Source organism: Shewanella sp. MF05960, assembly GCF_050849305.1.
Lineage (GTDB): Bacteria > Pseudomonadota > Gammaproteobacteria > Enterobacterales > Shewanellaceae > Shewanella.
Window position 1 is genome coordinate 346,029 of the sequence record NZ_JBOZPS010000001.1, and the last position, 50,454, is coordinate 396,482.

Annotated in this window: 44 protein-coding genes and 1 riboswitch (1 of these 45 cut by a window edge); of the genes, 17 read left to right on the top strand and 27 right to left on the bottom strand. The window is 42.8% G+C overall.

What is annotated here, in order from left to right; all coding sequences use genetic code 11:
• Nucleotides 1-151, bottom strand: a riboswitch (cobalamin riboswitch); it reaches 46 nt to the left of the window's first position.
• Nucleotides 152-295: 144 nt separating this feature from the next.
• From ACROAE_RS01505 to ACROAE_RS01520, 4 genes are all read right to left on the bottom strand, one after another.
• Complete coding sequence (locus ACROAE_RS01505) at nt 296-961, bottom strand: hypothetical protein (RefSeq protein ID WP_432399157.1); 666 nt, start codon at nt 959-961, stop codon at nt 296-298.
• 128 nt (nt 962-1,089) lie between these two features.
• The gene (locus ACROAE_RS01510) at nt 1,090-1,407 is read right to left on the bottom strand and encodes a DUF3622 domain-containing protein (protein WP_432399158.1); all 318 of its coding nucleotides are present in this window, start codon (nt 1,405-1,407) and stop codon (nt 1,090-1,092) included.
• 126 nt (nt 1,408-1,533) lie between these two features.
• Complete coding sequence (locus tag ACROAE_RS01515) at nt 1,534-3,450, bottom strand: peptidase U32 family protein (RefSeq protein WP_432399216.1); 1,917 nt, start codon at nt 3,448-3,450, stop codon at nt 1,534-1,536.
• Nucleotides 3,451-3,625: 175 nt separating this feature from the next.
• Nucleotides 3,626-4,192, bottom strand: a complete 567-nt coding sequence (locus ACROAE_RS01520) for a phosphoribosyltransferase (protein WP_432399159.1) — start codon at nt 4,190-4,192, stop codon at nt 3,626-3,628.
• A gap of 315 nt (nt 4,193-4,507) precedes the next feature.
• Between ACROAE_RS01520 and ACROAE_RS01525 the strand changes: the two genes are divergently transcribed.
• Nucleotides 4,508-5,167 (top strand): DNA-J related domain-containing protein, encoded by a 660-nt coding sequence (locus ACROAE_RS01525; RefSeq protein ID WP_432399160.1) that lies wholly within the window; start codon nt 4,508-4,510, stop codon nt 5,165-5,167.
• A 138-nt stretch (nt 5,168-5,305) separates the two neighbouring features.
• Nucleotides 5,306-5,962, top strand: coding sequence for a thiol:disulfide interchange protein DsbA/DsbL (locus ACROAE_RS01530; protein WP_432399161.1), 657 nt, complete (start codon nt 5,306-5,308; stop codon nt 5,960-5,962).
• A 122-nt stretch (nt 5,963-6,084) separates the two neighbouring features.
• Here the strand turns inward: ACROAE_RS01530 and ACROAE_RS01535 are convergent, their stop codons facing one another.
• Together ACROAE_RS01535 and ACROAE_RS01540 are read right to left on the bottom strand one after the other, a co-directional pair.
• Nucleotides 6,085-7,866 (bottom strand): alpha-amylase family glycosyl hydrolase, encoded by a 1,782-nt coding sequence (locus ACROAE_RS01535; protein ID WP_432399162.1) that lies wholly within the window; start codon nt 7,864-7,866, stop codon nt 6,085-6,087.
• A gap of 74 nt (nt 7,867-7,940) precedes the next feature.
• Nucleotides 7,941-8,912 carry an aldo/keto reductase gene (locus ACROAE_RS01540; RefSeq protein WP_432399163.1) on the bottom strand — a complete coding sequence of 324 codons (972 nt, stop codon included), beginning with the start codon at nt 8,910-8,912 and terminating at the stop codon, nt 7,941-7,943.
• A gap of 145 nt (nt 8,913-9,057) precedes the next feature.
• On the opposite strand from ACROAE_RS01540, the gene ACROAE_RS01545 reads away from it, so the two are divergent.
• Complete coding sequence (locus ACROAE_RS01545) at nt 9,058-9,945, top strand: LysR substrate-binding domain-containing protein (RefSeq protein WP_432399164.1); 888 nt, start codon at nt 9,058-9,060, stop codon at nt 9,943-9,945.
• A gap of 101 nt (nt 9,946-10,046) precedes the next feature.
• Here ACROAE_RS01545 and ACROAE_RS01550 read toward each other — a convergent pair whose 3' ends face one another.
• The 5 genes from ACROAE_RS01550 to ACROAE_RS01570 all read right to left on the bottom strand — a co-directional run bounded on the left by ACROAE_RS01550 (nt 10,047) and on the right by ACROAE_RS01570 (nt 15,614).
• The gene (locus tag ACROAE_RS01550; RefSeq protein WP_432399165.1) at nt 10,047-10,562 is read right to left on the bottom strand and encodes a cytochrome b/b6 domain-containing protein; all 516 of its coding nucleotides are present in this window, start codon (nt 10,560-10,562) and stop codon (nt 10,047-10,049) included.
• On the bottom strand, nt 10,562-11,086 hold the full coding sequence (gene hemG / locus ACROAE_RS01555) for a menaquinone-dependent protoporphyrinogen IX dehydrogenase (RefSeq protein ID WP_432399166.1): 525 nt from the start codon (nt 11,084-11,086) through the stop codon (nt 10,562-10,564). Before hemG ends, ACROAE_RS01550 begins: the two co-directional genes overlap by 1 nt.
• Before the next feature lie 187 nt (nt 11,087-11,273).
• A complete protein-coding gene (locus tag ACROAE_RS01560) occupies nt 11,274-12,896 on the bottom strand; it encodes a di-heme oxidoredictase family protein (protein WP_432399167.1) in 1,623 nt (540 codons plus the stop codon).
• A 115-nt stretch (nt 12,897-13,011) separates the two neighbouring features.
• Nucleotides 13,012-14,175, bottom strand: a complete 1,164-nt coding sequence (locus ACROAE_RS01565; protein ID WP_432399168.1) for an imelysin family protein — start codon at nt 14,173-14,175, stop codon at nt 13,012-13,014.
• A gap of 41 nt (nt 14,176-14,216) precedes the next feature.
• Nucleotides 14,217-15,614, bottom strand: a complete 1,398-nt coding sequence (locus tag ACROAE_RS01570; RefSeq protein WP_432399169.1) for a hypothetical protein — start codon at nt 15,612-15,614, stop codon at nt 14,217-14,219.
• A 381-nt stretch (nt 15,615-15,995) separates the two neighbouring features.
• Here ACROAE_RS01570 and ACROAE_RS01575 point away from each other — a divergent pair, with 381 nt between their 5' ends.
• Nucleotides 15,996-16,829: a TIGR03899 family protein gene (locus ACROAE_RS01575; RefSeq protein ID WP_432399171.1), complete on the top strand. Its 834-nt coding sequence runs from the start codon at nt 15,996-15,998 to the stop codon at nt 16,827-16,829.
• On the opposite strand, the gene ACROAE_RS01580 is transcribed toward ACROAE_RS01575, so the two are convergent.
• The 4 genes from ACROAE_RS01580 to ACROAE_RS01595 form a co-directional block, all read right to left on the bottom strand.
• The gene (locus tag ACROAE_RS01580; RefSeq protein ID WP_432399172.1) at nt 16,819-17,424 is read right to left on the bottom strand and encodes a hypothetical protein; all 606 of its coding nucleotides are present in this window, start codon (nt 17,422-17,424) and stop codon (nt 16,819-16,821) included. The genes ACROAE_RS01575 and ACROAE_RS01580 overlap by 11 nt on opposite strands.
• Nucleotides 17,425-17,600: 176 nt before the next feature.
• On the bottom strand, nt 17,601-18,215 hold the full coding sequence (locus ACROAE_RS01585) for a glutathione S-transferase family protein (protein WP_432399173.1): 615 nt from the start codon (nt 18,213-18,215) through the stop codon (nt 17,601-17,603).
• Nucleotides 18,216-18,315: 100 nt separating this feature from the next.
• Nucleotides 18,316-18,993 (bottom strand): type 1 glutamine amidotransferase domain-containing protein, encoded by a 678-nt coding sequence (locus ACROAE_RS01590; RefSeq protein WP_160053243.1) that lies wholly within the window; start codon nt 18,991-18,993, stop codon nt 18,316-18,318.
• A 52-nt stretch (nt 18,994-19,045) separates the two neighbouring features.
• On the bottom strand, nt 19,046-20,074 hold the full coding sequence (locus ACROAE_RS01595) for an NADP-dependent oxidoreductase (protein ID WP_432399174.1): 1,029 nt from the start codon (nt 20,072-20,074) through the stop codon (nt 19,046-19,048).
• A gap of 185 nt (nt 20,075-20,259) precedes the next feature.
• Between ACROAE_RS01595 and ACROAE_RS01600 the strand changes: the two genes are divergently transcribed.
• Entirely contained in the window at nt 20,260-20,706 is a 447-nt protein-coding gene (locus ACROAE_RS01600) for a MarR family winged helix-turn-helix transcriptional regulator (protein ID WP_432399175.1), read from the top strand.
• 159 nt (nt 20,707-20,865) lie between these two features.
• On the opposite strand, the gene ACROAE_RS01605 is transcribed toward ACROAE_RS01600, so the two are convergent.
• Nucleotides 20,866-21,849, bottom strand: a complete 984-nt coding sequence (locus ACROAE_RS01605; RefSeq protein WP_432399176.1) for a sensor domain-containing diguanylate cyclase — start codon at nt 21,847-21,849, stop codon at nt 20,866-20,868.
• 247 nt (nt 21,850-22,096) lie between these two features.
• Nucleotides 22,097-23,401: an amidohydrolase family protein gene (locus tag ACROAE_RS01610; protein WP_432399177.1), complete on the bottom strand. Its 1,305-nt coding sequence runs from the start codon at nt 23,399-23,401 to the stop codon at nt 22,097-22,099.
• Between the two features lie 159 nt (nt 23,402-23,560).
• On the opposite strand from ACROAE_RS01610, the gene ACROAE_RS01615 reads away from it, so the two are divergent.
• The 4 genes from ACROAE_RS01615 to ACROAE_RS01630 all read left to right on the top strand — a co-directional run bounded on the left by ACROAE_RS01615 (nt 23,561) and on the right by ACROAE_RS01630 (nt 30,048).
• Nucleotides 23,561-24,526 (top strand): 2-dehydropantoate 2-reductase, encoded by a 966-nt coding sequence (locus ACROAE_RS01615; protein WP_432399178.1) that lies wholly within the window; start codon nt 23,561-23,563, stop codon nt 24,524-24,526.
• 166 nt (nt 24,527-24,692) lie between these two features.
• A complete protein-coding gene (locus ACROAE_RS01620; RefSeq protein ID WP_432399179.1) occupies nt 24,693-27,971 on the top strand; it encodes a winged helix-turn-helix domain-containing protein in 3,279 nt (1,092 codons plus the stop codon).
• 22 nt (nt 27,972-27,993) lie between these two features.
• Nucleotides 27,994-28,371 carry a DP-EP family protein gene (locus ACROAE_RS01625; protein WP_350995653.1) on the top strand — a complete coding sequence of 126 codons (378 nt, stop codon included), beginning with the start codon at nt 27,994-27,996 and terminating at the stop codon, nt 28,369-28,371.
• A gap of 531 nt (nt 28,372-28,902) precedes the next feature.
• Nucleotides 28,903-30,048 (top strand): diguanylate cyclase domain-containing protein, encoded by a 1,146-nt coding sequence (locus tag ACROAE_RS01630; RefSeq protein ID WP_432399180.1) that lies wholly within the window; start codon nt 28,903-28,905, stop codon nt 30,046-30,048.
• 66 nt (nt 30,049-30,114) lie between these two features.
• Here ACROAE_RS01630 and ACROAE_RS01635 read toward each other — a convergent pair whose 3' ends face one another.
• Both ACROAE_RS01635 and ACROAE_RS01640 read right to left on the bottom strand, forming a co-directional pair.
• Entirely contained in the window at nt 30,115-31,272 is a 1,158-nt protein-coding gene (locus ACROAE_RS01635; protein ID WP_432399181.1) for an alkane 1-monooxygenase, read from the bottom strand.
• A gap of 10 nt (nt 31,273-31,282) precedes the next feature.
• On the bottom strand, nt 31,283-31,612 hold the full coding sequence (locus tag ACROAE_RS01640; RefSeq protein WP_432399182.1) for a 2Fe-2S iron-sulfur cluster-binding protein: 330 nt from the start codon (nt 31,610-31,612) through the stop codon (nt 31,283-31,285).
• 396 nt (nt 31,613-32,008) lie between these two features.
• On the opposite strand from ACROAE_RS01640, the gene ACROAE_RS01645 reads away from it, so the two are divergent.
• Entirely contained in the window at nt 32,009-33,031 is a 1,023-nt protein-coding gene (locus ACROAE_RS01645) for an AraC family transcriptional regulator (protein ID WP_432399183.1), read from the top strand.
• Nucleotides 33,032-33,066: 35 nt separating this feature from the next.
• Here the strand turns inward: ACROAE_RS01645 and ACROAE_RS01650 are convergent, their stop codons facing one another.
• Both ACROAE_RS01650 and ACROAE_RS01655 read right to left on the bottom strand, forming a co-directional pair.
• A complete protein-coding gene (locus tag ACROAE_RS01650; RefSeq protein ID WP_432399184.1) occupies nt 33,067-33,948 on the bottom strand; it encodes a bile acid:sodium symporter family protein in 882 nt (293 codons plus the stop codon).
• Nucleotides 33,949-34,209: 261 nt separating this feature from the next.
• On the bottom strand, nt 34,210-35,019 hold the full coding sequence (locus ACROAE_RS01655; protein ID WP_432399185.1) for a class II aldolase/adducin family protein: 810 nt from the start codon (nt 35,017-35,019) through the stop codon (nt 34,210-34,212).
• Between the two features lie 92 nt (nt 35,020-35,111).
• On the opposite strand from ACROAE_RS01655, the gene ACROAE_RS01660 reads away from it, so the two are divergent.
• The 3 genes from ACROAE_RS01660 (at nt 35,112) to fdhF (ending at nt 41,585) form a co-directional block, all read left to right on the top strand.
• Complete coding sequence (locus tag ACROAE_RS01660) at nt 35,112-36,041, top strand: LysR family transcriptional regulator (protein ID WP_432399186.1); 930 nt, start codon at nt 35,112-35,114, stop codon at nt 36,039-36,041.
• A gap of 93 nt (nt 36,042-36,134) precedes the next feature.
• Nucleotides 36,135-36,851, top strand: coding sequence for an oxidative stress defense protein (locus ACROAE_RS01665; protein ID WP_432399187.1), 717 nt, complete (start codon nt 36,135-36,137; stop codon nt 36,849-36,851).
• Nucleotides 36,852-37,361: 510 nt separating this feature from the next.
• A complete protein-coding gene (gene fdhF, locus ACROAE_RS01670) occupies nt 37,362-41,585 on the top strand; it encodes a formate dehydrogenase subunit alpha (protein WP_432399188.1) in 4,224 nt (1,407 codons plus the stop codon).
• Nucleotides 41,586-41,674: 89 nt separating this feature from the next.
• Here the strand turns inward: fdhF and ACROAE_RS01675 are convergent, their stop codons facing one another.
• On the bottom strand, nt 41,675-41,896 hold the full coding sequence (locus ACROAE_RS01675) for a hypothetical protein (protein WP_432399189.1): 222 nt from the start codon (nt 41,894-41,896) through the stop codon (nt 41,675-41,677).
• Between the two features lie 241 nt (nt 41,897-42,137).
• Between ACROAE_RS01675 and ACROAE_RS01680 the strand changes: the two genes are divergently transcribed.
• Nucleotides 42,138-42,980, top strand: coding sequence for a sulfotransferase domain-containing protein (locus tag ACROAE_RS01680; RefSeq protein WP_432399190.1), 843 nt, complete (start codon nt 42,138-42,140; stop codon nt 42,978-42,980).
• Nucleotides 42,981-43,092: 112 nt separating this feature from the next.
• Here the strand turns inward: ACROAE_RS01680 and lgt are convergent, their stop codons facing one another.
• Nucleotides 43,093-43,869 (bottom strand): prolipoprotein diacylglyceryl transferase, encoded by a 777-nt coding sequence (lgt, locus tag ACROAE_RS01685; RefSeq protein WP_432399191.1) that lies wholly within the window; start codon nt 43,867-43,869, stop codon nt 43,093-43,095.
• A gap of 194 nt (nt 43,870-44,063) precedes the next feature.
• On the opposite strand from lgt, the gene ACROAE_RS01690 reads away from it, so the two are divergent.
• Entirely contained in the window at nt 44,064-44,906 is an 843-nt protein-coding gene (locus tag ACROAE_RS01690; RefSeq protein ID WP_432399192.1) for a pseudouridine synthase family protein, read from the top strand.
• 56 nt (nt 44,907-44,962) lie between these two features.
• Nucleotides 44,963-45,682 (top strand): DUF2057 domain-containing protein, encoded by a 720-nt coding sequence (locus ACROAE_RS01695; RefSeq protein WP_432399193.1) that lies wholly within the window; start codon nt 44,963-44,965, stop codon nt 45,680-45,682.
• A gap of 102 nt (nt 45,683-45,784) precedes the next feature.
• Here ACROAE_RS01695 and ybaK read toward each other — a convergent pair whose 3' ends face one another.
• Together ybaK and ACROAE_RS01705 are read right to left on the bottom strand one after the other, a co-directional pair.
• Nucleotides 45,785-46,252, bottom strand: coding sequence for a Cys-tRNA(Pro) deacylase (gene ybaK / locus ACROAE_RS01700; protein ID WP_432399194.1), 468 nt, complete (start codon nt 46,250-46,252; stop codon nt 45,785-45,787).
• A 10-nt stretch (nt 46,253-46,262) separates the two neighbouring features.
• On the bottom strand, nt 46,263-47,225 hold the full coding sequence (locus tag ACROAE_RS01705; RefSeq protein ID WP_432399195.1) for a TDT family transporter: 963 nt from the start codon (nt 47,223-47,225) through the stop codon (nt 46,263-46,265).
• A 138-nt stretch (nt 47,226-47,363) separates the two neighbouring features.
• On the opposite strand from ACROAE_RS01705, the gene ACROAE_RS01710 reads away from it, so the two are divergent.
• On the top strand, nt 47,364-48,266 hold the full coding sequence (locus tag ACROAE_RS01710; RefSeq protein WP_432399196.1) for a LysR substrate-binding domain-containing protein: 903 nt from the start codon (nt 47,364-47,366) through the stop codon (nt 48,264-48,266).
• 649 nt (nt 48,267-48,915) lie between these two features.
• Here the strand turns inward: ACROAE_RS01710 and ACROAE_RS01715 are convergent.
• Both ACROAE_RS01715 and ACROAE_RS01720 read right to left on the bottom strand, forming a co-directional pair.
• Nucleotides 48,916-49,422 carry a hypothetical protein gene (locus ACROAE_RS01715; protein ID WP_432399197.1) on the bottom strand — a complete coding sequence of 169 codons (507 nt, stop codon included), beginning with the start codon at nt 49,420-49,422 and terminating at the stop codon, nt 48,916-48,918.
• A gap of 129 nt (nt 49,423-49,551) precedes the next feature.
• Nucleotides 49,552-49,830, bottom strand: a complete 279-nt coding sequence (locus tag ACROAE_RS01720; protein ID WP_432399198.1) for a hypothetical protein — start codon at nt 49,828-49,830, stop codon at nt 49,552-49,554.
• Between the last annotated feature and the right edge of the window lie 624 nt (nt 49,831-50,454).

The following is a 50,454-nucleotide window of genomic DNA, read 5'->3' on the forward strand; positions in this document are numbered from 1 at the left end:
ATAACAGTACACACGAGCCAAGCAAATATGCATTGCATATTGGACTCTCACCTATCACCGTTGCGGGGGCAGTACCAGACTTTCACTGGTTTCCCGATTCTCCAATGGGTCGATATGACTCAACATTGGCACCGTAAAGATTGACTAAACTGAAATAAATATAAAATAACGGTCTAATGGCTGAATAGATTGATAAATACAGCCATAAACGTCGATAGGATTATAACGGAATCAGCACGTTGCTGATAGTCGCTAAGCATTAAAACAACGCGCAGATTACTCACGTTAGCTCAATTTAAGGCTCAGCCATAAACTCGCGATAATTGCTTTGAGTGACGGGAGCTGACTCGGCAGTAAATACGGCGGTACGAATGGATTTATGCACTAAAAAAATATCTTCATCATCGCTAATTACCGTAAAGTAGCCCATCTCGCCACGCGGGCTGGTAACGTAAGACTCAGACACAATAGCTGAAGCATTATGAATATTGGGCATACTCGTACACCCCAGCAAACCATGCACCGCTTCATAGCCTTCCACTTTCATGCTGCCTAATTGCTGATAAATCACTTCACCCTGGCAATGTTCTTTATAGGTGTCTGCCATTGAATCTAAAAACTCTTCAGGTTCAACATCTTCGGCAAGCCCTTTAAAGCCTTGCATACACACTAGGCTAGACCAATCATTAAGGGTTTCGTTAGCAGGGATAAATTCAGCCATGGTCATATCACCGCGCTTTTCGTTAAAAGCGAGTTTCCATGAAAGAGGAGGTAAAAAGCCGAAGGTTTGCGACACAGTCGTTAGCCGTTTGACGTCGCTAGACATGACAAGCACGCCAGAAGCATCATTGTCAGATTCTAATGTGACCAATGCTGGAAAAGTAGCATACGCGGTATAGGGGAATAAGCTGAATATTCCAACGCACCCCGCGTAGCTGATAACTGCAGCAATCTTGTTCATCCCAATGTCATCCTTGCTAGGTCAAGATGTAGCGATAAGTTGACTAAAAATCATTCTAATTATGTATATCCTATCCTGAACATACAAAAATTGAAACTTATCTATAACATTTACACCATTGTAAAATGTTAGTTTAACTCTTCGTCGTCTTCGTCTTCTGCGTCAAATAGCTCATCTTCATCAACGGCAGATTCAGCTGCAATTGCCGCTGCTAAGCTTTTCGCTTTAAGATGCTTTTCTGTTTTACGCTTGTTACGATCTGCTTGCTTAGACAGGAAACCCTGTAGAGACTGCTCGCCCCATGCAATGGCTTCTGCTTCTGAAGCAAAACCATCTTGGCTTTTAGACACTAGGGTTTTAGTCGCTGTCATACGACGAGTGATTTCGGTTTTCCACGTGTTTTCAACTTGTGTTACACGTAAACCATACTTTTTGCTATCGCTCATAATCTTTTCAATCCTACTTTGGGTATCACGGGACAAAACCCATGAAATTTCAGCCGCGCAGTGTACTCGATAAGCACGAGTTTGGGCAGCTATTATTGGTTATTTTTAACGCTTTTTTTGATCGCGTTATTGCTGCTTAACTAACTGGTTTGAGCCCACAATCATCATTTCACATTTATGGCAGTCAAACACCAGCTTTAATTTATCTTTACCTACATCTAAAAACATTGGGTCAGCTTTAATGCCTTCAACTTCTTTAGGGCACAAATTAAAGCTGTAACGTAAGCAATGCTTGGTGACCATCAATGGCGCATCATGCAACACGGTGTTTTTTTCGTAGGTGTCTTCGATTTGAATCACACCATGCTGTTCATAAAACGACTTGGCTTTTTCGTTGGCCACGTTAGATAAAAAGCTCAAGGCTTTTTGCGGGAAACGCGCTTCTTTATCATGCACCCAACGCTCTGGGCGTTGATAGGCCGCAACCCTTGCTGTCATTAATTCACTCACGGCATCACGGCGCAGTTCGTTGACCATCGATGCCGGTAAAAACCACATTTGCTCAGTTTGCAGGTTGATTTTGTTTAACACAAAATCGCTACTCCCTAATTTACCTAATTGCTTCTTTAAGTTTTCGGCCGTTTTAGCCTGGTCATTTGCCGGGGCTTTATCACACGCTAATGTCGCTGTAACACTAATGTTATGCGCATCCGTCACCGTTAGCCCTACACCGTCATCTGTGTCAAAAAATTGCATATCGACACTGATTTTACGCGTGGCAGAGTCTTTGTTTAATGTGGCCTCAAACTTATGGTCAAAGTTACGGAACATCATTACACCGACTTTCAAATCTCTTGGCACTTCGGTTAAGTACAAGGTGTTACCATCAGCACGATTAACGCGTAAGCCAGACAACTTGTCATCAGACAGGCGCTGAGTTTCATAATGCTCAACGAAATAGCACAAGCCATCGCCGTTGTTAAAGTGAATATCTTTGCCGCTTTCGCTCGGATCGATTTTGATAAAATCTTTACCAACTTGGGTAATCCGGCCAATTTTTTCACCTATAAACTTAGGTGAACTAAAATGCTCAATCGCTTCTGTTCGCTCGTTAACGAAATAGTCCGTTTTACCGCGGTTGAAGCTCTTATCTGGGTCGGGGGTAAAGTTAAACTCGCAGCGGCCATGAGATATCGATTCTAGATCATTGCGCTTGGCAATAATCGCATCTAACTGCTGGCGATAGTGAGCGGTCACGTTTTTAAGATAGGTAATGTCTTTTAAGCGGCCTTCAATTTTAAACGAGCTAATACCAGCATCAATCAAGGCTTCTAAATTGTCAGTTTGATTGTTGTCTTTAAGCGACAACAAATGCTGGTTTTCCGCTAATACGTCGCCATCACGCGTGGTTAAGTTACACGGTAAGCGACACATTTGTGAACATTCACCACGGTTAGCACTGCGATTTGAGTACGCATGACTTAAGTTACATAAACCGCTGTAACTGACACACAATGCCCCATGAATGAAAAACTCTAACTTCATTTTTGTGCTTGCGGCAATATCACGAATTTGCGGAATATTCAGCTCACGCGCTAATACCACCTGCGAGAAACCCACCTGTTCAAAAAACACGGTTTTTTCAGGGCTGCGGTTATCTGTTTGCGTGCTGGCGTGCAAGGCAATTGGCGGTAAATCTAGCTGTAATACGCCCATGTCTTGAATAATCAAGGCATCAACACCGGCTTCGTAAAGTTCCCATATCAGCTTTTGCGCTTTGTCTATTTCGTTATCCATTAAAATGGTGTTTAAGGCAACAAACACCTGGGCATGATAACGATGAGCAAACTCCGCTAAGCGAGCAATGTCTTCAACGCTGTTACCAGCATTATGACGCGCGCCAAACGCAGGGCCACCAATATAAACCGCGTCGGCACCATGACGAATAGCTTCAATACCGTAATCAGCATTTTTAGCAGGTGCGAGCAATTCAAGTTGGCGCTTTACCGGAGCCTCGGGGGTAAACAATTCTACAGAAACCATAATGTTAACTAAATTTCGCTCAATTCGGATAAAAAAGTGCGCCAACATACTGATATCATCTAATTGACATGAGTATGTTGGCGCACTCGCATAGTCTTTTATTTTAGCAAACTTTAAACAAAGTTCTAAGTAAAATCGCGACTAAATATGCCGCACGACTTTTACATTGTTTTGCTTATAAAAATAGCTCTTGAATGTTCTTAAAGTCGGCTTTACCTTCCGCGATTTCTTGTGGGTTTAATCCTGATACTTCGTGCGGGAACACTAACCAATCTTCAGATGAATGAATAAAGTAATCTGGTTTCAAATCGACTTTGGTATTTTTGGGCTTGTAATAAGGACAAGCAATACGGATGTCGTTTGGCATGTTTAGGCGCATAAACTTTCTTAACTTACCGATTAAGGCATCAATACTGCGGCCAGAATCAAATACGTCATCAACAATTAACAAACCATCGCTGGCATTGGCATTTTCAATAATGTAGTGCAAACCATGTACTTTAATGTTTTTGTCTTGCTTATCAGTACCAATACCGTAATAAGACGAAGTACGCACGGCAATATGGTCGGTTTCGACTTTTTTAAAGTCGTAATATTCTTGAACAGCAATACCAATTGGAGCTCCGCCGCGCCAAATGCCCACAATAAACTGCGGTCTAAAACCACTGTCATATACTTGCGCAGCCAGTCTAAATGAATCTTCTAAAAGTTGTTGTGCGCTAATATAATGTTTATCTGTCATTGGTTAAGCCCCTTGTTAATTTGTTGCGGAGAATTTTATACCAAATAAAATTATCTTGCCTGTAAGAATCAGAATTAATTGATCAAAATCTACATTAATTCCCCATCCTCATAAATAACTTACCATTAATGTGCTCACATGGTGACATTGACTGAGTTATTTCGGTTAAATTAAGGCACCGAGGGTATGCCTCTCCGTTCGCGTCTTTGCACGCAACCAATTGATAAAATCTACTTGTCATTCACGGCGGCTATGGCATAGTGTTTTTTAACCGACACGTTGATTTTACCGCCAATTCAGGATGAATACGCCACTATGTTGCTCGACAAAAACTCACAGAATCATTTTGCAAACGCGCAGTCGTTAACAACTGATGCCCGTGTATTGAGTGTGCCTAAAGGCGACAACCCCTTAATTTGGCCAGTATTAACGTTACTAAAGTCATCGAATACCAGCTGGAAAGTCCATCATTTAGCCAGTGAACTGCAATCAAAAGGGTTAATGCACGACCTTGACCCCATGCCGGAAAAAGATCTCTTCAAACGTAATTTTCTATTAATGAATGCCCTATATGAATTGCAAGACATGTTAATGCCAAGACAATGGCTGCAAGTAAAAGCAATGGAAATTCAAATTTTTAGAATAATCCCCAGCAATGCCGATGTCGAACATACTCGAGATGGCGCTCTGCGTGACTACTACCTTGATTGGGCTAATTACGATGCTAGCGTTAACGTAGTGCGTGAGATGCTCGAGTCTTTCTGGTCTAGTTACCAACAATATATCGGCGTTAATGTTCAATTAATGCATAAAGGTCATGCTTTAAAAGTGTTCGAGTTAGATGCCACCGCGACCGATAAAGACATCCGCAAGCAATGGCGTAAACTGGCGCTAAAATGGCACCCTGATCGTGATGAAGGTAACGCGGAACGATTCCGCGAAGTCTGTGAAGCTTGGCAAACCCTGCGAGACTAAAGCTTAGTGGCTTAATGCCGACTCATTATTTAACGTAAATCGCTACTTGATCACACAAATTCTGCCCCTGATTTTGGCAATTTATGCCATCATTAACAGCATAGCTTTATCCATTTCCATCTCCATTTTGAGGTATTCATGTTTAAATTTTTAGCTTTAGCCGTCACATTAGCCATTGCCCCTATCACCAGTTTTGCTGCGCAATATGTTGAAGGAACACACTACACTCAAATATCAAATAACATGGTGCCTACTGAGCCAAAGGTGACTGAGTTTTTCTCTTTTTATTGCCACAACTGCTTCAACATGGAAAGTCAGTACCTACCAGAAATCAAAAAAGGCCTAGACAAAAGAGTCACCTTCGACAGTAAACACGTCGACTTCATGAACAGTGATTTAGGCACAGAAGTAATGCGCTCGTTAGCGGTTATCCATGAGCTAGACAACAAAGAAGCTTTAAAAATTGCCATGTTTGGTGCAATACAAGGTAAAGATAACAACGCTGGCCATGACCATAGTGCTGCGGGCCATGAGCACAAATCGTTGATTAATAACCGTGATGACATTAAGAAAGTCTTTGCTGAATTAGGCGTCGATGCAAACCAATACGACACCTTAGCATACAGCGCTGAAACCGATAAAAAGCTGGGTTTATGGCGTGAACAACAAGAGATGTATGCCGTACAAAGTGTGCCGGCTTTTATTGTTAACGATAAATACGCGATTAACTTAAATGAAATGCGCACGCTCGATGACATCATCGGGTTGATTAACTATTTAGCATTACAAAAGTAGTTTCAACGCCTTTAAACGGAAAATGGCTATCCAATTGATAGCCATTTTTTATGTCTGCTCGTTAAGTCGCCTTGGTATTATCAAAAACCGCTGGCAGCATTCTCAGGGGGCACTTATTAATGCTAATTGGTATAAATAGCATAACTTAATCGAGGTAAGGTCACGCTCAATGCTGCTGCCGGTGCGCTCACATCATCCGATGAGACTATCGCAACAGGCCATGAAGTCATTAAACGATATGTGTTCCCTTGTGCAATGACATTAATCGTTTGCGCTTGTTCGCCGCTGTTAAATACCATCAACAGCTCGGCACCCGTTTGAGGGTCTACTCGCGCAAATGCAAACATGTCGTTATCGGCTTGGTAAAAACGGTCTTGATATTGCCCACGACGCAGTATTGGATATTGTTTACGCAGTGCGCTCAACTGAGCAATGGCTTGGTACAGTGGATGCTTTTCATCAAAGTTATCAACCGCAGTAGTGGCATTACTGCCGAGTAACACGTTGTCATTGTAACTCGCCACTTTAGAGGCAAACATGTCTTCTCGCGCGTCAATATCCTTACCATCGCCAGTAAACCCTTGCTCGTCTCCATAATAAACGACCGGAATACCCCGAGATAAAAACATAAACGCATGCGACAAAATACTCCGTTGCAGTTTATCTTCCGCAGGCATGTTCGCTTGCGCTTGATTGATAAAATAGCCCGTACGCCCCATGTCATGATTACCTAAAAAGGTCATTAACAAATCGGCTTGGCTATCGCTGTCTTGATAAAGCGTATCTTGGGCAAATAATTGCTGTGCTAACAGCGGGCTCTTTTTACGATAGAAAATATCAGCCGCGGTTTGTTGAAAAGCAAAATCTAATACTGACGGTAGATTGCCCTCTGTGGTGTATATGCTCAGGTTTTTAGGATCGGTATCGTACACCTCGCCAAAAACATGAAACTGAGGAATACCTTGCGCCTTGGCAAACTTAACGATTTCAGGGCTAAAGGTTTGCCAAAATGATAAATCGACATGCTTAACGGTATCAATCCTAAAACCATCAGGCTTAAATTCTTTAATTAAGTTTTGATATATCTCAACCATGCCTGAAACGACTTCAGGATCCGCGGTATTGAGATCGTCTAAACCATTAAAATCACCCTTTAACGAGCTTTCACCTTTAAAGGTACTGTCGCCTTGATTGTGATAAAAACGTGGGTCGTTTAACCATTCAGGGACTTTCACATTCGCTTGTTCTTGAGGTACAAACGGCGTGTAACTGTCGCCATTTGCAACTTGAGCTAATGATTTAAATTCGCACTGAGTATTCGGTTCTATAAACTCACCCGAAGCTTGATGGCATTCCTGATACTTGATCACGTCGGCTGTATGATTAGTAATAATGTCAAAAAACACTTTAATACCACGTTGATGTGCTGCTTTAATCAACTGTTTTAAATCAGCATTGCTGCCAAAATGTGGATCAATTTCAGTAAAGTCGACAATCCAATATCCGTGATGGGCTATGCCGTCAGATTGAATCGCTTTATTACGCAATAATGGCGTCATCCAAATAGCGGTTATACCCAGATTTTGTAAGTAATCCAGTTTCTGCTCAATGCCGTTAATGTCGCCACCATGAAAACCACGGGGTGACGTTAAGTCTACGCCACCTTGCGAAATACTCTCGCTAGTCGAACCATTGTCATTGCGACTATAACCGTTATAAAAACGATCGGGCAGTACAAAATAGAAAATGTCATCGCGGATATCACGGTGTAAATAATCCTGATATATATCAGCTCTATCGGTTGGCTGCAGCAAAGGCTGAACCACCGTCGCTGCCACTTCTTTTTGCTGACATCCACTTAACACCAATACAGCACTCAATAGTGCCCATGTTGTCTTATTCATATTGTCTTAGAATCCTTTCATTGAATGGTATTGATTAAATGCTCAGGTATTGAAAAAACATGTTGTCGTAATGGTTAAGGTAGCTCTTGTCCTTTAGCACTAACATACAATGCATACCAATGCTCACGACTGAGTGATACCTGAGTCGCCTGGCTACACGCTTTAATTCGCTCAATATTAGTGGTACCAATAACCGGTTGAATTTGGCTAGGGTGGCGCATCAGCCAACTTAATAAAATAGCTTCTGGAGTCGTATTATATTCAACCGCTAACGTGGCGACTAACTGACTGGTTTGTATTATCGCATTAGACTCACCTACCGTGGAGATACCACTATAAACACCTTGGCATAAGCTACCCCAAGCTTGAATTTGTATGTTGTTTTGATTGCAATACTCAAGCGTACCAGGGGTAAAGTTTATGTCTTTTCCCTCTTGATTACCGGCATAAATGCTTTCGTCTAACCAAGCATGTTTTTGCAGGCTCATTTCAATTTGGTTGACCACTAATGGCTCATCAAGCACACGTTGCAATGCGCTAATTTGATGTTGCTGCATATTCGAAACACCGAGAAAACGCACTTTACCTGCTGCTTTAAGTTTATGGAAAGTATCGGCTATTTCGGTCACTTGCATTAAAGGATCGGGGCGGTGAAGTACCAACACATCGATATAATCTGTGTGTAATTCGGTTAAACTTTTATCAACACTATAGTGAATCCAAGCAGACGACAAATCGTAACGTTTAGGGCCTTTACCGTCTTCAAATCGAATGCCACATTTAGTTTGCAGGTACATATTATCGCGTAAGCCAGGGCGCTGTTTTAAGACTTGCCCGAATACGGTTTCCGCTTTGCCAAAGGTGTAAATGTCGGCATGATCAAAGTAATTAATATGACTTTGCAACGCAGTATCAATAACCTCATGTGTTTGCTGAATATCTGCAGCGCAAATGGCGTTACTATTCCATCCGCCGCCTAATCCCATACAACCATAAACTAACGAACTAACATTAGGGAAAACACTTTTTAATGGTAATGCCGACATTGAGTTAACTCTCTTTAAACAAGTAATATGGCTTAGTGTAGAGGTTTATCTGTACAGATGAAGAGTAAAAAACAAAATCATTGTTTGATATAGCTACCAATAAAGAATTAAAGTTCTTTATAAAATAATATCCTGGGTGGCTAACATGAGTCGTGAACACAAAAAATTTGAACGATTATTCCTATTCAGTGAAGTAGCCAAACAACTGAGTTTTACCGAAGCGGCAGCCTCGTTAGGAATATCGAGAGGATATTTGTCTGAGCAAATTAGGCAACTTGAAAAGGAAGTCGGTCGTCCATTACTTATCCGCACTACACGCAGTGTTAAACTGACAGTGCAAGGTGAAATGATTTTAGCCAGCATGGGACAAGTGAAAGCAGACTTATTAGATCTTGACCGAAAAATTCGTCATGACAATGAGGATATTGCAGGACGGATCCGTATTACGGCTCCCAGCCAATTTACTCAGCGTTATTTACTCGATATTTGCCATGAATTTAGCGCGCGGCATCCGCAAGTGCATTTCAGCATAGATTGCAGCTATACCTTATTTGATTTGGCAAAAAACGATTTTGATTTGGCCATTAGAGCGACGCAAAACCCACCACAAAATATGGTCGCCAAAAAGTTATTTGAGTATCAGCAAGTCTGTTGCGCCGCCCCCGAATATCTCGAAAAAGCCGGGACACCAATACACATTGATGATTTACGTCAGCACAAATGTTTAACCTCAGCAGAACAAACTCACTGGACATTTGGCAATCAAACCATCGCGATTAACAGCTTTATTAGCGTCAACGATAACCACATGCTCAAAACACAAGCCTTACTCGCCAGAGGCATTATGTTAGGGCCACAATATCTGGTGGATAAGGAGTTACAGCAAGGACATTTACGCGCAATTTTTCCTGATGAAACCACAAGCCAATCTGCGACTTATATAGTGCACCCACAAATGATTAATCAGTCTGCTAGGCTCAGCAGCTTTATTCAATTTACCCTTGAATGGTTTAAGCAAAACGGAATCAGCTAAACTAAGGTTATGATAAACAGGGGTTATGATAAACAGGGTTTTGATAAACAAAAAATAACAGGAATCATTATAAGGCATGGATATACTGATAACAGAACAGCTTAATTAAAAAAGTCTCTTAAGTGTAATAACGCTAATAAGCAGTGCAGAACAATAAAACCAATAAAACCATGAGCAAAAACAATATGGTAATAACGCCACGTTAAAGCATTACTGGGATCTGCCGCGTACCAGGCCGCGCCGGTTAACGCCACCAGCAAAAGTAATATCACTCCAAGGCCTTCAATAACGCTGATTAATCCCTTGCCACCAGAATGGGGCAATTGGCCGCGCATTAAGCCGCTAATATCAGCGAACAGCGGTTTAACATCAAGCGTTAACCAAGGGAAAAACTGCCGCCATTGCCCACCGATACACACCTTAACGGCAAACATTAATGCCAATATACCGGTCAATAATCCACCGTAAACATGAAGTAAATCCCAAAAACTCGCACGCGACGTTAACTGTCGACCGATTAAGACCCACGAGCTGGTACACACCAGTAGCAACGACAACAGCAACACTGCAGGATGCAGCATTGCCTCAATACGTTGCCACAGTTGTTTCACTGTCATTAACTCGCCTCAATCATTTGCTGAGCAAATTGGTCAACTTTGTCCCAATCGGTAAATTCAACTTTGGTATTGGGATCGGTTGGGCCTTTGGTTATCCACATAATAAAGCGAATAATATTACGGTCCATCACGCCGTATCCCTGGTAATCTAAATTACCGCCAAAAACTTGCAGTACCTTAGGTTGCCAAGGGCTTTGGCTTAAAAACTGTTGCATATAGCTATTAGTTTGCGGCGTATTTTTAGCCGGTTTACGAGCCACTAGACTCACCGAAAAAAAGCCATTCGGCTTAGATAATAATTGTTGCTGATGCGCATCAATAAACTGATATAACGCAGGACGATGCTTACCATGGCGAATACTGGCACCAATAAACACTTTATCGAATCCATCAAGGTCTGGCACATTGGACAAGGGTGCAACGGTCACTTGCTGATGTTGTGCCTCGAGCTTATCACGTAAATATTCACAAATTTTTTGAGTGTATCCGTGGACACTAGAATGGATCAGTAAAATATGGCTCATGCTGACCTCAAGTTGAAATCATCTAAAGTAATACAGTATCTTAGCCCACTGCGATTAAAATTTACATGAAACAGATCACGCCATGAGTATCGCGTTATTCTTTAAAAAAGTGCGTTAACGAAAAATCCCTCAGCCATGAACGACAAAGGGATTGGTTATAAGCGTATTAAAACTAAATGCGGTTTGCTTATAGTGACATTAAAAATGCCAGCAGTTGCGTGCGTTCATCTTTGCTTAACGTCATAAAGTCGTCGGTTGATTGCAGTGCCTCTCCGCCATGCCACAAAATAGCTTCTTCTAGCGTTGCGGCACGGCCATCGTGTAAAAAACCGGCTTGTGAATTCACGGTTTGAGTCAGCCCTATTCCCCATAAAGGCCGGGTACGCCATTCATTTCCGTCGGCTAAAAAGTCAGGTCGACCATCGGCAAGCCCCTCACCCATGTCGTGCAATAACATGTCGCTAAACGGATAAATAGTTTGGCCTTTTAAGCTTTCACTCATTGGTAAACCGCCAATATCACCGGCTGTTTTGGTGGTAAATGACGGTATATGGCATCCGGTGCAATTAAGTTTTTCAAATAATCGTGCACCTTCACGCACCTGAGTATCATCAACATTACGCCTTGCTGGTACTGCGAGGGTTTCTGCATAAAACACTACCGAATCACTAAACTCTGCGCTGGCTTCTGGTTCACCATTAATGTCTTCTCCGGTATCAACAAAACCGGTACGGGTTAAATAAGAATCATGTAAACGTGTGCCAAGGATACTTTCCTGAGGAAACAATGGATTAGTTATACCGATATCACCACGTAAAGCCCCTAAGGATTGTACTCGAACACTAGGCGTATTAGCTTTCCAGCCGAAACGCCCAAGAGATACAGGATAGTTATCTCCTTGTTGCGCTTTAACCGCATCAAACACCCAATTAGCTCGACCAGAAATACCATCATTGTTGCTGTCGTCAGCATCTACATTTGCCAAAATAGTCGCCTCAGGGATAGCCTCAAGCAACCCTAAACCAAATACTGGCATACCATTACGCCAGCCCATTAACACATCATCTTGCAATAAGTTGGATGTGACATTGGCACTGAGTTTGGTTTCACCTGGGGCATCATAAGGATTTTCGACATCAAAAATCGGTTTTTTCAGATTAATCACAGTCCCGTCAACATAGATAACATCATGGCGTTCGTAAGATAAATACACATCTGCTTGGCCAACAAAGGCATTGTTTTGCCAATCGGGTCGCGCTTTTAGTACACCACGATGAAATAGCTGATCGCCAAAATCAGGCACTTTGATGGGCGCACAATATTGATTGTCTGCCGTACCTTCTGTACACGTTTGTGCTGGAACCTTACTGATCCGTAAAAAGATCCCTGCGGCAGAATCTAACTTAACTCGGTTTTGATCCGCGGCTAAAAAAGGGGTGGAGTTTCGGCCGTCACGTTGATGGCATGAATTGCAGTCTGCGTTATTAAATACCGGACCCAAGCCATCTTGATCTGGATGTTCACTATTAGGAGCAGTGGTAAATGACACCTCAAAATTAGCATCCCCCTCCAAATGCAACGCTAATTCATCGGCAGTTAAGTTTAACGATGGAGTAGAAAATCCGTGCCCTGAATTGCTGGCATCAAAGGTTGTGGTGTCACCACCTAATGCAATAACGGCGGTGTAAGCAGGATAACTGACTGTGGACACCGTCGGTTCAGTATTGTCATCACCACTGCCACCACAGGCGGTTAATACTAGCCCCATCAAAGCTAGCAACAGATAAGATTGTTGCGAAAATTTGTTCATTTATGTCTCACCAATTCACTCAAAATGTATCACGGCTACTCTTTTATTGTATTTTTTAAGCGTTCACTGATGTGTTTGACCTACATCACTACGATGTAGGTCAAACAACAAATGCTTATGAATTCCACTCAGATAACAGCGGTAGCACATCAGACTCTAAAGAGCTTTGTAATGTGCTTAACGCATCAACAGCCGTTTGCACTCGAGCACGTCCTGTTTCATCTAAAATAGCTTGGCGAAATGGCATGTCTGTGCTGCCAGAAATCGCTTGAATGCTAATAATGGCATCGTCAATCTCACTCGCTACACGTGTTGATAACGCAGGATCGGCAGCCGCGACAAAGTCAATAACACCGGTTTTATCAGTAGAACCGATAAATTCACCTTGGTACACGTTACGTACACCTATAATGTTGTCTGCAAAGTCGGTGAGTGAGTTCCAAGAATACTGAGATTCAACTTTAGAGGTATCGGCAGTCGCTAAAGACTCGCCAAATGGATCGGCAATTTTGCCGTTACCGACCTCATCAACAATGCCAATCATGCCGTTAATGAGCTCTTCAATGACAGAGAGTTGTGATGAGTAAATGGCATTGTTAACATCGCCAGGGGTTTTAAGTAACTCGGCATAAGGTAGGGCATTTGTATCTTGTGGGTTGTAGCTCACTTGCCATGCATCATCAAGCTGCACCGCATAGTCACGAAACACTTCTGCTAACGCAATTAAATACTCACGCTCACTGGTTGTAAGATCTGCAATTAGCTTGGTATTGCTGTCAACACCATTACCAAATAACAAGTATTCCATGGTGTGAAAGCCTTGAACATCATCGTTCCAGGCTTTAATGGTTTCGGCATCAAAACCACTATTATTATCTAGCTGAGTCTGAAGGTCTGTGGTGTTTAAAGGCCAACTGTCTAAATGTGGATCGATACTTAAAGAATCTACAGGGCCAAAAATATGCGATTCACCTTGCTCCCATGGCTCACGTGCAGATTTCCATGCATTCTGTGCAGCCACGAGATCCGCTTGAGTTGCCGACGCACTTAGCAAAGCTTGTGTCGCTAATAATAATGCATCACCTTCAGCGGCTAAATTGGCATAACCGGCCACAATAACATCATCGGTCAAATTGGTGATCATTTCTGTAGCGGCAAAACTAAAGCCCGTTGTCGGTTCCACTGGTGTTTCGGTACTTGAATCATCAGAACCTGAACCACCACATGCAGATAAAGTCGTGATTAAAGCCAATGTTATTGCTGTGTGTTTAAAGCGCATAATAAAACTCCATGTAAAAAAATTAAAACAAATAAATTAATTTATAGCGAGAATTGATATCCCACACCCAAAGCAAAAAAGTGAGTGTCTGGAATACTGGCAACAGCCACTTGGTGAACACCACCTTCGGCTTTAATCACAATCTCTGGGATAGGGGAATAGTTAACACCTACACTGCTCCAGGTGTTTTCATAACGTTTAGTTGCGGTGCCCGATTCAACGGCCATGAGTGGGTTGGAATAATCAACATTGGCAAAAATAGTCATCGGAAGATCAAACCATTCGTCAAGCTTTACACCTGCCTCAACAAAGAACGACTGTGACTCTGAACCCAATTGGGCAAAGTTACCCGGTTGTAAGCCTGGCGTGGTTTTATTGGCTAGAGTGATCGCATCGGCGTTCTCTAACGTGCCATATAAATATTGACCGCGAAGTATCCAGGGGCCTTCAACAAATGCACCCGCAACAGAAACAATGCTTAGCGCACCATCAACATCTAACTTATTACTTTTATGTCGATTACCACTGGTATTGCCATAGTAATAAGCCACACCAACAGCACTGCCGGTTTTAAAGTTGCCGTAATCAAGACGTCCGGCAAACGCTAGGTCATCAGTATTGACTTCCTCAAAGCGTTTTTGGTGACCAGATGCCACCCAATCATAGGTGCGGAAATACTCCGAATTTAAGCCACTCACGATTTGGGCTTGATAATGAAAATCTGAAATTTCACCATAAACACCAATACCATTTTCGTTCCAAACGGTTGGCATCATTGCAGCCTCACTCTTATGGCGCTGCACGGTTAAATATTGGTTCGGCTTGTGTAAAATGCTTGATAGGCCAATTGGCAAATGAATATTACCGAATTTCACCCCAAATGCTTGGCTTGGACGATAGCGAATTTCCGCTTTTTCAACGAGCACTTCGCCGCCCGCCTCAACTTCGGACTCAAACTCGCCAAACTCATCAAAACCGTCATATTCTAATGCTGTACCTGTGCCACCATGCTCATACTCAATTTCAACTTCCATGCTCCAGTCATCACTAAATTGATAACCAAACTCGGTGACAATACGTTCAAGATCTGTTCGGTTACGTCGCTCACCTGACGTATCTTGAACGTTATCGAAATACTCATCACTGGTGTAATTCGCGGTACCATAAGATTTGAAGCTAAAACGACTTAAGCGATCATCGGCTTTACTGACATGATCTGAAACTAGATTAACTTGCTTAACGACTTCAACATTATTTTGCTGCTGTTGTTTTTGCTCAGCAGCGAGTAGGGCCAATTGCTGTTTAAGTAACGTAATTTCAGCTTCTTGCTTGGCTATCGCTTTAGCTAACGCCTCAGGATCTGTTGCGGCTTGTGCATTAGTCATTAAACCTAATATGCCCGCGACAGAGACAGTCAGTAAGGTTAACTTTTGATTCATTTATCTCTCCAACAAAACGCACAATGCGCTAACAATCACGAAAAACTTCACACAACAATATACGAATTGATAACCATTCGCATTAAAATTTACATTTGCGTTTACTTTGTAAAGATTATTATAGACTCAGTATCACTGTTTATTATTTCGTCTAATTATATTTTTGATATGATGATTAAGTGTGAAACGTGAGGCTGCGAGAGTCTGGATTATCGCGATTGAATAACAGATCTATTGGGTTGGAAATGAGATAAATATAAGGCATAGTAAAATTCTTCATCAGGTTTTACATTACATTGATATGCCATCGATAAATTCACTTTAAACAGTGCTTTTATTAGATTTTGTTAACATCATATTTAGAAAATTTTTAGGATAACTATGGCTGATACAGATGTAATCGATGTACCGGATGATCAAAACCAAGTATCGGCGCGAAAAAAAGCCTTGTTACTCGGGCGCGTAATAGGTTTAGCCAGCGAAGATGATTATCGTCCATCATCGGCATCAGTAGCGGAACGTGCAGATCATCGTCAGCGCAAGCAGCTCAGCCAACATCAAACTAATCTTGAAAGCATATTTGCATTAGCACTCAATTACACTCCGTCCGATGTCACAGGCGTCGAGCTAGATCCTGACTGGCGTTATCAATTTTTTCAAATGGCTGAGCAAATTCATAACCGTAAAATGCAAGATTTATGGGCGCGGATTTTAGCCAGTGAAATCGTCAATCCTGGTAATTTTAGTTTGCGCACCTTGGCGGTGCTAAAACAACTGACATTGCGGGAAGCGCAAATATTTGAAAAAGCACTAGGCATGTCGGTAAAAATTAACGCCGAACCTAGATTCAAGTTATTTAGTGGTTATCGCCTTAACGGTGGGCTTAATCAATACTTTAGAAAGCACAGCCATACCAACTTTGGTTTGTCTCAGTTTGGCTTACCTTATTCGAATATTTTAACTTTAGTTGATGCGGGGATTTTACATAAAAGCGAGTTTGAAACCGGTTTACTAAACCGCAATGAAGATATCCAATTAGCCTTGTGCCATGCCAATATCAGCTTAAAACCCAAAAGTCAGCATTTACTGTTTACTTATTATCGATTTACTACTGTGGGTGATGAACTTTGCCAGTTAATTCAAGCTAAAAATGATCTTGAATTTATTAATGCTATTAAAGTGATGTTAGCTAAAGACTTTACCATTAACGGTTAATATCTTCATAAAGATGAGCGTATTGAGCTTTGTGTTGGTTAAATAAAAACTGTCTGAGCATTAGGCGAGATTCACCTTCCGCGCTAATTTTAGCCGCCATTACCCCATTTTCAGTTCTAACAGGTTCAAACTCCATCTCAACATGGGTGCCATTAGGTAATATAAGCTGAGTAAGACGCGGGGTTTTGGTGTCGAGCTCTTGCGGGACTTTGATGGTGATTCCAGAACTGGATAAAGACAACACCTCAACAAATTTAGCCGTTTGCCTGTCAATAACTCGTACATCTTTTAAGTTATCCATGCGCCAGCTTCTCTCACCACCTCGCATATCGATAACTTCTGGTGTGCCAAGCTCTGGCGTAAACTGACCTAATTCATCTTGCTTTAGTTGCAGTGGAAACCACAAACGGTAATAGCTTATTTCAGCCAATAGTGTGAGCTTTGCATTTCCCAAAATATGCGACAGTACCTGCGGGATTTCAGTGGCCACACTGAGTGAATGTCTAGAAAAAGCATTATCTTCGGAATCGGCAGATGACTTTGGCGAAAATACATCGCTAAAGTACGCTAACTCTTCATTAGATAAAGTAGACATAAATAATCCTATACAAAAATCTTACCAATTGTTTATTATTCTAACACCTTAGTATGATGCTGAACAAACTTTGCTCAATAACTTTACCCGTATTTACTGTGTAACGAGTTTGTTTGTTTTTTATACGCATTAAAAAGGCGAATCGAGTTCGCCTTTTTCATCTTGCCAATATGTGATTAATTATCGGCTTCGATTCTCAAGGCTTTCTTAAACGCTTCATGAGTCAATAATTGTTGATAATACTTAGCAATATTAGGGTATTTTTCAAACTCGCCATTTTGACCGACTAATTCGGCAATAAACGACATCATGATGTCGGCACCGCTGAGATTATCGCCAACAAGATAACGTTTGCCTTCTAATCGGTCATTTACATAGCTGATGACTTTTGCGGTTTCTGCATCAGCATATTGGCCAATAAAACGGGTATCGGTCCCTTCCATTTTGACAAAAATTTTCAATAATAATGGTAAGGCTGCAGAACTCTCAGCAAAGTGCATCCATTGCAGGTAATCGATGTAATCAGCACTGCCAACCTTAGGCATAAGCTTATCTGCACCGTAGGTTTGAATAAGGTATTCGGTGATCGCTCCCGATTCTGCAATGGTAAACTCACTGGTTTCTAATACTGGTGATTTGCCTAACGGATGGATTTTTTTCAGTGCTGCTGGCGCTAAAAAAGTAGTCGCGTCGCGCTGGTAAGCCACTAATTCATACTCAACGCCCAGCTCTTCAAGTAACCAAATAATGCGTTTTGAACGTGATTTGTTTAAGTGATGTAGTTTAATCATTAAGCCATCCTTTTCAATTTGTTAAACAATAAGCCCCATGATCAATCACAGGGCTTATCATTACTTCAGCGTAAACGAGCCAAGCTGAAGTCAATTAATATTAACTCAATAGTGCTAACATTTTTTCAGCAACCAACTCTGATGATGCAGGGTTTTGCCCAGTAATCAATTTACCGTCTACAACCGCATACGGGTGCCAATCTTCACCTTTTGAGTATGTGGCACCATTTTGCTGCAGCATGTCTTCCACTAAAAACGGTACAACGTTAGTTAATTGTACGGCTTCTTCTTCACCGTTGGTAAAGCCAGTAACATTTTTACCTGCCACTAATGGCGAACCATCTGGCTTTTTAGGGTATTTCAGTACGCCTGGAGCATGACAAACTAGGCCTAATAATTTGTCTGTTTTATAACACGCTTCAATCAACGCAATTGAGTCTTTGTCGTTGGTTAAATCCCACAACGGGCCATGACCACCTGGGTAAAACACGGCGTCATATTCTGCAACGTTAATTGACGCTAGCTTATGAGTATTGGCTAACAATGCCTGAGCTTGCTCATCGGCAGTAAAACGGCGAGTAGAGTCTGTTTGAAAATCTTCTTTATCGCTCGTTGGGTCTAATGGTGGTAACCCCCCTTTTGGTGAAGCTAAAACAATCTCAACACCTTTATCGATAAAAGCGTAATAAGGTGCGGCAAGTTCTTCTAGCCAAAAACCGGTTTTATGACCCGTGTCGCCAAGTTCGTCGTGCGACGTTAATACCATTAATACTTTCATGTTAAACCCTTAATTTATTAAAAATCATCTGTGTGAACATTGAACATAATCGTTAAAGCGGATCGTTCACCTTAATCACAAGCTTGCCAAAGTTTTCACCTTTTAGCAGGCCAATAAAGGCCGATGGCATCTTGTCGAGACCGTCTACAACCTGTTCACGGTATTGTATTTTTCCGTCGTTAAGCCATTGCCCCATGTCTTGCGCAAACTCAGGGTAGCGATGACCATAATCGTCAAAAATAATAAAGCCCTGCATTTTAATGCGCTTAACTAATAAGGTGCCCATTAACAGTGATAAACGATCTGGGCCTGCTGGTAATGATGTGGCGTTATATTGTGAAATCAAACCACACACAGGCACTCGAGTACCGGTATTTAACAGCGGCATCACAGCGTCAAACACTTTACCGCCCACATTTTCAAAATACACATCGATGCCGTTATCACACACTGCCGCTAACTGTTGTTCAAAATCAGCCGCTTTGTGGTCAATACACGCATCAAACCCAAGCGTGTTTACCGCAAAGTCGCACTTGTCAGTACCACCTGCAATACCTACCACTTTACAGCCTTTAAGCTTAGCGATTTGTCCTACCGTAGCCCCAACAGGGCCGGTTGCCGCGGCAACAACAACGGTTTCACCCGCTTTAGGCGCGCCAATATCTAATAAACCCATATAAGCAGTAAAACCAGGCATGCCCATAATGCCCAACGCATAAGAAGGGTTACTTGGATTCTGGCCTAAGTTCATTAAGCCTTCGCCATTAGACACACTATAATCTTGCCAACCGCCATAGGCTAATACCCAATCACCGACTTGATAATCAGCATGATTTGATACCTCAACTTGCGCAACACAAGCTCCGACCATAACATCATTAATCGCTACTGGCTCGGCGTATGATTTAGCATCATTCATCCGTCCACGCATATAAGGATCAAGTGATAAATATACCGCGCGCAGTAATACCTCTCCTGCACCGGCAAGCGGTTTGCTAACGGTTTCGAGCTTAAAATTACTGGCGACGGGTTCACCCTGAGGGCGACTTGCTAATACAATACGGCGATTTTGACTGTTCATCGTGCATCCTTCATCTTTGTTGAACCATAAATGGTATAAAAAACCAACAAGGCTTTGTTGTATATGCAAGTATGCTGTTATAATTCAATACTGTGCCAAAACAGCCAGGCCATGTTGTACGTTTATTTTCTATGGATTGATCACATCACTGTGAGCAATCATTTTGCTAAATCGAGTACCCGATAATGACTAAACTCACACCGATAAAACTCGATAATCAATTGTGCTTCTCGGTTTACTCAACCTCGTTGGCCATTATCCAACTGTATAAACCACTACTTGAGTCGATTGGGCTGACGTACACCCAATACCTCATTATGCTGATCATGTGGGAACAGGACGGATTAAGCTTAAAAAATGTTGCCTCTCGTTTAGGCCAACAATCTGGGGCGCTCACACCTGTTATTAAACGTCTTGAAACCGATGGTTTACTTAAACGTATTCGCGACCCATTAGATGAACGTATGCTGTGCATGCAATTAACCGATAAAGGCCAGCAATTACAATTACAAGCTCAACATGTTCATGACTGCATTATTGAACAATGCGGTATCAACCTCACTGAAATAACAGAGCTTAAAGATCAACTCGATCAATTCAGAATGAAGCTTCCTACTCATATTGACTTTTAAACGGTTAAAAATCGCTACGGCGCTTTAGCGTTGACTATCGCGAATTCTCACACCCCAATCTCAATAAGCACATGATAATCGCAATAACTAATTGCGCACAACTTAAATTAACAAATTTTAAGAATTAATTAAACCCCATTCCAGTTTTAGTTCACCTACCTAAGCAACATTAACGCTATTCCGTCCAACATGTTTAGATGAATATAGCGCTTTATCTGCACGTGCAAACATATCTGCAAACGATCGATCTTTTACTTGTATAGATGCGACCCCAATACTAATTGTGATTCCGGGTAACGCTTCGTCATTAAGCATTGTGGAATGCTTACCTATTTGCTGTGCAAGCCTTAATCGCTCTGCAAGCTTAAACGCCGAATCAATATCGGTATCGGGCAATAAAATCGCAAACTCCTCACCGCCAATCCGCGCTAAAATATCAGCCTCACGGATATGCTCATCGCAAACAGCAGCGACTCGCTTAATCACTTCATCCCCCACTAAGTGGCCATAGGTATCGTTGACGTTTTTGAATAAGTCGATGTCGATAATCATCAGAGATAACGAGTTAAAATAACGCATTGCTCGAGAAAATTCATGTTCGCTAAATGCATTAAATGAGCGACGATTATACAAATCAGTGAGTGGATCGCTATTGGCGAGTTGTTCGAGTTCGGAACGTAAATTGAATTCTTCTGTAATATCTGTCGAAATACCAATTAAGCCAATCAATTTGCCTTTTTTGTCATATAAGGGCTGTTTTACTTCATGGTAAACATTATGAAGGCCATCGGTATCAACCATAATGTCGTCTGCCATTTTTCGTTTGAGCGATAACACTTTATGGTCGTTTCTCAACAAAACATCGGCAACAATGGGTGAAAAATATTGGCTATCGGTTGTGCCCTTTAACTGTTCTTGGCTAATACCGAAATAGTCTAAAGTGAGTTGGTTACCATAAACATAACGGCAATTGACGTCTTTAACGTAGATATATGCGCCAACTTGATTGAGGATTTGTTCGTAGGAATTTAGCAGTTGTTTTTTTGTTTGCGCTTTACGATACACAGCCAAATTGACAAGTATAAGCAAGGCAATAAAGCCTAGTAGTACCATCACTATCAACGCGATATTATCAATCGGCATGAGCATTCCTTAGCATTAATCCACATCCATGTGCTTTACTATTTAATCACAACATCTGCAGTTGTTCTGTTTTGATTTTATAGTAAATAGTACTGTATAAACAGCATTGGCAAGTATGTGAAAACAGTCCGCAAAAATCAAACAAATAATGAACCTAATGAATAAATAATGAATAACTTTCTTCGAAATCACATAAAGTTAAGGCAGTATGCTTATTAAAACGCCGTACTGCCGCAACAACATAGCATCAGCGTTTATAAATAACTCCGGCTTTCATCACAAAAGGCACATCAAGTAACGTAACAATGTGTTTAAGCGGGCTTGCGTTAAGCGCAATGATGTCGGCTTGTTTCCCCACGTCTAATGACCCTAATGAATCAGACATATCAATCAACTTAGCGGCGTTAATGGTCGCGCTTTTTAAAATGTCGCTATTACGCATACCTGCTTGGCTCATTAACAGCGCTTCTTTGGCATTGTCGCCATGATGTGACACGCCGCTGTCGGTGCCATAAGCGATGTTGACTCCAGCTTTATAGGCTACAGTAAAGTTTTTCATCATATCGCCGCCCACTCTTATGGCTTTTGCTTTTATCGCGGGTGACATAAAGTCAGCGCCCGCAGCATTGGCCATTGCCACAACCGTATCGCCTGCTAATAATGTGGGCACTAAATAAGCCCCACTTTGCTTCATCAGTTTAATACTTTCTTTATCGGCGTAACTGCCATGTTCAATGCTGTCAACGCCTGCACGTAATGCTGCATTTATGCCTTGTGCAGCATGAGCATGGCTGGCTACTTTACGCCCTAGAGCATGGGCCGTTTGAATCACTTCGCGTAGTTCATCATCATCCATTTGTTGGCCAGTACCTGTGTTGGTGTCTGATAACACTCCACCTGTAGAGGTAATCTTTATCACATCAGCACCAAATTTAATGGCTCGGCGAGTCGCACGGCGACAATCATACGGGCCGTCACAGACGGTTTTAGAGGTGAATTTGTCGAGTAAATCAGGGCTCATGCCATCTACGTCACCATGGCCACCGGTTACCGAGACGCCGCCCGACGCAATAATCCGCGGCCCATCAACCCACCCTTTGTTAATGCCATCGCGTAGTGCATAAATTTGTTCTGGTTTAGCGCCTAAATCTCGCACGGTAGTAAAGCCGGCTAATAACGTCTTTTTGGCAAAATAAGCACTGCGCATTGCCACATCGGCATCCGACATACGCAATGCTTCGCTGTCATTATTTGGCCCCAGCTCACCTTGTAAGTGCACATGCATGTCCATTAATCCGGGCATCACAAAGCTGTTTTTTAAATCCACAACCTCAATTGTGTCTTGCGATGTGGTGAGCGGCCCTGCGCCATAGCCCTTCTCAATCGAGGTAATGACACCATCGGTAATCACCAACGTACGCTCAGTTAATACCGGCTCACCGGCAAGGGTTAATAATGTGCCAGCATGGATCACTTTTATATCCGCAGCACTGACCTGTGCAGGTATAGCGATAGCGCTCAGCGCGAGTAAAGCAAAGGAATATTTTTTCATTTTATGTTTACCTTATATTAAAGTTTTACACTGACAAAAAGGCTGATATGTTACAAGTGCTGATATGTTACAAGTGCTGATATGTTACAACAATTAACAAACATGGTTCGGTAAAGCCGAACCCAATAAAATAAAACAATAATAAAAAGAGAAAAATCAATGGGAATCGCTATTTTTGGTGCAGGATCGACAGGCTGTTATCTTGCTGGGCAACTGTGTTTATCTGGATTTGATGTTAGCCTCATTTGCAGACCGACAATTAAGCAAACCATCCTCGCAAATAACGGCATCACCATGAGTGATTATCAAGGCTTTTTACAGACGGTGATGCCACAAAACGTGATCACCGATATAGAACAAGCCCCAACAGCATATGCCGCTTTTGATGTGGTATTTGTCACGTTGAAATGCCATCAAGTTTCCAGTATTACCAATACCTTAATCGCCATCACTCACAGCAACAGCAGCATTATTTTTATGCAAAATGGTCTCGGCAGTTTCGATACCATCACAGATGCCCTGAGTCACTGTAACTTACTGCAAGGCATTACGCCTTTTAATGTGTTGCAACAACCCAATGGGCGCTTTCATAAAGGCACTGAAGGCGTATTTACCTTACAGCAAAATGAACATACCCAAACGATACAAACCGCAATGCAGGCTCAAGGTTTTGGCTGTGACTTACACCAAGATATGACACCAGTAATTTACGGTAAACTATTGTTAAATCTTAACAATGCATTAAATGCCATAACCGACCTACCGATTAAACAACAACTCAGCCAGCGTGACAGTCGCCGTCAACTAGCCGGTGCCATGACAGAATGGCTCAGCGTATGCCAGGCGGCCAATATCACGTTACATCAATACACTAAAGTGAAACCCCAATGGTTGCCGGTCATATTATCGTTACCCAATATGTTATTTACCCTGCTGGCTAAACAAATGCTCGACATTGACCCACAAGCCCGCTCATCAATGTGGGAAGACATCCAAGCTAAACGTAAAACCGAAATTGAATTTATCAACGGTGCGGTAGTGCGTTTGGGGCAACAATATGGTGTAAAAACCCCTATCAATAACGCCATCGTTACCAAAATTAATCAATTAGAACAATTAGTTTAACCAGATATCATACTCAATACATCAGTCGATACGAGTGGAAAGCTAAGATACAATTTAGCCACAACCATTATAATGGCTGACTTATTATCACAATAACGTGATAACCCATAAGATGTTGGGTTGCAGAGTCATTTAGGGCCTGTTTAATTTGATCAATGGATAACACATGAGCGACAACACTTTCTTTTTTGGCGATTGGCAAGTTAATCCACAAAGCAATAGTATTCAGTCGGGTGACATAATCCGCACCCTCGAACCTAAAGCCATGGACGTATTAAAACTACTGTGCCAACACCAGGGAGAGGTGCTCACCCCTGACGATATTATTCGTCAATGTTGGGGAGACATTGCCATTGGTGATAATCCACTGCATAAGGTCATAACCCAACTGCGTAAAGCTTTGGGCGATCAGGCATCAAACCCCAGTTACATTGAAACCATCCGCAAACGCGGTTACCGCACCCTTGCAAAAGTTGAGTTCCCCATTGGGCACCACACCCGAGTTACAACAGAGCCCTGGCAAGGTCAATCGCCCTTTCCTGGTTTACGTGCCTTTGAAGCAAACGATGCTAACGTGTTTTTTGGCCGAGGTGAGCAAGTCGACACCTTACTCAATCGTATTTCTAAACAAATTCAATTCGGCCGTGCATTTTGCTTAGTGCTTGGCCCAAGTGGTACGGGTAAATCGTCGTTAATTAATGCGGGGGTGATCCCTAACCTCAAAAGTGCCAGCGGCTTTAACGGCGTAGGGGTACTCGATTATGCCAGCCTAGACTTAGCCGATGTCATCCAGGACCGCCTGCTTATTGATATTGCCGGCGCCATGCTCGACTGGGAAATTAACGATATTCCGGTGTTTAACCAGTTAAGCGCACAACAACTTGCCATGCAGCTAATGCAAGATATACCTAACGTTATCAACCAATGCCAACAGGCCATAACCGCAGCCCAAACGAGCCATCACTATAGCCAACCGCAATTTTGTTTGTTTATCGATCGTTTAGAAGTGCTGTTGTCATCACCCATTTATAGCGAACAACAACGCACAGAGATTCTCGATGTGCTCGAAGCATTAGCAACATCAGGATCAGTACTGATTATCAGCGCCTGTCGTAATGACTTTTACCCCCAGGTGGTCAGCCACCCAAGCTTAATGGCAGGTAAAGCCAACGGTTCACACTTTGATTTGTCGACACCAAGCCGAACCGAACTCATGCAAATGATCCGTTTACCCGCCAATGCCGCTAACCTCACATGGTCAGTTGATCCCAATACCGCCATGCCACTTGATGAACTGCTTTGTAGTGACGCCGCATCCAACCCAGATGCACTGCCCATGTTGCAATACACCTTAGAAGCGCTATACCTCAAGCGCGATGAAAATGACCAGCTTTTAGTGTCTGAATATCATTCTCTTGGCGGCTTAGAAGGGGCTATTGGTAAAAATGCCGAGCAAGTGCTTGCCGGATTAAATGAAGCAGAACGTACTGCGTTACCTAACGTGCTTTCGATGTTAATCACTTTATCCGAAGACGAAAAGTCAGTGACCAGCCGCGCAGCTAATTGGGAGGGATTAAAAAATGAAGCAGAACAAAATCTCGTTAAAGCCATGGTCGACAACCGCTTGTTTGTCTCGCATCTACAATACGATAAAGCCTGTTTCAGTATTGCTCACGAGGCCTTATTAAGGCGCTGGCCGCGAGCAACCCAATGGATAAACGAGCATAAAGACAGCTTAGCGATTAAAAGCCGCTTACAGAATCAAACACAGCGTTGGTTAACTGAGTCAAAAAGCGCGGCCTATTTACTCACTGAAGGTAAACCCTTAGTGGAGGCACAAAGCTTAATCAGCAATTCGCTGTTTACCCTAGAACCTCAACAATTGGCGCTTATTCAAGCCTCAAGCAAACAGGCCAACATCGGACGCTGGCGCCGCCGCGCAGTCATGCTAGCCCTTGTGACACTGACATTGATTTCTGTCGCCATGAGTGTTCGCAGCATTGAGGCCGAAACCCAGGCACAACAAAAACGCCTGGCGGCAGAAAACTTACTCGGATTTATGGTGGGAGAATTCGCCGACAAAATGCGCGCCATTGGCCGCATGGACTTGCTCGATGGTATCAGTAATAAAGCATTAGAATATTTCAGCGATTTTTCTGCCGACGATGCCAGCTATTTAAGCTTTGAAGCCCAGTTTCAGCACAGCCAAACCTTAGAGGCCATGGGCGAAGTGGCCTATTCGCGCGGCAATACCGACGAAGCCCACAGCGCCTTAATCGCCGCCCGTGAGCGCATGCTGCCGTTACTCGAAATACAGCCTCAACACCTCAACTTACTTAAAACCCTAGGAGCCAATGCTTTTTGGCTCGGCCAGCTTGAATACGATAAAAGTGATTGGGCTGCAACACAGCCTTGGTTTGAAAAGTACTTAGTTCACAGCCAAGCCATGTATCAATACGCGCCTGACGATGACGATGCCATTATGGAGTTGTCGTACGCACAAAACTCTCTTGGCTCGATACACATGAAGCAGCAAAACTTTGCTGCCGCCCGAGAGTCATTTGAGCAATCATTGCTGTTAAAACTAAAAATATGGTTTAAAGATCAGACCAATAGCCAGCTAATCGCTGATATAGCTAATGCACGTTCGTGGCTTGCCAGTGCCGTTACTGCACAAGGTGACATTACCGCGGCGATAAAAATACACCAACAAATTCAACAGCAGCTGTCCAATCAAGCATTAGAAAAACAGCCCTATTTACTTGATCGCTTGTCAAGTAGCTATATGTTGCTTGCTCATTTACTAAATTACCAAGGGCATCATCAACAAGCTATTGAAAAAGCTCAACAGGGTTTAGTTGCAATTACCAACGCCCTTAAACAAGATCCTGAAAATGATATTTGGAAAATACAACAGTATTACGCTTACTTTGCTCTGCTGACGTTTAGCTCAGAGCCGATTAAACAAACAATGAAACAGAGTATTGAATCATTAACGATTATGCTTGCTGAAGATGTGACTTTACAAACCTCAAGCAAAAAAAATGAGTTACTGGCAACTTACCAACTGGCAGCAGCAAATTATTTAGCCACACAAAAATTATCACCAGAAAGCCTAGTATACGCACGACAGGCAACAACATCTTTTAACCAGCTTGCCACTGAATTCCCCCAAAGCTCGGCTTATACTGTTGGTTTAGCCCAAAGTAAAATGTTAATGGCTTCATTACTGGCCTCATTAGGGTCGTCACAGCAAGTTAAAGTACTGTGTGAGCAATCAAAATCACTACTCATCTCTATTGTAAATAAAAATAGTTCCCCCCAGTTTACAATTCCTTATGCTCAAGCCCTCGACTGCCTCGGTGAGGTTGAGCAACAGCCTGATTTAATCAAGCAATTGCAACAATCGGCCATAATCGATTATAGATTTATCTCTAATCCCTAAATCAACAAAAATGGAAAATAAAATGTCAAATACTCAATGCCCAAGCACATTTTTCAATCTCACTGTCACCCTCGAAAACGGTGAGCCCTTTTTTAGTTATACTAGCCAAGATGGCACCCCAAAAAGCGGTAATGTGATTGTGACCCAGTACAGCACAATCTCTTACCAACTGATTGACAATACAGGTAAAGGACTTAAATTTGTCGGTGCAGCTTTCACCACACCTTTTGACGGCATTATCGATGTCACAACCATTAGCAGCGATGGCACATTGATTCAATTAACCGATTTAGATGAAGTACCGGGCAATACCAGCTTTCAATTTGTACTGTCTAACAACGCCAATACCTTAATGCTACTCAGCCCAGATCCTGAAGTTATCAATCGTCCAAATAATTAAACAAACAACAAACTGAAGAAGCTCAGAGCTACGCCTGAGCTTTTAATATTGTCCTGCCTAACAACATTAATTAATAACATAACCATTGCTAAAACGCCTTGTATTATCCCGTAATATCCTGAAGTTGAACTTACCTTTTACCCGTTAACCGAACTAAAAACCAATCATTTCTCAATCGCCCAACGAGCAAACGCCTGTCAAATAACGGTCTCGCTACCTCCCATTAACGGCTTAATATCTGTCAACGATGCAATCAAATACAGCTGCAAACAGGCTATTTAAGCTAAGAACACTATCGAGTTTAGTGAGACAAATCCTAAAAACCAGCAACAAAATCAGCTTACCTCCAAGGTACATGCAATAGACACAACTCAATCGCAACACATTTTCACAATAAATAGCAACTTTAAATAATTTAAAATCAACAAGTTAAAAGCAGAAGGTTACCGAAAGGTAAATAAGCCTTATACCTAATAGAGTGTTTGACATCAACAAGGGGTTACCAATACCAAACGCTTAAGGGAATGCACCATGTTTACCAATGATAAATTAACAGAACTCAATGCCACGATTTCTCGTGTGACTAAATTAACAAACTCATTCGCTAAATTTCCCAGAGCGATAAAAATACCATTGCGAGTTGAGGCTGAACAACAATCCAACTCATCAGTAACAGATGTCATTTTTGATGCCACTTTTAATGCAACTTTTGATGTCACCTCAGCAAGTCATAATGGCAAAATGGCAGTAGCAGATAACCTCCAAATTAGCACCTTACTCAATGTGATTAACGCGATTTCAGAAGCGATTTTTGTGATTAACTCAGCAGGCGTCATTGAGATGATCAATCCTTTAGGCGCTAAATTATTCGGTACCCCAGCCGAAATGTTAATCGGTCAAACCTGGACCGATTATCTGCAAAGTCCTTTTAAAGATGAGTATCAATCTTTATTTACCTTGTGGAACAGCATCAGCAATGAAGCCAATAAAGTGACTCAGTTTAATCATGGCCCTAAAGAAATTATCATAAATCGTGCCGACAGTACGTTGCTCGAAGCAGACTTATCCTTGTCATGTTTACCGTCAATGCGGATAGGGTCTGAACCGTTATTTATTGGCATCATGCATAATCTCACTACCCATAAAGCCGAGTACAACAAACTGCGCCACTTAGCGCATACCGACAAATTAACCGGCCTTGCCAATCGCCACGCTTTTGATGATGCCCTGCAAACTAACTGGAACGACAGCATTAACCACGATCAACCACTGTGTTTAATCATTATCGATGTCGATTACTTTAAAATGTTTAATGACCAATATGGCCATGTTAACGGTGATAAATGTTTGCAAAAAATTGCTCAAGTACTGACAGAGGTTCTCCCCTCTAACAATGCGATGGCTGCCCGATTTGGCGGTGAAGAGTTTGTGGTCATTTTACCTAACAGTAATCCGCTCATTGCGGAATATATTGCAAGACAAATTCAACAAAGGGTTAATCAGTTAACCTTTACCAATATCGGGTTACCCGCACAAACCAAAATCAGTGTCAGCCAGGGTATTGCGTGTGAGCGCAGTGGCCAATACCGCACCCCAACAGCACTGATTTGCGCCGCAGACACAGCACTTTACCGTGCAAAATCAACAGGCCGTAACCGCATCAATATGAGTAGTTAACATACCCAATCGACCTGAAAATGCATGTTTCAAAGCGGCTTCAAGTCAAACCGCCACAAAAAAGTATTAAGCACACGTTTGGTAAGCTGCAATCCCACTTTTTTGATTAGCTTGCTGGGCCATTTGATATTCAGCTGGTGTGGCAAAATGTGCATCCCAATGTTGTAATTTAGGCAGCATAAGTCGATGCCATAGTGGCGGAATGAGGGTTAATACAAAGGTGCTAAGGTATCCACCAATCATTTGTGGTGCATTGGGATAAGGTGCTAATTGATGGTAAGGCAGTTGCCCCTGAGCATGGTGATGAGAGTGCCGGGTTAAGTTAAACATGGCCCACGAGCTTACTCGCTTATTGGTATTCCAGGAGTGGTGAGGTTTGACTGGCGAATTAAGTTCGCGAACCAAACCATAATGCTCCATGTAATTGACGATCTCTAAGGTCGCTTTAGCCCATAACGCCATTAATACAAAAAAGCTTAAGCCCTGCCAACCCGCAAGCCAAAATACCCACATCATAATCACTAAGCTCATGGCGTAGCCTCGTAATGCTTTATTGTGCCAACTCCATACCGCAAGCTGTTTACGCATTAGCCTTTGCTGCTCAATGTGCCACGCACTTATATTGCCCTTAATGGTCGAAATAATAATATGGGCATAAACACCACGACCACGAGGTGCGGTCGCCGGATCGTTTAAGGTACTAACGTATTTATGATGGCCATACACATGTTCAATAGCAAAATTTGCATCAAAACTAAATGCTAACAACCAACGCCCAATCAATAATGACACTGGGTCCCAAGTGCGATGCGTTAGCTCATGGCCAGTAATGGTTGCCATTACGCCAACCACTAAGCCTAAGTAAACCACCATCACACCATATTGAAATACACTCGTATTTTGACGCGCTTGCAAGGCATCATAGCCCGTTAAACTGCTTATCCATGCACCATATTGCCCGATATCTTGACTGGCAAACTGCCAACAACACACAAACACCAATATCACGGTTAAAGGCAATGCCAACCATAACTGCCACGTCAATAAAGCCGGAAATCGATAGATTGGTGTGTGCACGTCGTCACCAAATAAAATATCGCCGCCTAAATACACGGCAACCCAAATAGCAAACCCCATACTGATGTACGACTCACCTAAGGTAATACTGACAATGGCAATCAGCGCCATAAGGTGAAACGACATAAACTTAAGATACTTAAACATGACAGTCTCCTCACTCTTGCGGCTCATCGGCCAACTGGCGTTGACGCAGATTAACCTTAATATTAACCGCAGATTTAGGCACGCTTTGACAAGCCAAAATCATGCCTTGAGCTATTGCCTTAGCTGACAATACATAAGCACTGTCGGTTAATTGCTTAACTTCACCAGACACTAACTGGCACCGACAAGCGCCACAACTGCCTACCTGGCAATGATGAGGAAAAGCAATATCGGCTGCCAATGCCGAGGCTAAAACGGTTTGCTTTACGCTGGCTTGCTCAATAACAATGGTGTCATTAATGGTTAAGCTCACAGCTTTAGCGGTAAACATTGACAACATAAGTAATCCTTTAAAGGTTAAAGGATTACTTTACGTCAGCAGACAAAATAGAAAAGAGGGATAAATAGACATAAAGGGGTCATTAATAGACAAACACCGACAAATCCGTTACAACTGATGAATAGGATTGGTATATACCCAAACAACCTGAAGATGCTCGATTTCAGCAAGAATTTACACGCGTTTAGACAAGGCATTGATTGCGGGTAATGGTTATTCCCTTTCCAAAATCAATAACGCAGCATAAACGCGTGTAAAACTTGCCCTTTGGGAGTTTCACCGTGCTTCCACTTCGTTGTTACGTTAATTTATAAGGTACCTACATTACCGCATTAACGCGCCTAGTATTGAAAACACGGTGAAGCTCTGAAACACGTCTCTTCAAGTTGATTGGGTATGAAAGCGATTGATAAGGATGCTATGCAGCCACTGCCGATTTTTTATTTAAACCAAGTTTATCAACAACTGCGCCAGTGGGGCTGTGATGTTAACATTTGGTTGGTGCATAACGGCATCACACTTGAGCAATTACAAGACCCAGACTTTCAAGTAAGTTTTGATGATTATCAACGCCTCATAAACTCTGCTATTCATCTTTGCGCCAGACCAGAGCTCGGCTTGCATGTCGGCAATCGCATAGGCATTAACACTCATGGCATGATGGGTTTCGCCATACTTAACAGCAGTACACTAAAACAAGCTATTGATACATTGAAGCAGTTTATTAACACCCGCACGCCACTGGTAAAGATTAATACCCACGAAACGGCCAACACTACGGTTGTTACCCTTGAAGAAATACACCCGCTGGGAATAATACGGCAACCCTATATGGATGCATTGCTGGTGACGATTGCCAAATTGCTACAACAACTCATGCCGCTATCGACGCCGTTATGCCAAGTAAACCTCAGCTTTGCAGCGCCCACTTATTGGCAGCAATACGCGGAATTATTTAAAGTGCCGGTGCATTTTAATCAAAAAAACACCCAGTTAATATTAACTCAAGCATCAATGACGCAACCTCTTGATATGGCCGACCCGGGTTCATTTATGCAAGCCAAACAATGGTGTATAAACGAACTTGAGCAACTTAACGGCCAACAGAGTTTAAATGATAAGGTGTATCAATATTTACTCCAAAGCCCAATTCCATTACCAAGTTTAAGTGACACAGCGGCGCATTTTCACATGACGCCCCGTACTGTTCATCGCCATTTAAGCCAACAACAAAGTAGCTATAAGCAAATTGTCGCGTCGGTAAACCACCATATTTCGAAGCAATACTTGTCACAAACCAGTGGCAGTATTAAGCAGTTAGCGTATCAATTGGGCTATGTTGATGTGGCTAATTTTCGGCGGGCATTTAAACGCTGGCAAGGCACAACACCCAGTGAATATCGCCAACAACAAACCTAGGGTGTGTGTATTATATTAATGTACTATTAAGCTGATTAGTTAGGCTGAGCGCTGTTATGTTGCTTTTGTGTATAACTAGCATAAGCAATGAGCAACCCTGCACCAGCATACATGGTTAAACTGTACACGCCGGCAACGACGGCATAACTTGGCATGTTCAACAAGCTAATACAGATGAGCATCGCCATGGTTGAGTTTTGCAAACCAATCTCAATCGCCAGCGTTAATCCATCCTTATGCGAAAGAGAGCATACTTTCGCACTCACGATACCGATCAACATTGCGCCAAAGTTTAACAATAAACAGGCGATGAACACTTCATTAAAAGCATCAACGATAATGGCATGCTCCTGAACCACCACGCCGGTGATCATCAACAACAAAAACACTAACGCAAAGCGCCTAAAGTACACTTCAACCTTAATCGCCCACGCTCTGAAATAACTGCGAACCAGCATGCCAAATACAATCGGCAATAAAGTAATCACGAGCAATCCTAACGAAATGCTACTGAGCGACACATCTATTGGCGCTTCATTGGCAAAGTAACCCACAGCAAATTGAATCACAAACGGCGCGCTGAATACGCACACTATGCTGCTAATGGCCGTTAAACTTACCGACAACGCTAAATTGGCTTTGGCTAAATGGCTCACCACATTCGATGTCGTGCCACCCGGACATGCCGCCAAAATCATTAACCCAATAGCCATCGGCATAGACAAGTCCATTGCCAGGCAAATACCAAAAGCCAATAAGGGTAGCGCAATAATTTGCCCAAAAAAGCCCGTCACGATAGGCGCAGGCGTTTGCCAAAGGCGTAAAAAATCAAACCGCGTTAAGCTTAAACCCATGCCGAACATGATAAAGGCGAGTGCAAGCGGTAGCAGTATTTCGGTAATAATCGAACCAGTCATAGAGAGACATCCTTGCTCGCCAAGCCATGCGGCTTAGCGAGAGTGGTATTAAGCTAGAGACGAATTTAACCTAAGCTCGGGATAATAAACGCCTTTCAAACAGTCCTTTTCCCTGCTAACTGCGTTGAATCGACTTACAATAGGCTAGCTATTGACGCGTCAATTCGCCTTGTTAGCAGAAAAAATGACAAGCTTGAAAATGAGAAGGGGTAACATGTTGATTTTAAATAGTATAAGTTCACCCCTTATCCCGAGTTCAGGTTAATCTAAGAAGCTGTTGTCTTGTGCTAGAACCACTTGATACATAGGTTGGAAGTTGCCCCAGGTGACTAAATCTGAGCCGTTCATTTGACGGGTTTTGGTCGCTATCTCATGACCAATGAGTTTAAGTTCGCCAGCCGCTTGAGCCAATAACTGGCTATGACAACAACTGTCTAGCATCACAAAGTTTGCGGTAGCAGCATCAACAGATTTACCCACGGTTAATAAACCATGATTTTGTAAGATAACCGCAGCATGACCTTGCAGAGCATCCGCAATCATGTCGCCTTCAGATAAGTCAGCCACCACACCGGTAAAGGTGTCAAATATGCTGTGGTTTTCATAAAACATGCAAGCATCTTGCGAAATGGGCTTTAGCAACTCGCCTAAAGATGAAAATGCACGGCCGTAAGTGGTATGGGCATGGGCAACGGCATTCACATCTGGGCGAGCATGATGAATACGAGAGTGAATCGCAAATGCGGCATTATTGATTGGGTGCTTCCCCTCCATAATATTGCCTTTATGGTCAACACGGACAAGATCTGACGCTCTGACTTTTGAAAAATGTACCGCTAACGGGTTAACCCAAAAGGTTTCAGGGTCAATGCAATCTCGCAAGGTAATGTGGCCAGCTAAACCTTCGTCAAACCGGTAATGAGCAAAGACCCTAAACGCAGCGGCTAAACGCTGTTTTTCATATTGTTGTTGCTGTTGCTTGGAGTCAAATTTAGGCGGTAATGGCATTGGGTATTTGTCGGTACCTATGGTCATTTGTTTAATCTGTAATTCTTCTTGTGATGTTGTCATGTTGAGTCTACTTTTTATTGGTTTAGTTTGACTTTAATTTAACCAAGCCTAAAATAAATTCAAATGATACTAAATCATAGATAACTATTAATATGCTGCATAGTAAGATAGACCTTAACTTATTCCTCATCATGACGACTGTTTATCAACAAGGCAGCATTACCGGCGCCGCAGCTAAACTGCATTTAACGCAGCCCGCAGTCAGTCACGCCATTGCCCGTTTACGCAGCAAGTTTAACGACCCATTATTTGTTCGCCATGGCCGAAAAATGGTGCCAACGCCCTTGTGTCAAAAAATCATTCCCGATGTATTACAAGCAATGGATTTACTCGAGCACACCATATCAACGCCCGCCAATTTTGATATTCAGCAACATAAACGAGAAATAAAACTCGGATTACGTGACATTTTAGAGTCAATGTTTTTTCCCGTATTAGTGCCAGATTTACTCAATAACACGCCTAATCTCACCTTAAACAGCCGCCAAATTAAACGCACCGAGCTTGAGCCATCTTTGGCACAACAAACCTTAGACATCGTCATTGATGTACTCATGCCAACCCATAAAGACATTCGTAGCAGCTTAATTTGCCACGAGTCATTTTCGCTCATTTGTCGTAAAGACCATCCAATATTGCAGCAATTAACGCTAAGCAATTATGCCAAAGCATCACATGCGTTAGTCAGTTTAAAAGACTTTACCATCGACACTGTCGACATGGCGCTAGCGACTCAAGGCATTACCCGCAATATTGCTTTGCGCTGCGAGCACTACTTTGCCGCCATCAATGTGGTGAGCCAATCTGACATGATAATGACCATGCCAAGCAGTTATGCCATGTTGCTGCAACAATCTATGCCTATTGTGGTATCGCCTTTACCGTTTGAAGTACCCGATCTTGCAGTGCACATGTACTGGCATAAACAAGCCGAAGACGATCCCGTCAACCAATGGATAAGAACAAAACTGCTTAATATTTCAGCGCAGATTTTCCATACACCCACTGCACATAAAAAATAAAACCCTTTTTAGGTTTTGCACCGTTTACACTCATAACAGACCCACTTTACCCGTGTAAAAACAGTATTTAGCTAACCACTAGCGGAGTTATCAATGAATAAAATATTACTCACCAGCTTAATTTCAAGCTCATTATTCGCCTTAACCGCCACCAGCAGCGTAGCCACAGTGCAAGCAGCGGAGCTGAGTTTTGCTCATATTGAAACCGTAGGCACCAGTACCATTGAAGCCAGTGCAGACATGGCCATTATTAATGTGGCAGTGTCGATTGAAGCGGCCAATGCAAAGTCAGCAAAAGATGAAGCTGACGAAGCAGTTAGCCAATTTATGCAACGCTTACTCAAGGCCGGTATTGATAAAAAGCATATTCAAACAGCCAATTTACAGCTCAATCCACAATATCGATATGTGCAAAATGAGCCAAGAGTACTCACGGGTTATAGCGCAAACAGACAAATCACCGTCACCGTGATGGAGCTTAATATGCTCAACGAGCTGCTAGACAGCGCGTTAGTACAAGGCGTTAATCAGGTGAATAATATTGAGCTTAAATCAAGTAAAGAAGCTGACATGATTACCCAGGCTCGCCAGGCCGCCATTAAAGATGCCAAACAAAAAGCAGATTCGTTAGCCAAAGGGTTTGGTGAGCAAGTGGCCGGAGTATGGGAAGTAAGATATTTTCCAACACAATCACATCAACCCGAAATGTATCGCGCCAGCATGAAAATGAATGCCGATGTGGCGCAAACCTATCAACAAGGCCAGGTCACCGTAAGCGACAGAGTTGAAGCGATATTTAGGCTTAAATAAATTAGGGCAAGCTGGGCTGATGAATAAACTGAGTCAGCTCAGCCACAACCACTTCACATCATTGCGATGATCAATTGCAATAATCAATTGCGATAATCAATTGCGATAATCAATTGCGATGATCAATTGCAATAATCAATTGCGATAATCAATTGCGATAATCAGGCCACTTTTTTTGTCTGTAATTAAAAACAATCATGCCAAAATCAAAGCGAACAGGTAGTACCACTCAAGCAATAAACACTCGCAACACTCTGTTTAGTCTAAATTAAGTTAATACCTAACATTTAATTACGACAAAAATGATCTAAATCACATCGGTAAACCACCGCGCGCACTACACTGAAATTATTGAAGGCGAGAGATGTAACTGTAATAAATGTTCCACAATAAACGTCCTCCTCGCGTAACACTCCAATTCAGCAGCTGTACCTTAATAAAGTCCTTCTCGTTCGCTCCCAAAAGGCATGAAGACTTAACCAATAACTCAAAAATTTAACAGGCCTTGTAATGATTGATATCACCATAGACGGCATTTCCTTATCACTGCCTCAAGCAGATAGCTTACTCAAAGCTGCCATCAGCGCTGGCATTAACATTCCGAGCCTATGTGACTTCTCCCACAATCAAGCCAAGCAACACTGTAATTTGTGCCAGGTGCAAATCAAAAATAACGATGGAAGTTTACGCTGTGTTCGAGCCTGTGAAACCCCACTCGAAACAGGCTTAGATGTGATTACCCAATCGAGTGAATTGAGTAAAATACGCAAACAAGCGCTCAAAGATATTCTCAGCGACCACTTTGCCGACTGTGAAGCGCCTTGCCAAACCGCCTGTCCTGCTGGGGTTGATGTGCAGTCTTATCTTTATCATATTGGCAGAGGCGATCATAAAGAAGCAGTAAAAGTCATTAAACAAACCCTGCCTTTACCGCTATCGATTGGCCGTGTTTGCCCTGCCTTTTGTGAAGCTGAGTGTCGCCGCGGCCTAGTCGATGAACCTGTCGCCATTAGGCAGCTAAAGCGTCATGCTGCAGACCTAGACTTACACGACCTAGAGTCTTATGTACCGCCAAAAGCGCCTGCGACCAATAAGCGCATTGCCATCATTGGTAGTGGTCCTGCTGGCTTAACCGCCGGATATTATCTGTCAAACAATGGCCACGATGTCACCATCATGGAATCGGCCCCTAAAGCTGGTGGATGGTTACGTTATGGTATTCCGGAGTACCGCTTACCCAAAGATATTCTAGATAAAGAAATTGAGCTCCTCACCCGTAATGGGCTTAAGATTAAAACGGATTATGCATTGGGCCGCGACACTAACTTAACCGAGTTAGTCGCTAACTATGATGCGGTTTGTCTTGCCATTGGCGCACAAAAAGCCGTCCCCATGAATTACCCAGGCAGCGATTTAGCCGGCTGTTACTTGGGCGTCGATTACTTACGTGATTATTGCACCCATAAAAAAATGATTACGGGTAAAAAAGTGGCGGTGATTGGTGGCGGCAATACCGCAATTGATTGCGCCCGTACCGCACTAAGAGATGGCGCCGATGTCACCTTAATTTATCGCCGTGGCCGCGATGAAATGCCCGCAGAACCTTACGAAATTCACGAGGCAGAAGTGGAAGGGGTTAAGTTTCACTTTCTTACCAACCCCATTGAAAACCACAGCGACAGTCGAGGCCGTGTCAACGCTGTCACTTTTGAAAAAATGGCTCTGGGCGAGCCAGATGCATCGGGTAGACGCTCACCAAAAGCCACTGGCGAAACCTTTAAAGAGGCCTTCGACACCGTGATCCCTGCGGTATCTCAACAGGTCGATTTAGATTTTTTAGATCAGCCCGAAAATCAAATAGACACAGGTCACTTAGCCCTCACCCGTTGGCATACATTCTTGGGGTGCGAACAAACCATGTCTGCTGGGGTTGAGAAACTGTTTGTGATTGGTGATTCACGCACCGGCCCTGGCACGGCTGTAGCCGCGGTTGCCGATGGCCGCAAAGCCGCCGAAGCCATTGAAGGTTTACTCAAAGAAGGCTTAACGTGTCATTTAGAACCGGGGCTATTTAACGCTCGCAAAGCCAATAAAACGGCGTCATTAGCCACTAACACCTATCCAGTGTTGTATCCCAATCCCCCTAAACGCCCCCGTTTAAAAATGCCTGAGCTACACCAATTAAACCGCGCACTTAATTTTGCCGAGGTAGAACTCGGTTTCATTCCCGATGAAGCAATGCAAGAAGCCATGCGGTGTTTAGAATGTGCCTGCCAAGCCAATACCGATTGTAAGTTACGCGACTATGCCACCGAATATAAAGTCGATGGCAACACTCTTGAGCAAACTCACGCACGCAAATTTCACGTTGATAATAGCGCCCCCTTTATTACTTTCGACGCTAACAGATGTATCAGCTGTGGAGCTTGTGTTGAAGCGTGTCATCAACAAAGTGGCCATAACGTGATTAACTTTGCGCCCAATAGCTATCAAGCGCTCCCAGATGCAGCAGGTACGATTGATAGTCGCCGAAATGCACCGCGTGTCGGCTTTAGCGCATCAATGAACGACAGCGATTGTGTTCAGTGCGGCAATTGCGTACAAGTGTGCCCAACGGGCGCATTAGTCGATGCCAGAGATAAAACCCAAGGCACGCACAGGGAGCTGATAAAAACCTCAACAGTGTGTACTTATTGTGGCGTCGGTTGCCGAGTCGAGCTGCATGTAGACCCAAGTAAAAACCGCGTGGTACGCATCACCGGCGACAGCAACTCATTAGTCAATGAAGGTATGTTATGCGTAAAAGGTCGCTCCGGTTTTGATTTTTTAAACAGCACTAAACGCCTTACTACACCGTTAATCCGTAAAAATGGCCAGTTACAGCCGGCAAGCTGGAGCGAAGCAATTAATTATATTACCGAGCAACTTAAACCGATAAAAGAGGCCGCTGGGCCAAGTAAATTTGCGGCGTTATCTTCAGCAAAATGCACCAATGAAGAGAACTATTTAATGCAAAAATTTACCCGCAGCATTATGGGTACTAACAACATAGATCATTGCGCAAGATTGTGTCATTCATCAACGGTTGCAGGCTTATCCGATACGATTGGCGGCGGTGCAATGACCAATGATATTCCCAGTATTAAACAGTCTGATGTTATTTTTATTATCGGCTCCGATACTACCAGCGCCCACCCTATTATTGCCTCTCACATTAAGCGCGCGGTTAGCCAACATGGCGCACGTTTAATCGTCGCAGACCCTAAAAAAACAGCCATTGCTGACAGTGCAAAACTCTACGTGTCTCACCGTCCCGGTACAGACGTTATGCTACTTAATGCCATCATGCAGCAAATCATCCTTAATGATTGGCAAGACACCAACTACATAAATCAACGAGTTGAAGATTATGAGTTACTCAAACAAGAAGTGCTCAAGCCAGATTACAACTTAAGCAATGCGGCATTAATCACAGGTGTAAGTGCTGAAGACATCGCCGCAATGGCAAAAATGATTGGCACCGCAACTAAAACCGCCTTGTATTACGCCATGGGAATAACCCAACATACGTCTGGTTATGACAACGTGGTGTCCACCTCTAATTTACAATTACTGTGTGGCAACATCGGCGTGATTGGCGCTGGTATAAATCCGCTTCGCGGCCAAAGTAATGTTCAAGGTGCGTGTGATATGGGCGCACTACCCAATTATTACCCGGGTTATCAAAAAGTCGACAATCCAGATAATAGCGCTAAATTTGCTGCGGCCTGGGGTAACACTTCACTGGCTAGTGAACCCGGATATACCGCAACAGAAATCATGCACGCGATTGTCGAGGGTAAACTCGAGGCATTATATGTATTAGGCGAAAACCCTGTACTGAGCGACCCAGATCAGGCTCATGTCATTGCAGCGCTGTCTAAAATCAAATTTATGGTAGTACAAGACATCTTTTTAACTGAAACGGCGCAAATGGCACACGTGGTTCTGCCCGCCACCGCTTTTGCTGAAAAAGAGGGGCATTTCACTAATACCGAACGCCGAGTACAACAGCTACGCGTAGCCTTAACTCCACCGGGTGACGCGAAAGTCGACTGGCAAATAATCCAAATGATAGCCAATAAGTTAGGCGCTAACTGGCATTACCAAAATGCGAAAGACATTTGGCAGGAAATTAACCAGGTTACACCGCAGTATCAAGGCTTAACATGGCAACGACTTGAGCAAAAAGTTGATGGACTACAGTGGCCCTGCTTCGATGAAACTCATCCAGGTACAGCCGTGTTACATACCGAGAAGTTTTTACGCGGCCAAGGCCGAATGATACCCGCAAGCTATCGCTTACCCGCCGAAATGCCAGACAGTGAGTATCCATTAATACTGTCAACGGGACGTTTGCTAGAGCAATTCCATACCGGCACCATGACCCGTAAAACGCCAGAATTGGATATTAAAGGGTCGCCAAGAGTAATGATTTCGGTGTATGACGCTGAGCAACTCGGCGTCAATAATGGCGACATGTTAACCCTCACAACGCGCAGAGGCACCATCGACATCGCCGCATTTGTCACTAAACGCGCGCAAGTAGGCGTGTTGTTTTTACCTTTCCACTTTGCTGAGTCTGCCGCTAACAAACTGACGATTAATGCATTAGATCCCATTGCAAAAATCCCAGAATATAAGGTGTGTTCAGTTAAAGCGGAAAAGTCACAACAAACGCTTACAGTGGCATAGTGTTAATTATGAACGAAAAATGCCTCGTCCTAATTAGACGAGGCATTTTGTATCACGTTACCGTTAATCATTATGTAAACGATTAGCGACTATCCATTAACCGTTGTTGGCGTGAGCTCGATATCTTTTTTAAGCACAAGCACAACAAGGTAAACCAAACCTAAAATAGGCACTATCGATAACCCTGCACCAATCACACCGGCTAAAACCGGCGATTGTGTTTTACGACGACCTAAGTAATAACAAATACAGCCCATCACTAATGCAAAAACAATAATCAACTGGCCGACCAAGGTTGCATTAACATCCATTTACCCTGTCCTTATTAACGGTTCGATATAACGCCATAACGTTCATCATTTAAACGTATTTAACAACAATGTTACATCCATATATTACTCACAGTAAAGTGGAGTATTATTTTTCGCTAAATAAGCGATAGTATCGGCACGGTTAACTCTTACCCGTTACGCACTAAACTTGCCATTTTGCTGAATTATCGGTAGTTTTAACCACATTGAAAGACGTAAAAATAACAACAAAGGATTACGAATGGGAAACATACTTTGGGTGGCCTCTTACCCTAAATCGGGTAACACTTGGGTACGCGCTTTTTTAGAGAACTACATTCAAAATCAAGATCAGCCTATTGATATTAATACCATGCACACCATATCTACTGCAGAATCGGCCGCGCATCGTTATCAAGCTTATTTACCTAAAGATAAATCCGCAACAACCGAACTGACGTTAGAAGAAGTCAGTGCAATTCGCCCTCAAGTGCAAGCAGATATTGCGCATCAGGCTCAAGGGACCACCTTTGTAAAAACCCACAACTATTTAGGCGAATATAACGGCCAACCGTTACATAACTCCACGGTCACTTCGGGCGCTATTTATGTTGTGCGTAATCCACTTGATGTGGTTATTTCAATGGCCAATTACTTTGATTACACCATCGATGAAGCCATTGCCTACATGGCAGAAGAAATGACAGGTACCCCAAACGAGGCAGCGCATGTGCCACAAATTATCACCTCGTGGTCGATGCACGTATCGAGCTGGACAAGCGACGATACCTCAAAGCTCATTTTACGTTATGAAGACATGCTAGATGACCCTAAAAAAGTCTTCCGCAAAGTTGAGTCGTTTTTAGGCTTAAAGAAAGATCCTGCAAGGCTTAAAAATGCCATTAAGCACTCATCATTTGCGCAATTAAAAGCTCAGGAAGCCAAACGTGGATTTGTTGAAAAGCATGAAAATGCTAATGCTTTCTTTAGGAAAGGCGGTAAGCATCAATGGCAATCAAAGCTCACACCAGAACAGGTAAAAAGCATTGTCGATACCCATTATGAGCAAATGAAGCGCTTTAAGTACTTACCCGCTGGGATGTAACTTTCCCACATTAAAACAGCCACATATACCCATAAAAACGTCCTATTGCTACTGCACTAGGACGTTTTTATTGGCTGTAATGACAGCGGTATTGATTAACGGTAAATAATGGTTAGCTCTGTTTACGATAAGCCATCACTAACAGCACAACACCCGTCAGTAAAAATGGCAAACTTAACCACTGGCCAGCACTTAACATCGACTCATGGTAAGCCGCCTGGCTGACCTTAACGCTTTCAATCGCAATACGTGCACTAAATACAGACACTAAAAACACCCCAAAAATCGCACCGTGTTTTTGTTTCATGTTGGTGTATTTATAAATAGCGTATAAGCCAATAAAAATTAAGAGATAAGCAAGCGACTCATACAACTGCGCCGGGTGACGCGGCAGCATATCTATTCGTTTAAAAATAATGCCCCAAGGTTGAGTGGTTGGCTCACCTAGAATTTCAGAGTTTGCAAAGTTGGCCATACGCACAAAAAAGCCAAAGATGGCTGTAGAAATGGCTAGGCGATCAAGCAAAAATAAAAACGGTAATTTCACCTGACGTTGGTAATAATACAGCGCCAAAATGGCACCTAAACCGCCGCCATGGCTGGCTAAGCCGCCTTCCCAAATGGCCAGGATTTTCAGCGGATTAGCAAAATAATATCCAGGGTCATAAAAAACACAGTGCGCTAAACGCGCGCCAACAATAATACCCACCACACAATAGACTAAGAAGTTATCGAGGGACTCAACATCCAATCCTTCTTTTTTAAACATGTGCTTTAATACTTGAAAGCCTGTGGCAATCGCTAAGGCGAAAAGAGCACCATACCAATGTACGGTTAAACCCATAAACGAGACTAATATAGGATTAAAATCCCAGACGATGTGTTCCAAATCACCTACTCCAAAGTAAAACCGTATTTTATCGCATTATGCTAAAACAACTTTATGCCAGATGATACAGAGATACGTCATCTAAAAGAAAGTTTCATCAACCTTAAAGCAGGTTAATTAACATTGAACGACCAAATAAGGTAACATTTACCCTTATTAATTACAGATACATTGCATTGTTAGAGCTAACCCAAATGATGGCCGATAAAACCGAATTCCATATTGATGTACTTGAGCACAGTACTGATGCCATTAATCTGCTGGCACAAGCAAGTGGTTTAGGTAAGCAAGTGTTAAAAGATGCCATGCAAAAAGGCGCGATTTGGCATACTCACGGCAAACAAACTAATCGAATTCGTCGTGCTAAAAAGCCCTTACAACCCGGCGATAAGCTGCACCTTTATTACAATCAGCATATTCTCAATGAACAGATAGCACCTGCAGAGCTGTTGTTTGATGAAACTGACTACAGTGTGTGGTACAAGCCTTACGGTATGCGCTGCCAAGGGTCAAAGTGGAGCGACCACACCACAATGAATCGCTTTGCTGAGTTAAACATGCAGCCACAGCGTAATGCCTTTATTATTCATCGCCTTGACCGCGCCGCTACTGGATTATTAATTCTGGGGCACAGTAAAAAAGCCACTGCGGCTATCGCTAAATTATTTGAAACTCGCGCATTAGAAAAACACTACCAGGTGATTGTTCATGGTAAATTCTCTAGTGAAACGCTGCAAATTGATACGCCTGTAGACAACAAGCCTGCGCTGTCTCATGCAAAATTAGTCACCTATCATTCAGGGCTTAATCAATCTAAAGTGCAAGTCAAAATTGATACTGGTCGTAAGCATCAAATTCGCATTCATATGGCCAGTTTAGGCCATCCGGTGGTGGGCGACCGATTACACGGCGCTGCAGACGATAGCGCGCCAGATCTTAAATTAACCTCATGCTATTTCAACTTTGTTTGTCCATTAAGCGGCAAACAAAAAACCTTTGAATTACCTGAACGCTATCGACCTCAATTTGCTGACTAACAGTCGTTATAGCAAGGTTAAACCCAATCAACTGGTTTCTACAATAGGATATACATATGTGTTTATTCATCCGTTTCGTACTCAGCTTAAGCGCATTAACTCTGTGCCAAAGCAGTTTTTCTGCCAGCTTACAGCTACCTAACAATGCCAATACGGTATTAGTGAATGGTGTCGCGACTGATCAGCAACAAGTCACGTTAGACATCAATACCCCACAGGGATTACAGCAAATAGCCTTTCGCTATCATGCCCGCTTTAGAGATCAAGGCAGCCAGCATAGCTTTAGCTCAGATGTAATTATTGTACGTTTTGCCGCGAGTGAACAAACCTACCAGTTATCACTGCCCAGCATTCGCACACAAAGCCGTGCTACACAGTTTAATGACTCACCCACACTGACATTAACCGACCAGGCTGGCATCGCGGTTGAATTCACTCAAGACAAGCTAATGAAAAAAGGTTTACAGATTGGCCGAGATTTTGAACAAGAAATCACAAAATATAATGCCGCCGCCAACCCAGCTTCATGGAATGCTAATAAAGTCACTGCAACGGTAGCTGCGCCCGAAGTGTTTAGCTCGCCAGCCAATTCAGTGGTCACTACAGCGCCAGTCACGTTAGCCATAACCGATGTTCAATCTGAAGGTGCCGGCCCAGTTATAAGCGACAGCGTAGAGCAGCCAAACCAGGCCGAAGTGTCTAACATGCTCGATTACTGGTACCAAAAAGCAACCCCACAAACTCAAGCTGAGTTTAAGGCCAGAATAAATCAGTAGTTAGCTATTTATTGAAGGTGTAAACGAACCAAGCGATAACTGACAGTAACAACAATAAAATCAATGAAAGCGATATACCCACTGGGGTATATCGCTTTTTTATTAGGCGCAAATATCGGCAAATGTCGCATTAAGCAGGCGTTGTAAATCATCAGGTTTAAGCGAAATATCTAACCCTCTTTTACCGGCACTGACATAAATGCGCTCAAACTGCTGCGCTGAAGCGTCAATCACTGTCGCTAAGCGTCTTTTTTGCCCTAACGGACTAACGCCACCAAGCACATAACCACTTGAACGCTCAACCGCTGCCGCCTCTGCCATATGAGCTTTTTTAGCGCCCGCCGCTTTAGCCATTAATTTCATGCTCAACATCGAAGACACTGGCACCACAGCGACCGCAAGCGTTTGATTATCAAGACTCACCACTAAGGTTTTAAATACCTGCTCGGCTGGTAAAGCCAATTTTTGCGCAGCCTCCAGGCCATACGACTCGTTACTGGCATCATGTTGATACTCGTGCACCTTAAAATCAATCTTGTGCTTTTTTGCCATATCAATTGCTGGAGTCATAACCGCTCACTTATGCTGAAACTAATTTTCTAGGCTGATAAAAATGTAAATAACGCACACAAACATAACTGACAACCGCAGTCGCAACAACTAATTCAAACTCAGCTAAACCTCGCACCTGGGCAATATATTCAGCGCCAACATCCATGCTTTGCATCCAAGCTTCCACTTTAAACAACGCCGTGGCCCCAATCACCATCGGGAAGGTAAATGCAGCATAACCAGGACTAAACGGTAAACGCATCAGTTTGAAAAATGATAAATAAATAATGCTGGTCATCAACACGCCAATGCCAAATAGCAACCCAATAATCACTGGCGAAGGCTGCGAGCTAATGGTTAAGTAGCCTGCTAACGATAAACTTGCTGGTGCGGCTAAAACGGCTAATGTCGGCTTAGCCGCATCAGGGATTTGCTCAGTAAAAATAAGTCGATAAATCATCATGGGTAACATCACGGCATAACTCAGCATGCCAAAAATCAACGCGCTATCGGCTATCCACAATAAATGCGCATTTCCTGAAAAAGACACATCAGCGACCACAATTCCAATTGGCGGAATAAACCAGCTTGGCACCATGTCGGTTAAGTTAAAATGTTGGCTACGATGATAAATAAATCCGACTAAAAAGCTGATGTGCAATATGACCGCAAAAGACCACAGCAAGTCACCCGCTAGCGCAGAAAAATGCCCCAATGAGTTAGACACTACCATTAATGCCATCGCAAAAGTCGGCACTACACTGCCCACCACCGGATGCGCAACATCCTGGCGCAGCAGATCATGATGCAATACAAACTTACTGGCTAATACCAGTAACAGTACACTGGCAATAGCGGCACTAATCCATTGGCCATAGTGCTGTAAATCCACGGCGTTTTCCCAACTCCAACCTAAACTGGCTATGCCTAACGCTAGCCCAGCCATGGGTGTAGGTACACCAACAATTTTACGCTTTACTCTGTTTACCATGACAACCTCAGCAGCTCTATTCGAGTCATGCAGTCATATTACGCTTGCACTTTGTTTATATATATCCAATTATATAAAACATACGTTCATAAAAACTAAACGCATATCTCACTCATCATTATTCACTAAGTCATTATTATGAACATCTCACTGAAACAACTTAATGTGTTTAGCAGTATCACCCAGCACAACACCTTAACGGCCGCAGCCGAAGCCTTGTATTTGTCTAAGGCGGCAGTGAGCATGGCGCTCGCTGAATTAGAAAAGCAGCTAGGCCATCCGCTATTTGACCGGGTCAATAACCGATTAATTCTCAATCAAGAAGGTCACAAGTTATTACCACTTGCTGATGAGCTACTTAGTAGAGCAAATAACATCAGCCAATTGTTTGATGAAGACCACGCTTTTTCGGGTCAATTGAAAATAGGTGCCAGCGACACCTTAGGTAATCATGTAGTGCCCGGGTTGCTGAGCCAATTTAGGCAACAATCACAACATTTTTCGCAAAGCGTGGTGATTTCAAATTCACGGTTAATTTGCCAAAAGCTGCTCGACTACGAGCTAGACATTGGCCTTATTGAAGGTAAAAGCCATCATCCGGAGTTAATCGCCAGCCAGTTTAGTCACGACCAAATGTGCATCATTGCAGCGCCTCATTTATCTATAAGCCAACAAACACCCTGTACATTTAACAATTTAGAACACAGTGAATGGGTATTACGTGAGGCAGGCTCTGGCTCGAGAGAGTTTTTCTTACGCACTCTTGCACCGCACATTAAGGCATGGCATGAGGTGTTTGAGCTCAATACCACTGAAGCGCTCATTAACAGTGTCGCGGCAGGATTAGGTTTAGGGTGCTTATCGACGTTAGCCGCGCAGTACGCCATTAACGATGGCCGAGTCACTCAACTGCAATTACCCCACAGTATCGATACGCTCAATATGCAACGCCCTTTTTGGCTAGTGGTGCACAAAGACAAGTACCACAGCCCATTGTTAAAAAGCTTTATCGCGTTTTGCCATCAATGGGATAATACATAAAGAGGTTGTTTGCTGAGTACTCGTTCTATTATTTAAGGCCTGAGTTGAATTTGGACATTTGAACACTAAGACTAAGACTAAGACTAAGACTAAAACCAACTCGTTTTAGGCCAAAACTTGTTAACCCCCTTCTTGTCGTCCCGGCAATGCTGTTGAGCCGGGATCCAGGTGTTTGTACTTATTGCCTTCGGCCACTAACGCTTAAGAGCGCAAGGTTCCACCCTTCACGGGTCAAATACGACATCATTCCGGCAATGTTTTTGAGCCGGAATCCAGGTGTTTGTACTTATTGCCTCCGGCCACTAACGCTTAAGATCGCAAGGTTCCACCCTACACGGGTCAAATACGGCGTCATTCCGGCAATGTTTTTGAGCCGGAATCCAGGTGTTTGCTTGTTGCTTTTATGGCCTGCGGCCACTAACGTCGTGGCGCTTCGCCCACACCAGACCAAGAGGAAATCAACGGCTGTTCCCTCTTTACTCTTTATAAAAGAATTGGCCCAGCCGCCATTGTAATCATATCAAACAGCGCGTTTTCGCGAGCTGTTATTTACAAAATAAAGAGTCACTCTTATGTGTTCGGGCTTATTCAACATTTGGAATTAGGACGCGGCTTCACACGGCATATCCTTATTTGTTAGGCATACCGTTTATCCATTGCAAACCTTATGATACTTCAATGGAAGCGGCTTAACCAAATTAGTAGTTTTACTTATACCGTATATCTCAGCTTTACACACTGTAGGTCTTGGAGATTGTAAAACTCCAGATAATTGAATTTGATAATCAAAATTAGTCTCGGGAGTAAATGTTACAATTACGGAACATTGTTTAGCTATTCCTGCAATAGAGTGTAAAAGCAAAGATATTGGTTCATTAGCTTTAACATTAACACCTTTAGAATTGAATTCAGACACCATCGGGTTGCCTTCGTCTAAAACCATAAAACGAGTATCAGGTTTAGAAGAGTCTCCATTGCACTTTCTATCATTACTAACCTCATAAATATAGGTAGTTGAACCTAATATTGGTGTTTCTAGCTGTCTTTTAATTATAACTTGAGGGGAATTAGCTTCCATTGATGCAACGTAATCTTTCATCATTGCACAACCTGAAAGAATTAATAGTGAAATTATTAAAGAAATTTTGATGTACAACAGTAGTCTCCTTGAATGCCTAACGCCCAAATAATGGGCAAATATCAGTTGGTTAAAATAAGCGACGCAGGAGCAAAAACCAACTGTTATTTGTCCTGATTAATTTGCTTGTTAGGTACAATTTGCACCTTAACCACCTGACTTTAATATAATTAACACAAGTTGTACTAGTAAAAGATAATGTACTGAAGAAAATATTGTGCCAACAACATTCAGTTTTTTGCTGTAACCCCAGAATCTAAAACCCATAATTTTAATCATCGGTTTAAAAATGAAGCCAAATGTAAAATATGTATGACTTGAGACTATATCAGGTTTTGATTGAAGCTCTTGACGAAGAATCAGTTCATAAATAACTGCAACTATAAAATAAGCTAAAGTAGATGCTTCCAATGCCGAAATTTCCATTTGTACCTAATAGCTTATTAAAAAGCCAAATAAATTTAAAGTCGGCCGTTTAAGTTATTGATTAATATCATCCTACATTTACTATCTTATTGATGTAAAGCAGTTTTATTTAACTCCACAGACCAATAAAAGCGAGCTTGCGCGTTAAAAGTGGACCCTATATTCGACAAAAATCAAAAAGGCATTCATTTCAATGTGTTACAAAACAAACAAATTATTCATCGTACTACTTTAGTTTACTTATTATCCGATATTTTTAAGTCAGTTAAGATATGCAGTTTGACGCTGGGCGTAGCGCCACGACGTGAGTGGTCACAGGCCATGAATACATAACGACCAAACAACAAAAACAAACACCTGGATCCCGGCTCAAAACCATTGCCGGGACGACGAGAAAGTAGCTAACAAGCTTCTGTCGGATAGGCGACACCTGTTACCAAGTGCCGCCCTCCTAAGAACCGTACGTGCAACTTTCACTGCATACGGCTCAAGCCTCAGCTAAGGCGTGTTCTGTTACCCAGCACCCTATATCGCAGCCAAGACGGGTTCGAACCATGAGTTTCTACCTTCCTTTGCCCGCTTGCGCGTACCTAAGTAAGCTGCATATTCGGGGTCGTAAGGTGT

Coding starts and splice junctions, on each gene's coding strand:
- ACROAE_RS01505 (WP_432399157.1), bottom strand. CDS start 961: ATGAACAAGATTGCTGCAGTTATCAGCTACGCGGGGTGCGTTGGAATA.
- ACROAE_RS01510 (WP_432399158.1), bottom strand. CDS start 1,407: ATGAGCGATAGCAAAAAGTATGGTTTACGTGTAACACAAGTTGAAAAC.
- ACROAE_RS01515 (WP_432399216.1), bottom strand. CDS start 3,450: ATGGTTTCTGTAGAATTGTTTACCCCCGAGGCTCCGGTAAAGCGCCAA.
- ACROAE_RS01520 (WP_432399159.1), bottom strand. CDS start 4,192: ATGACAGATAAACATTATATTAGCGCACAACAACTTTTAGAAGATTCA.
- ACROAE_RS01525 (WP_432399160.1), top strand. CDS start 4,508: ATGTTGCTCGACAAAAACTCACAGAATCATTTTGCAAACGCGCAGTCG.
- ACROAE_RS01530 (WP_432399161.1), top strand. CDS start 5,306: ATGTTTAAATTTTTAGCTTTAGCCGTCACATTAGCCATTGCCCCTATC.
- ACROAE_RS01535 (WP_432399162.1), bottom strand. CDS start 7,866: ATGAATAAGACAACATGGGCACTATTGAGTGCTGTATTGGTGTTAAGT.
- ACROAE_RS01540 (WP_432399163.1), bottom strand. CDS start 8,912: ATGTCGGCATTACCATTAAAAAGTGTTTTCCCTAATGTTAGTTCGTTA.
- ACROAE_RS01545 (WP_432399164.1), top strand. CDS start 9,058: ATGAGTCGTGAACACAAAAAATTTGAACGATTATTCCTATTCAGTGAA.
- ACROAE_RS01550 (WP_432399165.1), bottom strand. CDS start 10,562: ATGACAGTGAAACAACTGTGGCAACGTATTGAGGCAATGCTGCATCCT.
- hemG (WP_432399166.1), bottom strand. CDS start 11,086: ATGAGCCATATTTTACTGATCCATTCTAGTGTCCACGGATACACTCAA.
- ACROAE_RS01560 (WP_432399167.1), bottom strand. CDS start 12,896: ATGAACAAATTTTCGCAACAATCTTATCTGTTGCTAGCTTTGATGGGG.
- ACROAE_RS01565 (WP_432399168.1), bottom strand. CDS start 14,175: ATGCGCTTTAAACACACAGCAATAACATTGGCTTTAATCACGACTTTA.
- ACROAE_RS01570 (WP_432399169.1), bottom strand. CDS start 15,614: ATGAATCAAAAGTTAACCTTACTGACTGTCTCTGTCGCGGGCATATTA.
- ACROAE_RS01575 (WP_432399171.1), top strand. CDS start 15,996: ATGGCTGATACAGATGTAATCGATGTACCGGATGATCAAAACCAAGTA.
- ACROAE_RS01580 (WP_432399172.1), bottom strand. CDS start 17,424: ATGTCTACTTTATCTAATGAAGAGTTAGCGTACTTTAGCGATGTATTT.
- ACROAE_RS01585 (WP_432399173.1), bottom strand. CDS start 18,215: ATGATTAAACTACATCACTTAAACAAATCACGTTCAAAACGCATTATT.
- ACROAE_RS01590 (WP_160053243.1), bottom strand. CDS start 18,993: ATGAAAGTATTAATGGTATTAACGTCGCACGACGAACTTGGCGACACG.
- ACROAE_RS01595 (WP_432399174.1), bottom strand. CDS start 20,074: ATGAACAGTCAAAATCGCCGTATTGTATTAGCAAGTCGCCCTCAGGGT.
- ACROAE_RS01600 (WP_432399175.1), top strand. CDS start 20,260: ATGACTAAACTCACACCGATAAAACTCGATAATCAATTGTGCTTCTCG.
- ACROAE_RS01605 (WP_432399176.1), bottom strand. CDS start 21,849: ATGCCGATTGATAATATCGCGTTGATAGTGATGGTACTACTAGGCTTT.
- ACROAE_RS01610 (WP_432399177.1), bottom strand. CDS start 23,401: ATGAAAAAATATTCCTTTGCTTTACTCGCGCTGAGCGCTATCGCTATA.
- ACROAE_RS01615 (WP_432399178.1), top strand. CDS start 23,561: ATGGGAATCGCTATTTTTGGTGCAGGATCGACAGGCTGTTATCTTGCT.
- ACROAE_RS01620 (WP_432399179.1), top strand. CDS start 24,693: ATGAGCGACAACACTTTCTTTTTTGGCGATTGGCAAGTTAATCCACAA.
- ACROAE_RS01625 (WP_350995653.1), top strand. CDS start 27,994: ATGTCAAATACTCAATGCCCAAGCACATTTTTCAATCTCACTGTCACC.
- ACROAE_RS01630 (WP_432399180.1), top strand. CDS start 28,903: ATGTTTACCAATGATAAATTAACAGAACTCAATGCCACGATTTCTCGT.
- ACROAE_RS01635 (WP_432399181.1), bottom strand. CDS start 31,272: ATGTTTAAGTATCTTAAGTTTATGTCGTTTCACCTTATGGCGCTGATT.
- ACROAE_RS01640 (WP_432399182.1), bottom strand. CDS start 31,612: ATGTTGTCAATGTTTACCGCTAAAGCTGTGAGCTTAACCATTAATGAC.
- ACROAE_RS01645 (WP_432399183.1), top strand. CDS start 32,009: ATGAAAGCGATTGATAAGGATGCTATGCAGCCACTGCCGATTTTTTAT.
- ACROAE_RS01650 (WP_432399184.1), bottom strand. CDS start 33,948: ATGACTGGTTCGATTATTACCGAAATACTGCTACCGCTTGCACTCGCC.
- ACROAE_RS01655 (WP_432399185.1), bottom strand. CDS start 35,019: ATGACAACATCACAAGAAGAATTACAGATTAAACAAATGACCATAGGT.
- ACROAE_RS01660 (WP_432399186.1), top strand. CDS start 35,112: ATGCTGCATAGTAAGATAGACCTTAACTTATTCCTCATCATGACGACT.
- ACROAE_RS01665 (WP_432399187.1), top strand. CDS start 36,135: ATGAATAAAATATTACTCACCAGCTTAATTTCAAGCTCATTATTCGCC.
- fdhF (WP_432399188.1), top strand. CDS start 37,362: ATGATTGATATCACCATAGACGGCATTTCCTTATCACTGCCTCAAGCA.
- ACROAE_RS01675 (WP_432399189.1), bottom strand. CDS start 41,896: ATGGATGTTAATGCAACCTTGGTCGGCCAGTTGATTATTGTTTTTGCA.
- ACROAE_RS01680 (WP_432399190.1), top strand. CDS start 42,138: ATGGGAAACATACTTTGGGTGGCCTCTTACCCTAAATCGGGTAACACT.
- ACROAE_RS01690 (WP_432399192.1), top strand. CDS start 44,064: ATGATGGCCGATAAAACCGAATTCCATATTGATGTACTTGAGCACAGT.
- ACROAE_RS01695 (WP_432399193.1), top strand. CDS start 44,963: ATGTGTTTATTCATCCGTTTCGTACTCAGCTTAAGCGCATTAACTCTG.
- ybaK (WP_432399194.1), bottom strand. CDS start 46,252: ATGACTCCAGCAATTGATATGGCAAAAAAGCACAAGATTGATTTTAAG.
- ACROAE_RS01705 (WP_432399195.1), bottom strand. CDS start 47,225: ATGGTAAACAGAGTAAAGCGTAAAATTGTTGGTGTACCTACACCCATG.
- ACROAE_RS01710 (WP_432399196.1), top strand. CDS start 47,364: ATGAACATCTCACTGAAACAACTTAATGTGTTTAGCAGTATCACCCAG.
- ACROAE_RS01720 (WP_432399198.1), bottom strand. CDS start 49,830: ATGGAAATTTCGGCATTGGAAGCATCTACTTTAGCTTATTTTATAGTT.